Source organism: Streptomyces sp. 11-1-2, assembly GCF_003595545.1.
Lineage (GTDB): Bacteria > Actinomycetota > Actinomycetes > Streptomycetales > Streptomycetaceae > Streptomyces > Streptomyces hygroscopicus_B.
In genome coordinates this window covers 9,661,976-9,719,158 of sequence record NZ_CP022545.1, presented here as the reverse complement: position 1 = coordinate 9,719,158, position 57,183 = coordinate 9,661,976, and the positions used below count along the sequence as shown (strand labels likewise).

Here is a 57,183-nt window from a genome sequence, read left to right as displayed (position 1 = left end):
GGCACCTCGCTGACCACCGCGGCCTGGCCTCGGTGGCGGACCAGGGTCACCGGGGCCTCCGGATCCCCGACGGCGGGCAGGTCCTCGACCGACTCATCGGTCCGGTCGTCCGTGACGACCCCGTAGACATAGCAGGCACGTGCGTCCTCGGCCATCACCGCTCGCGCTCCCTGTGACTGGTGGAACCCCTCGTGCGCCGGGGCCTGCCCCGCTCCTCGGGCTCGGGCTCCCGGTCCTCGTCGTCATCGTCGTCATCGTCCTGCAGCAGATCCGAGACCGATTCCTTGACGCCTTCCAGGGCGCCCTTGGTCTTCTTCTTGCCGCCGCCCTCGCGGAGGTCGTCCATGAGGCCGGGCAGACCATGGGTCTCGGTGCCGCTGCGGGCGAGGTCGAGTCGGTTGGTCGCCTCCGCGAACCGCAGATACGTGTCCACGCTGGCGACGACGATCCGGGCGTCGATGGTCAGGAGCTCGATGCCCACCAGGGACACCCGCACATACACATCGATGACCAGGCCCTTGTCCAGAATGAGGTCGACCACGTCGACCAGGGCGCTGGAACTCGCCCGGTCCAGATACTGGCTCTGCTGCTGGCGTGCTACGGTCACCGCGCTCACCCGTTCCCGGGGCGGGATCCCTCAGCGGCGCGTGCGGCGCCGCGCGGGCTCCTCGTCCTCGTACTCCTCCTCGTCCTCGTCCCGGGGCTCCTCGTCCTCGTACTCCTCGGGCTCCTCGGGCTCCTCGGGCTCTTCCTCCTCGTCGTACTCCTCGCGCTCCTCGCCTTCCTCGCCTTCCCCCTCCTCTCGCTCGTCCCCCTCCACGACCTCGCCGTCGTGCACCACACCGCGCCAGCCCACGACCTCGTCGGGGTCGAGCAGCACCTCGCGCATGAGATGACGGCGGAAGTGCTTCAACTCCAGACGCACCCGGCGGCCCTGGGCGCGCCAGAGGTTGCCGGTGCGCTCCATGAAGCCCTGCGGCCAGTACTCCAGGACGAACAGGATCCGGGTGAGCTCGGGGGCCAGCTCATGGAAGGTGATCGTGCCGTCCACATGGCCCTTGTCGGCCCGTGACGTCCAGATGATCCGCTTGTCGGGCACCTGCTCGACGACCTCTGCCTGCCACTTGCGGTGCGACCAGAAGACCTGGGCCTTCCACTCGGATTCCGTCCCGGGCCCGTCCTCGTCCTCACTCTCACTCTCCTCCTCGCCCTGGTTCTGGACGTCCTCGACCTTCTTCATGTACGAGGGGAAGTTCTCCCACTCCGTCCAGAGGTTGTAGGTGAGGGAGAGGGGCGCGCCCACGTCGATCTGCTCCACGATGTTGGTGACCTTGAGCTTCTTGCCGCCCTTGCCGCCACCGTCGCCGCCACCGCCGAGGCCCGGGATGAAGCTCTTGGCCTTGTCGACGACCTTTTCCTTGACCTGGTCCTTGACCTTCTCCTTGATCTGCTCCTTGGCCGTGTCGACGACCTTGCCCTTGACCTGGTCCAGTCCGCCCTTCAGCGCGCCCGTCCCGGGGTTGCCCCCCAGGTGGGTGACCGATTCCAGAGCCTTTTCGCCCAGCGCCACCAGCAGGCCCTGTGCTTCCTTCACCAGGCGTTCGGTGGGCAGCGCGCCGCGCCCACCGGCCCGTCCCTTGGGGGTTTCCTCAGCCATGGCCCTCACCTCTGGCTTCGTCGCGCGGGCCCTTCGGAGCCGGTCCGCTTCCTGGCCTGCGCCGGACGGTCGGCCGACTTGCGCTGCTGCTTGCCGGTGCGCTCGCGTGGTTCGCGCTCCTCCTGCTCGTCCGGCTCCTCCTGCTTGTCCGGCTCCTCCTGCTCGTCCGGCTCCTCGTGCTCCCCGGCCTCCGGCTCCCCGCCCCCCGCGCCACCGGTGCGCAGCGCCGTGGCGCGGTGCTCCAGCCGGTCGCTCAGGGCGTCGATGCGGCTACTGGCCGCCGACATGGCCGCCTCCCGACCCACGGAGACCAGCCGGCTGCCGATCTCCTGGCCCAGCTTGCCGAGCTCGGAGGACTTCAGCGCCTGGGCGCCCGGTGGGCTGATACCGGAGAGCCGCTTGCCCGCGGCGAGACCGGCGAGGCCGAGGACCAAGGTCCCCCTGTGGCCACGCCCGAAGAGATAGCCACTGACGAAGGCCAGCGCCACCCGGGAGTTCTTCATGGTCGCTCCTCCTCCCGGAGCTGAACGAGACAGCCGCTCGGGTACATATAACCAAGTATGGTGCATTTCACCCTATTAAGTGACCCGTCAGGCCGCGAGCACCGGATGCAGCACCACCTTGGTGTAGCCCTCCACCCGCTTGTCGAACTTCTCGTACGCCTGCGGGGCCTGGGCCAGCGGGAGTTCATGCGAGACCACGAAGCTGGGCCTGGCGCGACCGGCGATGATCAGGTCGCGCAGCTGGCGGTTGTAGCGCTTGACATTGCACTGGCCCGTGCCCATACGCTGGCCCTTCTCGAACATCCGGCCGATGGAGACCAGCAGCTGACCGCGTTTGGCGTGCTCGTCGGGGGCGCCCGGGTCGGAGGGGACGTACAGCCCCGGCACGCCGAGCCGTCCGGTCGGCCGCACCGTGTCGACCAGCGAGTTGAGCACCACCGCGGGCTCCTCATGACCGGCCTCGCGCCCCTGGGCCTGGTAGCCCACGGCGTCGATGCCCTTGTCGGTGCCCTCGCCGCCGGTACGGTCCAGGATCTGCCGCACCGCGTCGTCCTTGCTGAAGTCGATGGGGATGGCGCCGATCTCCTCGGCCTTGGCCAGCCGCTCGGGCACCCGGTCGACCACGAACACCTTGGCGGCGCCGCGCAGCAGCGCGGAGTAGGCGGACATCAGCCCCACCGGGCCCGCGCCGTAGACGGCCACGCTCTCGCCCGGGGAGACCTCGGCCAGCTCACAGCCGTGATAGCCGGTCGGGAAGATGTCGGCGAGCAGGACGAAGTCGGTCTCGAACTCCTCGCCCGCGGGCAGCTTCAGGCAGTTGAAGTCGGCGAAGGGCACCCGCAGCCGCTCGGCCTGGCCGCCCGGGTAGGGGCCCATCGCCACATAGCCGTAGGCACCGCCCGCGAAACCGGGGTTGACGGTGAGACAGAAGCCGGTGTCGCCCGCGAGGCAGTTCTTGCAGAATCCGCAGGCCACATTGAACGGCATGACGACGCGGTCGCCCTTGGACAGCGTGACGACGCCGGGGCCGGTCTCCTCGACGACGCCGAGGTTCTCGTGCCCGAAGACGATGCCGGGCTCGGCCGCCGTACGGCCCTCGTACATATGCAGATCGGAGCCGCAGATCGCGCTGGAGGTGACGCGCACGATCACATCGTTCGGATGCTGGATCCGAGGATCGTCGACGTCCCTCACCGCCACCGAATAGGGCTTCTCGTAGACGACGGCTTTCACCTGGATCACCTCCGCGTCGGATGCTGACGAGCGGCGGTGGTGGCGGAAACAACGCGGCCCCGTCCCAGGTGTCTCGGCCATCACCGGGTACTTCCAGCGAAACGCCGTCGGACGCCCGGCGCAACCGGGTCCCGGCGCGGCCACCCGGCCCCGGGCCCTGCCGGGCGTATTCGACCGTGCTCCATGGGCCTGGTCGACCGCGATCCTGGGGCTACTCGACCGTGATCCAGTCCAGAGTGCGCTGGACGGCCTTCTTCCAGCCCGCGTAGCCCTCCTCCCTGGCCTTCTGGTCCCACTGGGGCTCCCACCGCCTGGACTCGCTCCAGTGGGAGCGCAGCTCATCGGTGTCCCGCCAGAAACCCGTGGCCAGCCCCGCGGCGTAGGCGGCGCCCAGGGCGGTGGTCTCGGCGATGACGGGGCGGCTGACCGGTACGCCCAGCACATCGGCCTGGATCTGCATGCACAGCTCGTTGTCGGTGACCCCGCCGTCCACCCGCAGGACGTCCAGGTGGATGTCGGCGTCCCGCTCCATGGCCTCGACCACGTCCCGGCTCTGGTAGCAGATGGCCTCCAGGGTGGCCCGGGCGATATGGCCATTGGTGTTGAAGCGGGTGAGGCCGACGATCGCGCCCCGGGCGTCGGAGCGCCAGTACGGGGCGAAGAGCCCGGAGAAGGCGGGCACGAAGTACACCCCGCCGTTGTCCTCGACGGTGCGGGCGAGCCGCTCGCTCCCGGGGGCGTCGTCGATCATCTTCATCTGGTCGCGCAGCCACTGGACGGCCGAGCCGGTGACGGCGATCGAGCCCTCCAGTGCGTAGACGGGAGGGCTGTCGCCGAACTGGTACGCCACGGTCGTGAGCAGCCCGCTGGTCGAGCGGATCAGCTCCGCTCCGGTGTTGAGCAGCAGGAAGTTACCGGTGCCATAGGTGTTCTTGGCCTCGCCGGGGGCGAAGCAGACCTGGCCGACCGTGGCCGCCTGCTGGTCGCCGAGGACGCCGGTGATGGGGGTGGCGGTGCGCAGCGGGCGGGAGGTGCGGGCCTGGCCGAACGCCTCGGGGTGGGAGGAGGGGTTGATCGTCGGCAGCATCGCGCGCGGAATGCCGAAGATCTCCAGCAGTTCGTCGTCCCAGTCCAGCGTCTCCAGGTTCATCAGCATGGTGCGGCTGGCGTTGGTGACATCGGTGGCGTGGATGCCGGCGCCGGGGCCGCCGGTGAGGTTCCACAGCACCCAGGCGTCGGTGTTGCCGAAGAGGGCGTGGCCGCGCTCGGCGGCCTCGCGGACGCCCTCGACGTTCTCCAGAATCCATTTGATCTTGCCGCCGGAGAAGTAGGTGGCGGGCGGCAGCCCCGCCTTGCGGCGGATGATCTCGCCACGGCCGTCCCGTTCGAGGGCGGCGGCGATGGTGTCGGTGCGGGTGTCCTGCCAGACGATGGCGTTGTAGTACGGGCGGCCGTTGCGCGGATCCCAGATCACCGTGGTCTCGCGCTGATTGGTGATGCCGATCGCGGCCAGGTCGGCGGGCGAGAGCCCGCCCGCGCGGAAGGCGTTCTGCATCACGGAGTTGGTGCGCTCGTAGATCTCCACCGGATCGTGCTCGACCCACCCCGCGCGCGGCAGGATCTGGCGGTGCTCGAGCTGGTACCGGGCCACCTCGTCGCCGTCGTGGTTGAAGATCATGAAGCGGGTGCTGGTGGTTCCCTGGTCCACCGCACCGACGAATTCCGGCATGATGCCGCCTCTCGTGGGTGGGGTCCGGCCCGGATCGGCTATTCGGGGGTCGGGGTGCGGCCCACCTCCGGTGTGGCCACCGGGAGGTAGCGGCTGATCAGGACCTTGTAGAGGGCGGCGCCGATCAGCCCTCCGACCAGCGGCCCCACGATCGGCACCCAGAAGTAGATGTCCCCGTACTGGTCCCGCCAGGCGCTGTGATAGCCGGTGAGGTAGCTGGCGAGCCGGGGGCCGAAGTCACGGGCCGGGTTGATGGCGTACCCCGCGTCGGCGCCCCACGCCATGCCGATCGCGACCACGATCAGGCCGATGATGAGCGGCCCCAGATTGGCCTTGGGGGCCGAGTTCAGCAGATCGGTGACGGCGAAGATGAGCAGCACCAGGATCGCGGTGCCGATGATCTGGTCGCGCAGCGCGCCCCATTCGCTGACCGGAAGGGCGCCGTTGCCGGGGAGGGTGGAGAAGACGAACTGGGTCTTGAAGGTATGCCCCGGGTCGGCGTGGCCCAGCACCTCGGTGTAGTTCCAGCGCACCAGCAGGGCCCCGACGAACGCGCCGAGCGTCTGGGCCCCCACGTAGGGCAGGACCTTGCTCCAGGGGAAGCCCTTGAAGGCCGCCAGGGAGACGGTGACCGCCGGGTTGATATGGGCCCCGCTGAGCCGCGCCGCCACATACACACCGAGGGTGACGCCCAGGCCCCAGGCCCAGGAGATGGAGTCGTGGTCGCCGAGACCGCCCGGCGGCTTGGTGAGGGCGCCGCCGGCCACGACCTGGGCCACGACGCCGCAGCCGAAGAGGATCAGCACCATGGTGCCCGCGAACTCCGCGCAGAGTTCGCCGAGCAGTGCCGACCTCGGATGGTTCGCCTTCGGGGCAGCCTTCGGGTCAGTCATGCGCCCATCCTGGGCGCGCGGCGGAACGGCGGCCCGTCTTGCTGGGCCGTCCGGGGCACGGACGGTCATGGACGGTCATGGACGGGTTGGGAAGCGAATCATCGACGGGTCATGGACGGCGAAAGCCGGTCTGTACGGATCAGGGTGCGGCCCTGTACCAAGGTCAGGACACCATCACCCATCGCCCTCCAGCGGAAACAGGACGACACGGATGCCGACCACCCAAGCCCCGACGAACTGGGCCGGGAACATCACCTTCTCCGCCGCCCGGCTGCACCACCCGGACACCGTCGACGAGCTGCGGCGGATCGTCCGCTCCGCCGACCGGGTGCGGGTGCTCGGCACGGGCCACTCCTTCAACCGCATCGCCGACACCGAGGGCGATCTGGTGAACCTGGACCGGCTGCCGCACCGGGTGGAGATCGACCCCGGGAAGCGCACCGCGACCATCGCAGCGGGCATGCGCTACGCCCATGTGGCCCAGGCCCTGCACGCGGAGGGCCTGGCGCTGGCCAACCTCGCCTCGCTGCCGCACATCACGGTCGCGGGGGCCTGTGCCACCGCCACCCATGGCTCGGGGAGCGCCCAGCAGTGTCTGGCGGCGGCGGTCGCGGGGCTGGAGATCGTCGGCCCCGACGGCGAGGTGACCCGGATGGACCGGGACGCGGACCGGGACCGGCTGAACGGGGCCGTGGTCGGGCTCGGCGCACTGGGCGTCGTCACCGCCATGACGCTGGACATCGAGCCCACCTACGACGTGGCCCAGTGGGTGTGGACCGGGCTTCCGCTGGACCGGCTGGACGACAGCTTCGAGGAGATCTTCGGCGCCGCCTACAGCGTCAGCGTCTTCACCGACTGGCACTCGGGCGAGGGGGTGGTGTGGCTGAAGTGCCGCACCGATCTGCCCGATCCCCCGGAGCCCGGGCAGCCGTGGCTGGGGGCCGTCCCGGCCGACCGCCACCACCACCCGGTGCCCGCGATGCCGCCGCTGCACTGCACCGAGCAGTTGGGCGCGCCGGGGCCGTGGCATGAGCGGCTGCCGCACTTCCGCCCGGACTTCACCCCCAGCAACGGCGATGAGCTGCAGTCGGAGCTGCTGCTGCCGCGCGAGGCCGCCTCGGCGGCGTTCGCCGCGCTGCGCGGTCTCGGCGACCGGATCGCGCCCGTGGTGCAGGTGTCCGAGGTCCGTACGGTCGCGGCGGACGAGCTGTGGCTGAGCCCCGCGTACGGCCGGGACAGCGTCGCCTTCCACTTCACCTGGGTCCCCGACCACGAGGCGGTGATCGAGGTGGTGGCCGCGATGGAGGAGGCGCTGCTGCCGCTGGGGGCACGGCCGCACTGGGGCAAGCTGACGACGGCCGCTCCCGAGCGGGTCCTCGCCTCGTACGACCGGGCCGCCGACTTCGCACGGCTGCTGGCCGAGTACGACCCGGCGGGGAAGTTCCGCAACGCCTATCTGGACGGCTACTTCCCCACCGGGTGACCCCGTCGCCCCGCCCGGGCGGGGCGTCAGGGGCCGGTCCTCAGCCGGTCCAGGACCATTCGGCGACCTCGGGCATATCGGTGCCGTGCTCGCGGATCCAGGCGTGGTGGCGGGTGCGGGCGTCCTGCATCCGCTGCCGTACGGCCACGGCGCGCCCCGCGAGCCCCGGGGTCCGGTCGATGACGTCCATCACCAGCCGGAAGCGGTCCAGATCGTTGCGGACCACCATGTCGAACGGTGTGGTCGTGGTGCCCATCTCCTTGTAGCCGCGCACATGGAGGTGCGGGTGGACGGCCCGGCGGTAGGACAGCCGGTGCACCAGCCACGGATATCCGTGGTAGGCGAAGATCACCGGCCGGTCGCGGGTGAACAGGGCGTCGAACTCGTGGTCCGGCATCCCGTGCGGATGCTCCTCCTTCGGCAGCAGCCGGGTCATGTCGACGACGTTGACCACGCGCACGGCCACATCGGGCAGATGGCGGCGGAGGATTCCGGCCGCCGCGACGACCTCCTGGGTGGGCACGTCGCCCGCGCCGGCCAGCACCACGTCCGGCTCCCCCGCGCCGTTCTCGGTACCGGCCCAGTCCCAGGTTCCGGCGCCGCGGGCACAGTGGGCGCGCGCCTGGTCGAGATCGAGCCAGTCGAAGCAGGGCTGTTTGCCCGCGACGACGACATTGACGTAGTCGCGGGTGCGCAGGACATGATCGGCCACGCTGAGCAGGGTGTTGGTGTCCGGCGGCAGATAGACGCGCACGACCTCCGGGCTCTTGTTGAGCACATGGTCGACGAAACCGGGGTCCTGGTGCGAGAAGCCGTTGTGGTCCTGGCGCCACACATGCGAGGTCAGCAGATAGTTGAGCGAGGCCACGGGGCGCCGCCACGGCAGTGAGCGGGACACCTTCAGCCATTTGATGTGCTGGTTGACCATGGAGTCGATGATGTGCACGAACGCCTCGTAGCAGGAGAAGAGACCGTGCCGCCCGGTCAGCAGATAGCCCTCCAGCCAGCCCTGGCAGAGGTGCTCGGAGAGGATCTCCATGACCCGGCCGCTCCGGCTGAGGTGCTCATCGGTGGGCAGGACGGACTCCTGCCACGCCTTGCCGGTGGCGCGGAAGAGGCCCTCCAGCCGGTTGGAGGCGGTCTCGTCGGGGCCGACCACCCTGAAGTCGCGGCGGGCGGCGGTGTCCTCCATGACCTTCTCCAGCAGCCCGCCGAGGACCCGGGTCGGCTCGTGCAGGGTCGCACCGGGCTTGTCCACGGGGACCGCGTACCGCTCCAGGGCGGGCAGGGGCAGCGAGCGCAGCAGCAGCCCGCCGTTGGCATGCGGATTGGCGCCCAGGCGGCGGTCGCCCTCCGGGACCTCGGCCAGAAGCGCCGGCCGGGGCCGCCCGTCGGCGTCGAAGAGCTCCTCGGGGCAGTACGAACGCAGCCAGCGCTCCAGCTGCCGCAGATGCTCCGGGTTCTCTCGGACGCCCGGCAGGGGGACCTGGTGAGCGCGCCAGGTGCCCTCCACGGGGAGCCCGTCGACCACCTCGGGCCCGGTCCAGCCCTTGGGCGTACGGAGCACGATCACCGGCCAGCGCGGCCGCTCGGTGATGCCCTCCTCGCGGGCGGTGTGCTGGAGCAGGGCGATCCGGTCCAGAGCCTCGTCCAGGGCGTGCGCCATGGCCCGGTGCACGGCGAGCGGTTCGTCCCCGGCGACGTGGATCGGCTCATGGCCGTACCCCCGCAGCAGCTCGTCGAGTTCGGGCCGGGGCAGCCGGGCGAGCACCGTGGGATTGGCGATCTTGTACCCGTTGAGGTGGAGGATCGGCAGTACGGCGCCGTCGTGGACGGGGTCCAGGAACTTGTTCGCGTGCCAGGAGCCGGCCAGCGGACCGGTCTCGGCCTCTCCGTCGCCGATGACGCAGGCGACCAGCAGTCCGGGGTTGTCCAGTGCGGCCCCGTAGGCGTGGGCCAGGGAGTAGCCGAGCTCACCGCCCTCGTGGATCGAGCCGGGGGTCTCGGGGGCGACATGGCTGGGCACCCCGCCGGGGAAGGAGAACTGCCGGAAGAGCCGGGCCATGCCCGCCGCGTCCCGGCTGACGTCCGGATAGATCTCGGAGTAGCTGCCGTCCAGCCAGGAGCCGGCGAGCACCGCGGCGCCGCCGTGGCCGGGGCCCCAGACGCAGATGGCGTCCAGGTCGCGGTCCTTGATGACGCGGTTCAGGTGGGTGTGGACGAGGTTGAGGCCGGGTGAGGTGCCCCAGTGGCCCAGCAGCCGGGGCTTGATGTGGTCCGGGCGCAGCGGCTCGGTCAGCAGGGGGTTGGCCAGCAGATAGATCTGGCCCGCCGCGAGGTAGTTGGCGGCGCGCCAGTGGGCGTCCAGGGTGCGGATCCGGTCGTCGCCGAGCCCGCTGTCCGGTGAGCCGGTCGAGCTGTCCGGTGAGCCCGTCGAGCTGTCCGGCGAGCCCGTCGTGGTCGGTACGTCTGGCATGGCCCTCTCTCCCTCGTGGTGTCCGGTGATGTGCCCTCGTGGTGTCCGGTTTGCTTTGCCTGACGGTCGCGTCGCCTGCCCGCCGGGCGCGCCACCGGTCGGCCGTTCAGACCCGCTCCGGCACGATCACCACCGGGCAGGGCGCGTGGTGCAGTGCCGCGTGGGCGATGCGGCCGAGCTCCAGTCCCACAGCGTGACCGTGGCCGCGGCGGGCGCCGAGGACCAGCAGATCGGCGGTGGCCGCCGCGTGGAGGAGCGCCTTGCGGGCCGTTCCCTCGACCGTCTCGCGGTGGACGGTGACCTCGGGGTGGTCCCGTCCGGGGGTCCGCAGGGCGTGATCCAGCGTCCGCTCCGCCCGTGCCCAGTGGGCACGTACCGGGTCCCCCTCCAGCAGCAGATCATCCGTCACCTCACCGGCCGGAGCGCGCCAGGCGCGTACGGCCTCCAGCGTGCGGCCGCTCACCTCGGCCTCGCGGAAGGCGAACCGGGTCGCGGCCGAGGGGCCGACCGTCTCGCCCACGCCGAGCACGATCCGGCCGAAGGCGCCGCGCCGGTTGGGCTCGCCGCCGCGTACGACGGTCACCGGGCACGAGGCGCGGGCGGCGACCGCGAGGCTCACCGAGCCGAGGAGCAGCGCGGCGAGTTCGCCGCGCCCGCGGGAGCCGGTGACCAGGCCCGAGGCGTCCCGGCCGGCGCGCAGCAGCGCGGCGACCGGGTCCTCCGGCAGGACCTCGGCGCAGACCTTCACCTTGGGGCCGCGTCGGCGGGCGCGCTCCGCGGCGGAGGCGGCGATTTCCTCGTCCCTGATCAGCTCCCAGGGGCGCGCCGGGTCGGCGGCGGGGGCGATGCCCTCGTACCGCTCCCACAGCGAAGCATGGATCAGCCGCAGCGGCACCCCGTACCGGGCCGCCGCGTCCACCGCCCAGTCCACCGCCTGAAGGCTGTGGTGCGAGCCGTCGACGCCCACGACGAGGGGGAGGTCCACCGTTTCCACCACCTTCCACGCGGCGGCCGCACTGTGCCGACGCCTTTTCACCCTCGCTGCCGTGCGGGATCCGGCGCGAGGGGCGCTTCGGCCCCACCGGGGGTCGTTCGGCCCAGGGCGTCCATGCGGGCCGAACGGTCCGCATCGGACCCCGGGCAGCCCAAGAGGGCGGGCGGGTCGCCGTCCGAAGCTGGGACCGGACCGGGGAGGCACCGATGAAGCACCGCAAGATCGGCAACGTGATGACCGACGACGTCGTCCGGGTGAGCTCCATGACCTCGTTCGACGAGGTCGGTGCGCTGCTCTCGCGGCACCGCTTCAACGGGCTGCCCGTGGTGGACGACGACGACAAGGTGGTCGGCATGATCACTGGGACCGATCTCAGCGAACCCGCCCCGACGGCCGGGCAACTGATGTCGCGGCCCGCGGTCACCGTGCGCCCCCAGGACAGCATCGTGGACGCGGCCCGCGCGATGGAACACCATCGCGTCGAGCGGCTCCCTGTCGTCGACGAGGAGGACCGGCTGATCGGCATCGTCACCCGCCGGGATCTGCTGCGGGTCTTCCTCCGCCCGGACGACGAGATCCGTGCCGAGGTGATCGACGAGGTGCTGGTCCGCTCGCTGTGGCTCGGCCCGCAGTCCGTCGCGGTCACCGTGACCGACGGGATCGTACGGCTGGAGGGCCGGCTGGACCGGCACAGCGAGATCCCCATCGCGGTCCGGATGGCCGGACAGGTGGACGGCGTGGTGGCCGTGGTCGACCGGCTCACCTACCTGATCGACGACTCCACCGGCCGGGGAGGTGCGCGGCGATGACCCACCCGGCCAAGCCGGTACGGGACGGCCGGGTCGTGGTGGGCCTGGACGGCTCGGACAGCGCGTGGGCCGCGCTGGACGGTGCGGTCGCCGAGGCACGGCGCCGTCACACCACGCTGGAGATCGTGCACGCCTGGCCGTGGGCGCGGACCGACCCGCTCGCCTTCGACCCGGACAGCGAACCCCGGCGGCCCGCGGTGGAGATCGCCAGGACCGTGCTGCGGCTGGCCGTGTCGCGGGCCCAGGAGCAGGATCCCGAGCTGCGGATCGTGCCCACCCTGACGGCGCAGGACGCGGTGCCCGAGCTGCTGCGGATCGGCGGGGACGCCGCGCTGATCGTCATCGGCACCCGGGGGCTGGGCGGTTTCACCGGACTGCTGCTCGGCTCGGTCGGGCTCCGGCTGGCCGCCCACACCCGGCGCCCGCTGCTGGTGGTACGGGGCGAGCCGACGACGACATACGGGCCCGAGAGCCACGGCAAGGTGCTGGTCGGGGTGGAGAGCGGCGCGGACGCGGCGGCGGCCCGGTTCGCCTTCGAGGACGCGAAGCGACGCCGCGCCCGACTGCGGGTGCTCTACGCCTGGCCGCGGCCCCGGGTCTTCGCGGGCGATCACGCCCTGCCCGCACGCGAGGTGGTGGCGCTGCGCGCCGAGCGGGAGCAGACGGTGGCCTACGGCATGGTGGCCGGTCTGCGCGAGGAGTTCGGGCAGATCCGGGTACGCGAGCACACCACCCACACGGCCCCCGCCCATGCCCTGGTGGAGGCGTCACGAGCGGCCGACGTCCTGATACTCGCCATCCACCGGCGCACCCCCCGCCTCGGCATGCAACTCGGCCCGGTCACCCACGCGGCACTCCACCATGCGCACTGCCCGGTGGTGCTGGTGCCGGTGGAGTAGCTCTGGGGCGCCGGGACGGAGTGGGGGCCCTGGGGGCTCCCCAGCCGAAGGCTCCCCAGCCGGGTGACGAGGCCGAGCGGGTGCGCGGGGGTGGCGCGCCGGGCGACGGCCCCGGGGGCGGGGCGGGGTGATCGAACCGGGCGACCAAGCCGGTGGACGTGCCGGGTGACCGAGCCGGACGACCGGGTCGGTGGACGGGCCGGACGACCGGGTCGGTGGACGGGCCGGGCCGCCGCGCCAGGCAGGCGCATCAGGCGACCGGCCCGGTGGACCGTGCGGAGCAACCGAGCCGAGCGGGCACGCCAGGCGACGAACCGAGCACCGGAGCCAGGAGACGTCGTCGAGCAGCCGGTCCAGGCAGGCAGGCCAGGCGACGAGACCGGGCAAACCCCACCGGGCCATCAGGTCGGCGGACGCACCGGGCAACCGCGCCAAGCGGTGGCGCCGAGCGGCCAGGGCAGGCGACGAGACCGGCCGACCGCACCGTGCCACCAGGTCGGCGGACGCGCCGGGCGATGGCGCCAGGCAACGAAGGCCAGTCGACCGCCCCGGGCGACCATGGCGCGCGAACGCGCTGAGCCACCGCGCCGGTGGGCAGGTTGGCCGGGCCGGGTTCCGGGGCTTGTTCCGGGCAGTGGAAAGGGCCGGATGACCTGGGCCCTGGGACCCAGCCGGGACCGGTCGGCCCTGTCGGTGGAGGCCCGGTCATGGTCCGCTGGAGATGGCACCGGGGGCATCCGGCAGACGCGGAGAAGCGGACGCACGAATACCGCGCACCGCGCAATCAGGGCCCGCGAGAAGTGGGCGCCCCCGGCGCCGCGCCTCAGGCTGGGCGCCTCCCAGCGGTGGCCGCGGCTATGGACAAGGAGTGCGTCGCCGCCGTGAGGGCAGGCGCGCGGGCCGCGGTCAGGCTGCGGCGCCGCGCACGAGCAGCCGGGCACGGTCGGCAGTCGGCTGGCGGCTGGCGGCCCGTACGCCCCGGAGGCGGGCCGAGGTGCCGAGTGGGTCTGCCGGGAAGGAGGCAGCGATGGCGCGCCCCGTCACCGTCGGGCTGGACGGTTCCCCCGAGAGCCTGGCCGCCGCCGGCTGGGCGGCACACGAGGCCCGTTCGCGCGACGCGCCGCTGCGGCTGGTGAACGCGTGGCCGGGGACCGATCAGAAGGATCTGACACCGGGCCGGGAGGCCGCATGGCACTACTGGGCCGAGCGCGCCCTGGGCTCGGCGCGCGCCGAGCTGGACGCCGACCACCCGGACATGGCGATCCTCACCGACCAGATCCCCGGCCGGCCCGCGCCCGTTCTGCTGGCCGAGGCGGAGCGGGCCCAGTTGCTGGTGGTGGGGTCCCGCTCGATCGGCGCGGTCGCCGGGTTCTTCCTCGGCTCCGTCGGCCTGGAGCTCGCCGCACGCGCCGTGACCCCCGTGGTCCTGGTGCGGGCGGACGCGCACGAGGACCGGCAAGGCGATGTGGTGGTCGGGGTGGAGCCGGGCGAGCCGGGCGAGGACATCCTGGAGTTCGCGTTCGACGCCGCGGCCCGCCGCGACGGTGTGCTGCGGGCCGTGTACGCCAGCCGGGTCCCCGCTATCCGGGGCGACGCCCCCTGGGTGGTGGACGTGGGGATGAGCGACGCGCGCGAGGAGTCCGAGCACGCGCTGGGCGAGGTGCTGGCGCCGTGGCGGGACAAGTTCTCCGAGGTGCGGGTCTTCGAGGAGATCGCGTCGGACAGCCCGGCCCGGCAGCTCGTGGGCGTGGCGGCGGGGACGGCGCTGATGGTCGTGGGCCGTGGTCCGCGCCAGGTGGGGTTCGGCCCACGGCTGGGGCCGGTCACCCAGGCCGTGGCGCACCACGCCGCCTGCCCGGTCGCGATCGTGCCCCAGCGATGAGACCTCGGGGCGCTCGGCCACCTCACCACACGGCGCGCCCCACCGGATGACACACCGCGCGACGAGGCGGCCGAGAACCGCGGCGGAAGCCGAAGGCGAACACCCGGAGGAGAAGGCGAACAACCGGAGGAGAGGAAAACGGCCATGAAAGCACTCGTCTTCCACGGGCCGGAGCAGTCCTCCTGGCAGGAGGTGCCCGACCCCGAACTCGAGGCCACCACCGACGCGATCGTCCGGATCGACACCGCGACCATCTGCGGCACCGATCTGCACATCCTCCGCGGCGAGCTGCCGGACGTCAGCCCCGGCAGGGTGCTCGGCCACGAGGGAGTCGGCGAGATCGTCGAGACCGGTGCCGACGTCCGCGGGGTCCGTCCCGGCGACCGGGTACTGCTCTCCTGCATCTCGGCCTGCGGCCACTGCCGCTTCTGCCGGGAGCGCAGCTACGGACAGTGCCGTGACGGCGGGGGCTGGATCCTCGGGCGCCTGATCGACGGCACCCAGGCCGAGTACGTCCGGGTGCCCTTCGCCGACATGTCCACGCATCCGCTGACGGGGTCGGTCGAGGGCCATGACGCCGTGCTGCTGGCGGATGTCTTCCCCACCGCCTATGAGGTGGGCGTCCTCAACGGCCGGGTGGGGCCGGGCGATACGGTCGTGGTGATGGGCGCCGGGCCCGTCGGGCTGGCCTCGATCGCCACGGCGCAGTTCTTCTCCCCCGGCCGGATCATCTCCATCGATCCGGACCCGGCCCGGCTGGACGCCGCCAAGCGGGTCGGCGCCGACGCGGTGGCGGACCCCGCCGAGGACCCGGAGCGGCTGGTCGGCGATCTCACCGAAGGGCTCGGCGCCGATGTGGTGATCGAGGCCGTCGGGAGCCCCCGGAGCTTCGAGACCTGTACCCGGATGGTGCGGCCGGGCGGCCGGATCGCCAATGTCGGGGTGCACGCCCGGCCCGCGACGCTGCATCTCGAAGAGCTGTGGATCAAGAACGTGACGATCACCACCGGGCTGGTCGACACCTTCTCCACCCCCACCCTGCTCTCCCTGCTGGCCGCCGGGCGGCTGCCCGCGTCCACGCTGATCACCCATCTGTTCGAGCTGGACCAGATGGAGGAGGCGTACGACGTCTTCGCCCGCGCGGCCGACACCGGCGCGATCAAGATCGCGCTCGGCGAGGCCGCCCGTCCGCTGGTGGCCCGGGGGACGTGAGCGGGAAGGTGACGCGTATGGGAGCGCCGATCGTCGTCGGCGTCGACGGTTTCGCCGAGAGCCCGCCGGCCGCACACTGGGCGGCCCGCGAGGCGCTGCTGCGGGATCTGCGGCTGCGTCTGATCCACGCTTGGAACCCGCCGTCGCCCGAGGCCCCGGCCCTCCCCCACGAGGACGACCTGCGCTACTGGGCGCAGCGTCTGCTGTCCGATCTGGTGGGCGAGTTGCGCGACGCCCATCCGGGGCTGCGGGTCTCGGCCGAACTGGTGCCGCGCGAGACCGTGCCCGCCCTGCTGGACGCGGCCCGGGACGCCGAGATGCTGGTGCTCGGCTCGCGCGGCCGCGGCACCCCCGGCGGCTTCCTCCTCGGATCGACCGGCCGCCATGTGCTGGCGCACGGGGAACGGCCGGTGATCATGGTGCACGCCGACGACCGGCCGCTGACCGCCGATGTGACCGTCGGGGTGTGCCTTCGGGGGACGAACGAGGAGACGCTGCGGTTCGCCTTCGACGCCGCCGCCCGGCGTGGCGGCGCGCTGCGCGCCGTGCACGCGGGCGCGGGCGGGCCGGGAACCGAAGAGGTCGGGGCAGCGGGAGCGTCGGCGGCGGCGGACGCGCTGGACGCGGCGCTGCGCCCCTGGCGGGAAAAGTACCCCGGGGTGCCGGTGGCGGAGGCCCTCACCTCCGAGCGCCCGGCCCTCGGTGTGATGCACACCGCGCCGGGCTCCGGGCTGCTCGTGCTGGGCCGGGAGGAGACGGAGCCTGGCCCCGTCCCCTGCCTGGGCTCGGTGATCCACGCGGCGGTGCACCACGCGCCGTGCCCAGTGGCGGTCGTTCCGTGCGGCTGATGTCCGAAGGGAGGCGAGAGTGACATGTCGGAGGCGATGATCACCGACCTCTACGAGGCGACGATGGCCCTGTCGTATCTGCGCGAGGGCATGACCGGCCCGGCCACCTTCGACCTCTACGCCCGCGGGCTGCCGCCCGAGCGGGGCTTCCTGGTCGCCGCGGGCCTGGAGCCGGCGCTGGACTTTCTCTCCGGCTTCCGCGTGGGGCCCGAGGACGTGGCGGCGTTCGCCGCGGCGATGCACCGTCCGTACGAGGATCTCGAACCCCTGCTGGGGCTGGGCTTCGACGGCGAGGTGCGGGCGGTGCCCGAGGGGCGGATCGTCCTGGCCGGGGAGCCGCTGCTGGAGCTGACCGCGCCGCTGCCGCAGGCCCAGCTGGTCGAGACGTATCTGATGGGGCAGCTGAGCCATCAGACCACCATCGCCTCCAAGGCGGCCCGGTGCGTGCTGGCCGCGGCGGGGCGCCCGGTGGTGGACTTCTCGCTGCGCCGCACCCACGGCCCCTGGGCCGGGATGCAGTCGGCGCGGCTGAGCGCGATGACCGGGTTCACGGCGACGAGCAATGTCGCGGCGGCCGCCGCGTACGGGATCGAGGCGAGCGGGACGATGGCGCATGCGTACATCGAGGCGTTCCCGGACGAGGAGGCCGCGTACCGCGCGTTCGCCCGTACCCACCCCGGACCGGTCACCTTCCTGGTGGACACCTATGACACGGCGAGCGGAGTGGCCACCGCGGCGCGGGTGCTGAGCGAGCTGGAATCCGGGCCCAGCGGCGCGATCCGGCTGGACAGCGGCGACCTGGCCGAGCAGGCGGTGCGCGCGCGGGAGATCCTCGACGCGGCGGGGCTGCCCGAGGTGCGGATCGTGGTGAGCGGCGGGCTCGACGAGTACGCCGTGGAGGAGCTGATCCACTCGGGCGCGCCGATCGATGCCTTCGCCGTGGGCACCCGGATGGGGGTGTCGGCCGACGCCGCCGCCCTCGACACCGCGTACAAGCTGGTCGCCTACGACGGGACCCCGGTGATGAAACTGTCCTCGGCCAAGGCCACTGCCCCCGGGACCAAGCAGGTCTGGCGCCGCCCCGGCTACGCCGATGTGATCGGCGGATGCGACGAGCTTCCGCCCCACGGCGGCGCACCACTGCTGGAGACCGTGATGCGGGAGGGCAGGCGCACCGGAGCCCCCGACACCCTCGACCGCGCGCGGCGGCGGTTCGACACCGATCTCGCGGGGCTGCCACCGCACGCCCGGCGAATCCGCCACCCGATCCCGCCCCGGCCGGCCACCTCCGCCGGACTGGCCCGGCTCGCGGGGCGGGTGCGCCACCGGATCGAGCACCGGCTCGCGGTCGGCGGCGAGGCGGGCGGAAGACAAGCAGCGTGACCAAGGAGGATGCCGTGCCCCGGAGTGCACACATTGTGAGCGATGTGATGACCCATACCGTCGTCGCCGTCGGCCGCGAAGCGCCGTTCAAGGAGATCGTCAGAACCCTGGAGCAGTGGCGGGTGAGCGCCCTGCCGGTGCTGGAGGGCGAGGGCCGGGTCATCGGCGTGGTCTCCGAGGCGGATCTGCTGCCCAAGGAGGAGTTCCGCGACAGCGATCCGGCGCGGGTGGCGCAGTTGCCCGACCTCCCCGGTATCGCCAAGGCGGGCGCGGTGACGGCCGACGAGCTGATGACGTCCCCCGCCATCACCGTCCACGCGAGCGCGACGCTCGCCGAGGCCGCGCGGATCATGACCCACAAGCGGGTCAAACGGCTCCCGGTGGTGGACGAGGAGGGCCGGCTGGAGGGCATCGTCAGCCGTGCCGACCTGCTGAAGGTGTTCCTGCGGCCGGACGACGACATCGAGGAGGAGGTGCGCCGCGAGGTGGTGGCCCATCTCTTCCCGGCCGCGGGGGAAACCGTCCGAGTGAGCGTGAACGAGGGCGTGGTCACCCTGACCGGCCGGGTCAAGGAGGCCGTTCTCATCCCGGCGGCGGCCCGTCTCATCCGGGCGATCGAAGGCGTGGTCGACTTCGACAACCAGCTCACCGCCGCGCCTCATACGGCCCAGCGGCGGTAGATGCGCGGCGCGCTCCGGCGGGCCCTGCCGGGCCGGGAGCGCGGGACGGCACGCCCGGCCGCACCGGGAGGCCCCGGCGGCGTGGCCGGAACCGTCCGAGGGCGCCACGGCACGAAGACGACAACGGGCCCCTACGCCACTACCGCGCCGCCGCGCGCCCGGGGGCCTCGGGCCTCGATGCCACACACACCAGGACCCACCGGGCACGGCGGTAGGTGATCGGGCCTCACCGGACGTGGCGACTCCAGCGCCACTGGGCGCTGCGGCCGAGTGTCACGCGCCCAGCGGCGTCATCCGCCGGTGTCACAGGCGCCCAGACCGGCCGGGCACAGCGGTCCGCGGCCGGGCGTCACCGTATGCGGGCGACTCCAGCGCCGCTGGGAAGCGCCCCCGGGACCGAACGCCATCCGCCCGGCGGCCTCAGCCCGCGATGCCACACGCACCAAGCCTCCCAGGACGCGGCGATGTGTGGCCGGGCCTCACCGGATGTGGCGGCTCCAGCGGGGGCCGACCTCGGCCCAGGCGCGTCCCCATTCCTGGGTGCGGGCGCGGTCCAGGCGCCAGCGCGCCATACCGCGTCCGGCCAGCGAGATCGCGCCCACGCCCGCCGCGGCCGACGTCCCGGCGAGGACCGCGCGGGTGGCGATCTGCTCGGGGGTGGGCGGTCGCTGGACCAGTTGGCCCCGGCCGTCGGTCCAGACCTCGGTGGCGGTGCCCGCCTTGCTGCCGTCGTGGACCCGGGCCGTGCCGGTGTGGACGGTGCCGTCCGGGCCGGTCCACCGGACGATCGCGCGCACCTGGCCGGTGGTGGACCCGTCACCCGCGGGCTGCGGAACGGGCGCGTCCTCCTTCAGGACCGCGGGCACCCGGTGCCGGTCCGCCCGCTCCTGTCGCAGCGACGCGTCCACGGCGGTGCCCGCGGCCACTCCCGCCACCGGGCCGCCGACCGCCATCACCAGGCCGGTGACCAGCACGACCCACGCCTCGATCACATCCGAGCGGCGTCTGAGCGGGTTGCGCCGCCACCGCCATGTCCGCCGCCCCCGCACTTCCGTGCCCATGTTGCGACCGTCGCACGCGCGGGGAGGGCAGGACGAGGGCCGGGCAGCCCCCTTGAGGGCCCGTTCGGCCCTGGTATCGCCCTGACCTGCTGCGCCACGATTCCCACCGGGGGGCAGGGCGGACGGTGGACGAACAGTGCGAGAGCCCATGACCGAGACACGAGCGACATCGGCGACACCAGCGACACCGATCAGGGTGTTCCTACTCGACGACCACGAGGTCGTCCGGCGCGGACTGCACGATCTCCTGGACGCCGAACCGGATATCGAGGTGGTCGGCGACGCGGGGACCGTCGACCACGCGCTGGCCCGCGGCCCGGCGCTGCGGCCCGACGTGGCCATCTTGGACGTCCGGCTGCCGGACGGGGACGGCATCACGGTCTGCCGCGAGCTGCGCTCCCGGATGCCGGATCTGGCCTGTCTGATGCTGACCTCGTTCGACGACGACGATGCGCTGTTGGACGCGATCATGGCCGGGGCGGCGGGCTATGTGCTCAAGCAGATCAAGGGGTCGGACCTGGTCTCGGCGGTGCGCACCGTCGCCTCCGGCCAGTCGATGCTGGACCCGGCCACCACCGCCCGGCTGATGAGCACCCTGCGGGGGGATACCGCCCCGCAGGAGCCCAGGGACGAGGTGCTGGCCGGGCTGTCCCCGCGCGAGCGGGAAATCCTGGTGCTGATCGGCGACGGGCTCACCAACCGGCAGATCGGCAAGCGGCTCTTCCTGTCCGAGAAGACGGTCAAGAACCACATCTCCCGGCTGCTGGCCAAGCTGGGCGTGGAGCGCCGTATCCAGGCGGCGGTGCTGGCGACCCACTCGGCCCCGCCCCCCGCCGACGGCCATCCGGGATGACCCGGGGCCGGGGCCGCACGGCCCCGGCCGTGCCTCCGACGGCCCCGATCCTGACGGCCCGGCCGCTGACGGCCCCACCACCACTTACGACCCACCACCGCTGACGGCCCACTGGCGAGGAGACCCCATGCAGCCCGCAACGCTCGACGCGGCGATCCTGGAGAAGCTCATCTCCGCGGCCGTGGCCGCCCCGTCGATGCACAACACCCAGCCGTGGCGCTATCGGCTGAACCCCGACACCGTCACGCTGGAGGTCCGGGCCGCCCCCGAGCGGGCGCTGCGGTACGCCGATCCGATGGGCCGGGCGCTGAGCGTCTCCGCCGGGGCCGCCGTGTTCAATCTGCGGGTCGCCGTGGCCCACTTCGGCTGGGACCCGGTGGTCCGGCTGCTGCCGTACCGGTCGCAGCCCGATCTGCTGGCCACGGTGCGCCTGGCCGCGACGCCCAACGACGGCGACGGACACCATGACGACGGGCACCATGACGACGGGCACGATGCCCCGCACGGCGATCCGCATCACGATCTGTACGACGTCATCTGGCGGCGGCACAGCAGCCGCTCCCCCTTATCCGGGCGCCGACTGCCGCCACGGGTGCTGTACGAACTGGCGGAGGCGGCGCGCGCACACGGGGCCACGCTGTGGCTGGCGGGCCCCGAGGAGACCTCGCGGCTGTTGCGGCTGACCGCCGAGGCGGAGCGGCGCACCTCGGAGGATCCGCGTCGGCTCGCCGAGAGCCGCGACTGGGTCCGCGGCACCGGGCCGTACGGCATCCCGGCGGCCGCCCTCGGGCCACGGGACGTCACGGGGCGGCTGCCGATGCGCGACTACCTCGGCCCGGGGCCGGACGGCCGCCGGGGCGGTGATTCGCCCGCGGCGGCGTTCGAGAGCCACCCGGCCATCGCCGTACTGGCCACGGACCAGGACCGGCGCACCGACTGGCTGCGGGCCGGGCAGGCGCTGGAACACGTACTGCTGCTGGCGACCTCGTACACGGTCCGGGCGTCCCTGCTGCACCAGGCGCTGGAGTGGTCGGATCTGCGGTGGTCGCTGAGCGACGCCCACCGGACGCCGGGCCATGTGCAAATGCTGATCCGACTGGGTTACGGACCGGTCGGGCCGGGCACTCCGCGCAGCGAGGCGGCCGAGTCCCTGGACGGGGGCCGCTGAGGCGGCATGGGCGCCCGCTGACGCGGCACGGCCAACGCCGACCGCTCCGGCAGCGGCAAGCCCACCGCCCCCGCAGCGGCACCACCCCGCCCAGGCACCCTCAGCGACACGGCCACCGCCTACCGCCCCCGCAGCGGCACCACCTCGCCTACCGCCCCGCCGCAACAAGCCCGCCGCCTACACCTACCGCTCCGGCAGCGGTACGCCCCACACCAAGCGGGTGCCACCACCCGACGGCTCGCCGAGCTCCAGCTCGCCGCCGAGCTTCTCGGCGCGCTCGGCCATGTTCCGCAGTCCGCTGCGGTGGCCGCCCTCGGGGACGCCCACCCCGTTGTCCGTGACCATGAGGGTCAGCCGCCCGGCCGCCACGACCAGCGAGATCTCGGCGGCGTCCGCCCGTGCGTGCCGGGCGATGTTCGACATCGCCTCGGCCAGGACGGCGACCATGTCGTCCGCCACGGTGCGCGGCACATCGGTGTCGACCAGGCCCTCGGTGCGCAGTGAGGGGGTGAAGCCGAGCGCGGGCACGGCTTCCTCGATGGTCTTGGCGGTGCGGACCCGCAGCCCCTGAACCGCCGGGCCCGCCTCGTGCGAGCGCAGCCCGAAGATCGTCGAGCGGATGATCTTGATGGTGTCGTCCAGGTCGTCCACCACCCGCAGCAGCCGTTCGGAGCCCTCCGGGTGCTGGACGAAGCGCAGCGTGGACTGCAGCGTCATCCCGGCGGCGAAGAGCCGCTGGATGGCCAGGTCGTGCAGATCGCGGGCGATCCGGTCGCGGTCCTCCAGCAGCGCGAGCTGCTCCGCGTCGCGCCGCCGCTCGGCCAGTTTCATCGCGATGGCCGCCTGGCCCGCGAAGCCCAGCAGGGTGTCGGTCTCGATCTGGGTGAAGGCGGGGCTGTCCGCCATGCGGGCCAGTGAGAGCACCCCGCCCACTCCGTCGCTCGTGCGCATCGGCACCGCGACGGCCGGGCCGAGCCCCTCCCAGCGCTGCGGGCCGACCGTGATCCGCGGGTCGTTCTGGACGTCGGTGCTGGTGACCGGCTCGGAGGCGGTGAAGGCCGCCCCGCCGAAGGTGCCCCGGCGGGGCAGCACCAGACCGCGGTGGGCCTCGGCGTCGGTTCCCGCCGCGAGCGCGACCTGCAGTTCGTCGGTGCCGGGCACCGACAGCATCAGCACGCCCAGATCGGCGGAGAGGATCCGGCGGGCGTGCTCGACGATCAGCTCCAGGACCCGGGTCTCGTCCACTCCGGACAGCAGGCTGTTGGTGACGTCGGCGTTCGCCTCCAGCCAGCGCTGGCGGTGCTGGGCCTCCTCGTACAGCCGGGCGTTCTCGATGGCCACTCCGGCGGCCACGGCGAGGGTGGACAGCACCGTCTCGTCCTCGCCGTCGAACTCCTTACCGCCGCGCTTCTCGGTGAGATAGAGGTTGCCGAAGACCTCGTCGCGCACCCGGATGGGCACCCCGAGGAAGGAGCCCATCGGCGGATGGTTCGGCGGAAAGCCGTAGGAGGCCGGATGCTCCGAGAGTTCGGCGAGCCGCAGCGGCTGCGGGTGGCGGATCAGCTCCCCCAGGAGGCCGTGACCCGCCGGCAGATGCCCGATCGCCTCGATCCGCTCCTTGTCGATGCCCACCGGCAGGAATTCGGCCAGCCACTGGTCCTCGCCGATCACCCCCAGCGCGCCGTATTCGGCGTCCACGAGCACCACGGCGGCCTCGACGATCCTCCGCAGCACATGCGAAAGATCCAGCTCCCGGCCCACCGACAGGACGGCTTCCAGGAGGCTGCGCACCCGGTCCTGGGTGCCGCGCACCCCGTCGATGCGCTGCTGCAGCTCCTCCAGCAGCTCGTCCAGTCGCAGCTGGGGCAGGGACTCGGTACTCCTCGCGCTCTCCATACCCACGGTGCCTCCGTCGGCCTCACCGCGCTCGGCGCGGCATTCCGCACGGCCCTCACTCTCTTCACGGTAGCCGCGCCCGGCCGACGATGAGTCGGTCGGAACATCTTGGCGTGAGGGAGCACGTTGGCTAATGTGCGGTCCTGTTCGCTCTGGAGCGTTTTCGACACCCACAGAAGGGTGGACCACCAGATGCCCCTACGCCTCCGCCGTCGCCTCCTCCTCCCCCGCTTCTCGCGGCCACCCCGGCCACCCCGGACATCCCGGGCCCCCAGGCCACCCCGGATATCCCGGATCGCCGCCCTCGCCCTGGCCCTCGCGCTCGCCGCCCCCGCCTCCCCGGCGGCAGCGGCGAATCCCCCCGATCCGCCCGCGGATGTCTACAAGCTGCTGGAGGACCCCGAGGTCACCTCGGTCGGACAGGAGCCCGCCCATGCGCGGCTGACCCCGTACGCCGACACCGCCGGCGCCCTCGACGGCGGCTCCAGGAGCCGCTGGACCGCCTCGCTCGACGGCGACTGGAAGCTCCACATGTCCGATCGCCCCGAGGAGGTGCCGAAGGACTTCTTCACCGAGGGCTACGACACCTCCCGCAGCGGCTGGCGCAGTGTGAGCGTGCCGCACACCTGGCAGACGGACGGTCTCGACCATCCGGTGTTCCGGAACATCCCCACCGAGATGTATCCGGACGCTCCCCCGAAGGTCCCGCATGACGTCAACCCCACCGGCGCCTACGTCAAGACCTTCGAGCTGCCGAAGAGCTGGGAGAAGCGGCGGACGTTTCTCCGCTTCGAGGGCGTCACCAGCGGCTATCTGCTGTGGGTGAACGGCTCCTACGCCGGCTATGACCAGGGCGGCTACACCCCCGCCGAGTTCGACATCAGCGACCGGCTGCACCCGGGCCGCAACACCGTCGCAGTGCAGGTCCACCGCTGGGGTTCGGGGGCGCATCTGGAGGACTACGACCAGTGGCGGTTCTCCGGCATCTTCCGCTCGGTCGGGCTGTACTCCACCCCGGCCACCTATCTGCGGGACATCACGGTCAAGACCGATCTGGACGCCCGGTACCGCGACGCCCGGCTGACCGCCGAGGTCGAGGTGGCCGCCAAGGGCCCGCGGCGCGCCGCGGATGAGCGCAAGGTCCTCGGCACGCTCTACGACCGCCGCGGACGCAAGGTGACAACGATGTCAGGAACGGTGGACGGCGGCAGCGGATCCACCACCCTCACCGCAGACGTGGCCAATCCGGCCAAGTGGACCGATGAGACGCCCGACCTCTACACCCTCGTCGTCCGGCTCACCGACGCCGACGGCACGGTCACCCACACCACGGCCCAGCCGGTGGGCTTCCGCGAGATCGAGATCAAGGACAGACAGCTCCTCGTCAACGGCAAGCGCATCCTCGTCAAGGGCGTCAACCGCTCCGAGACCGACCCCGGAACCGGCCGCCACGCCACCCGTGAGCGCACCGCCTCGGACGTCTCCCTGATGAAGCAGCTCAACGTCAACTCCGTGCGCACCTCCCACTACCCCTCGGATCCCTACCTCTACGAACTGGCCGACGCACGCGGCCTGTGGATCGACGACGAGGTGGACATCGAGACCCATCACCACGACGCCTGCCCGGACGACTGCCTGGCCGAGCGGCCCGAGTGGCAGGCCGCGTTCATGGACCGCCTCACGGCGATGTACGAACGGGACAAGAACCATCCCAGCGTGCTGATGTGGGACACCGGGAACGAGGCCGGTCTGGGCAAGGCCCACTACGCGATGGCCGACTTCCTGGACCGCGAGGACCCGGCCCGGCCGGTCTACCACCAGCCCAACAGCCCGGACGGCGACGCCCCGTTCGCCGATGTGTGGGGCCCGCGCTACCCCTCCCCCTCGGGTCTGGAGGAGAAGGCGAAGACCACCACCAAGCCCATCATCATGGGTGAGTACGCCCACGCCATGGGCAACTCGCTCGGCAACTTCCGGGAGTTCTGGGATGTCGTACGCAAGTATCCCCAGGTCCAGGGCGGCTACATCTGGGACTGGGCGGAGCAGAACATCACCCAGCCGTTGCTGACCACCCCCGACACCTCCGGCAACGACATCCTCTCCTACGTCTCCGGAAAACCCGGTCTGGTGGCGGGCCACCGGGGCAAGGCGCTGGAGCTGTCCGGTCTTGACGACTTCGTGGAGGTCTACCGCGACCCGAAGCTGGACACGGTCTCGGACGCGCTCACCCTGGACGCCTGGGTGAAACCCGCCGACTGGACCGGCTCCTTCACGGTGATCGCCAAGGGCGACCACAGCTATGCGCTGAAGATGCGCGACAAGGACACCCTGGAGTTCTACGTCTACGGGGACGGGGACTGGCACACGGTCGCGGCCGATGTCCCCGACGGCTGGTACGGCTCATGGCATCGCGTCTCGGGCACCTTCGACGGCCGGACGCTCCGGCTGCTCATCGACGGGAAGCAGACCGCGTCGGCCGACTGGACCGGCACCGTCGGCTCCTCCGCGCAGCCGGTGAACATCGGCCGCAACCCGGAGACCGACCAGGAGAACATCCGCACCCGGATGGCACACGGCACCGTCGACCAGGTCCGCGTCTACCACAAGGCGCTGAGCGCGGATCAGCTCGCCGCCGACCCCAGCACGGACGCGGTGCTCGCGCTCGACTTCGACCGGCTCGACCGGAAGGGGGAGTTCCTGTCCTATGGCGCCGGGACCGGTGGGGTCGACGGGGTGGTCTCCTCCGACCGCACCGTCCAGCCCGAGGCCCGCGCCATGGCCGCGGTCCACGCCCCGGTCCGCATCTCGGGCGACGAGGCCCGCGCGGGACGGATCGAGGTGCGCAACGAGCGGTCGTTCACCGGCACCGACGACCTCCGGCTGCGCTGGCGCATCACCGAGGGCGCCCGCACCCTGGCCCAGGGCAGCCGCACACTCGGCCTGGCCCCCGGCGAGCGGACCACCCTCCGGCTGCCGAAACCGCCCGCCAACCCCCAGGACGCCGACCGGCAGTTGACCGTGGAAGCGGTGCGGGCCGCGGACACGGCCTGGGCGAAGGCGGGAGACCGGGTGGCGGTCGAGCAGTTCGACATCGGCGGCCGGCAGCTCGCGGGCACGGTACCGGCGCGGGCACCGGGGAAGGTGAAGGCCACCACGTCCGGCGACCGCCTCACCGTCACCGGCGAGGGCTTCTCGTACGCCTTCGACCGGGCCAGTGGCGAGCTGGTCTCCATGAAGTCCGGCGGGCGGGAGCTGCTCGGCTCCGGCCCCGAGCTGGACGCCTGGCGCGCCCCGCTCAGCAATGAGATCGGCTCCGAGGAGGGGCCCTGGCGCGAGGCGGGCCTGGACCGGCTGCGCACCGCGCCGGGCAAGGTCACGGTGGACGAGCGGGGCGGCGAGGTCGTCGTCACCGCGCCCTCCTCCGCCGCCGCGCCCGGCGTGAAGGACTCCTCGTTCGCCCAGACCCTGCGGTACACCGTCAGCGGCACCGGGGAGCTGCGCCTCGATCACCGCGTCGAGGCCCGCGGCGCGGCGCGCACGGTGCCCTATCTGCCCCGTATCGGGCTCTCGCTCCGGCTGCCCGACCGCTACGACCGGTTCACCTGGTACGGGCGCGGGCCGCAGGAGAACTACAACGACCGTAAGGACGGCGCACCGGTGGGGGTGTACTCCACGGACGTGGACGAGCAGTTCGCCGGTTACACCAAGCCGCAGGACTACGGGAACCATGAGGACGTCCGCTGGGCCTCGCTGTCCGACGGCAGCGGCGGGCTTCTGGTGTCGGGGGACTTCTCGGCCGGGGTGACCCCCTACACCGGGATCGACCGCGCCGCCTATCCGTTCGCCCTCCGCAAGGACCCGGTGGGCAACACCCTGCACCTGGACCACGCGGTGAGCGGTGTGAGCGAGACGTTCCACACCGTGCTGCCCCAGTACCAGGTGCGGCCCGCCAAGGAGTACGCCTACACCCTGCGGCTGCGCCCGCTGACCGGCGCCGAGGCCCGCACCGGCACCCCGCGCGGCCCGGTGGTCTGCGCCCCCGAGGCCAAGCTCACCGCCGCCGACACCACGGTGTCGGCGGGTGAATCGACCTCGGCGGAGCTGACCGTCACCAACCCCTGCGGCACTCCGCTGCGCGACGTCACGGCGGCCTTCGGCCTGGCCGAGGGGTGGACCGCCGAGCCCGGCACCCTCGACCTCGGCGACCTCGCGGCGGGCCGGACCGCGACCGTACGGACCGAGATCACCCGCGGTGAGGGCACCCCGGACGGCCTGCGGCCCGCCGTCGCCGACGTCCGCGCGACCTCGGCGAGCGGCGCGCGGGTGAGCGGCTCGGCGTCGGCCGACATCGACGGCACGCCTCCCCCGCCGCGCGGCGACGTGGCGGTGTCCACGCTCGACTTCCTCACCGCGGACAACGGCTGGGGCCCGGTCGAACGCGACCACAGCAACGGCGAGTCCGCCCCCGGCGACGGCAAGTCCCTGACCGTCGGCGGCACGGCCTACGAGCGCGGCCTCGGCACGCACGCCGATTCGACGGTCGAGGTCTTCCTGGGCGGCAACTGCTCGTCCTTCACGGCCGAGACGGGCGTGGACGACGAGGTGGGGGCCGACGGCAGCGTCGTCTTCGAGGTGTACGCCGACGGCGAGCGGGTGTACCGCGGTGAGACGGTGCGCGGCTCGGACGCGGCCGTACCGGTGAAGGCCGACGTCGAGGGCGCGCAGCGGCTCCGGCTGCGGGTCACCGACGGCGGCGACGGCAACGCGCATGACCACGCCGACTGGGGAGCGGCCACGGTGCGCTGTGGAACGGGAGGAACAGGAGGAACGGGATGACCTGACGGCGGATGGCCGCGGGCCCCGGTCACGCACCCCGGGGCCCGCGCCGTCCGTCCGGTCCTCGGGCCCGCGCCGTCCGTCCGGGGACCGGCCCCGCGCCTTCCGTTCAGTCCCCGGCCCCCGCGCCTTCCGGCCCCTGGAGCAGCTCCTCGAGCCGGTCCAGGAAGACCCGCTGCTTCGTCACGATCTTGCGGCGGGCCTCGTCCGGGCCGAACCAGGCGACCCGGTCGATCTCGGGGAACTCCCGCATCCGGCCGGACCCCTTCGGCCACTCCATGGTGAACGTGCCGGGTGTGATCCGCTCCGGGTCCAGATCGCCCGCGCGCGCCCAGACGGTGACCTCCTTGCCCCCGGTCTGCGTCACGGAGCCGAGCGGAAGCGGCTCGCCGCCGGGCGGGGGCATGCCGAGCTCCTCCTCGAACTCCCGGCGCGCGGCGGCCTCCGGAGTCTCGTCCTCGTCGTACTCCCCCTTGGGCACCGTCCAGGCGCCCGCGTCCTTGGCGGCCCAGAACGGGCCTCCCATATGGGCGAGGAGCACCTCGATGGCCGGACCGGCCGGGCCCGCACCGCGGTACAGCAGGAGTCCGGCGCTGCGCTTAGGAGTCACAGCGACCAGTGTGCGCCCACCCCGCCGGGGTGGTGTGCCGGGCTCGCCGGGTCAGCCCTTGCGGGCGTAGCCGAGGTAGGTGACCAGCGGCCGGGCGTCCGGGGCGAGGACGAAGTCGACGATCGGCGGGATCTGCTCATCGCTGATCTGCCCCTTGCGGCGCGCCATGGTGGCCTTGACCAGGCTGCGCGGGTCCTTGGGCTTGAAGTCGCAGATGTCCTCGTTGCGCAGCCCCTGCCGGTCCAGGGCAGCGGTCAGTTCGGCGGGGGTGCGCAGCCGCGCCGCCGTGTAGCGGCCGGCCGGCATGATGCGGGTCATCGGGACGCGCTGGAAGGCACCCAGGTAGATCAGCCGGGAGAGCAGGGTGCGGTTGACGGTGTCGTAGATCAGCACACCGCCGGGCCGCAGCACCCGGGCGGCCTCCGCGAGCACCCGATCCAGCTCCGAGGTGATCTCGAAGGTGTCCGCGTAGTAGGCGAGGTCGAACGCGCCGTCGGCGAGGCCGAGTTGCTCGGCGGGCGCGGTGCGGTACTCGATCCCGGGGTGCTCGCCGTCGCCCGCCTCACGCGCCATCTCGGTCGCGGTGGCGGAGGGGTCGACCGCGACGACATCGAAGCCGAGACCGGCCAGCCCGCGGGCCAGCAGCCCGCGGCCGCTGCCCACGACCACGGCGCGGCTTCCGGACGCGGAGAGGTCCGCGCTCTTGAGCGTGGTGCGGACGTACTCCAGGCGGCTGTCCTGAAAGGTGACGGCCCGGATCTGACGGCCGTCGACGGCCTCCGGCGACCGTGAGTCCAGTTCGATGTGCGGGGCGGCGGCCATCGTCTTCTCCCTCACGGGTGCGCGGATTCGCGGATTCACCGGTGCCTGGGGTGGGCCGGACAGGCTCGCCCGGTTCCCCGAGGAAACCTAACATCCTTAAGTTCCCTCAGGGAACTCGGCTAGGGTTGTGTCATGACCCGTACTCCGCTCGCCGATGTGGCGTGCTCGATCGCCCGCGCCACCGATCTGTTCGGCGACGCCTGGACGGCGCTGATCATGCGGGATGTGCTCACCGGGGTCACCCGCTTCGACGATCTCGCCCATGACCTGGGCATATCGCGGAAGGTCCTGGCCGCCCGGCTGTCCCGGCTGGTCGAGGAGGGGGTGCTGGTCCGGGAGCGATACCAGGAGCGTCCGCCACGTGAGCACTATCGCGCCACCCCGAAGGGCGAGGAGCTCTATCCGGTGCTGCTCGCCCTGATGGAGTGGGGCGACCGCTGGTACGCGGGCCCCGCCGGGGCGCCGGCCCGGATCCGCCATCTCGGCTGCGGACGGGACACCACACCGGTGTCCGCGTGCGCCCACTGCGGGGAGCCCCTGACGGTCGGCAACACCACCCAGCTCCCGGGCCCCGGTGGACGCACCGGACCCGGCACCCAGGTACTCGGCCCGCTGCTCGCCGCGCGGGAGGACACCCCGGAGACCGGGCACCCGGCGACGGTTTGAGCGAACGGCACGGGGCACTCGGCACCACAGCCGGGCATCCGACCACGAGGAGCGCCGACCATGCGCTACGAAGAACTGACGGGCCTGGTCCAGGCCCGGGCCCAGCTCCCCGACCGGCAGTCGGCCGAGCGGGCGATACGGGCGACGCTCGAAACCCTCGCCGAGCGCATCCCGGGCGGGCTGGCGGACCACATGGCGGCACAGCTCCCGCAGGAGGCGGGCGAGCCCCTGCGCCGGGTCGCCGCCGCATACGAGGGCACGCCCGAGGAACGGGCACACCGGCGGGACCACGGCGAGCGGTTCGACCTCACCGGTTTCGCGGGCCGGGTCGCCTGGCGCACCGAGCACACCGAGGATGAGGCGCTGCGCGAGGCGGCCGCCTTCTTCGAGGTGCTGGACTCGGCCGTGGACCCGGAGCTGATGGAGAAGCTCTACGGCGTGCTGCCGAGCGACATCCGGGAGCTGCTGCCGGAGGCACGCGCCGAGCAGGGCTGGAGAGAGCGCCCCTAGTCCCAGGCCCGGTGCGAGCGGCTCACTCCGGCTGCCCCGGGTGGCCGGGATGTCCGTGGCGCGGCGGCGGGCTCGGCTCGGCCGCCGTCTGCGGCGTCACCGGCGATCCACCGCGCGGCGGCGAGGGCCGCTCGGGGAACGGCTCGGCGCGCGGCTCGCCGGGCGAGGGGGTGGCGCCGCCCGCCAGTTGGCGCAGGCGCGCCGTGACCACTTCGACGACCGGAAGGCGGTCGGCGTGGGAGCGCTCGTACTCCAGCAGCTTCCGCAGCCGCTCCTCGGTGAGGGCGCGGATGCGGTGCCGCAGGGCGCCGAGCGGCAGATGGTCGTAGTCCGCGAGCGGCAGGTTGTCGTGGCTGGTCATCCATCCTCCCTCCGCCCCTCCTCCGGGGCCCGTGCGGCGAGCGGGTACCCGCGCACGTACAGCGAAAACGACATAGCGGGCGGGCGCGGCGGGAGGGGCTGCCGCCCCGCCGTGCATAACGGGGGAGCACCGCGGGGCGGCAGCGGCCGAGCCGGGAGGACTCGGCCGAGCCGCGGGGCGTGGGATGTTCCCGGCGGCTCATCGGTGTCTACGGACCCCATCGGTGCCCTGTTCATCTTTGTCCGATGGTGAGCACCCGCCGTTCGAGCACCGGCCACGCCCCCGGTGCGCGGGGCGGTCCGGACCCCGGTCCGGGTCCGCGGATTGCCGTGGCGTGATCGTCTGTCAGGCTGTCCCCATGCCGATCACCACCGTGTCCGAGCTCGTCGACGAACTGCTCTCCGGGCCCCGCCCGCTGCCGATCATCTCCGCGGGCGTCCCCGTCCTCCGGCAACCGGCCTTGCCGTACGAGGGCCAGCTGGCCGCGGACGTGCTGGACCGGCTGCTGGCGGCGATGCGGGAGACGATGCACTCCGCGCCCGGGGTGGGGCTCGCCGCCCCGCAGATCGGGGTGCCGCTGCGGCTGGCGGTGATCGAGGACCCGGCGGAGGTGGCGGCCGAGGTGCAGGAGGTGCGCGGCCGGGTGCCGCAGCCGTACCGGGTACTGGTCAATCCCGCCTACGAACCGGTCGGCGACGGCCGGGCGGCGTTCTTCGAGGGGTGCCTGAGCATCCCCGGCTGGCAGGCCGTGGTCAGCCGCCCGGACCGGATCCGGCTGCGCGGGCAGGACGAGACGGGGCGGGAGCTGGACGAGGAGTTCACCGGCTGGCCCGCGCGGATCGTCCAGCACGAGACCGACCATCTCGACGGCGTCCTCTATCTGGATCTGGCCGAAACTCGCTCCCTGTCCACCGCCCAGGCCGTCAGCGACTACTGGTCCCAGCCCACCCCCGCCGCCGCCGCCCATTCACTGGGCTTCCCGCTCCGGACCGCCACCGGCACCGGCGATGACAGCGGCGGCGCCGTCGCTACCGCTCCGTAACCACGGGCCGACCAGCGGCATGTGTTCGTCATCGACTGGCAGTCGCCGAATCACCACACGGACACTGTGACGTACGTCGCCACGGCAAGACTGGTGAACGCCTGCAGTGCGCGCCGCCTCAGCGCACCGCACGGCGAGTGAGGCGTTTCTTCCGCTCTTCCCCAGTCCCCACCGCTCCTGACTTCCCTTGAACGGAGAACAGGAATGTCCGTGCTCACGACGTCCTCGACGACGGCGCCCACCACCTCGTACGTCACCTCGATCGCCCACACCCAGGAGCAGATCCACGCCGCGCAGCGGTTGCGCTACCAGGTGTTCGGCGAGGAGAGGGGCGGCCGGCTGGACGCCGCGGTCGACGGCCGCGACGTGGACGAGTTCGACGAGATCATGGACCACCTGATCGTCACGGACACGGCGACGGGCACCGTGGTCGGCACCTACCGGCTGCTTCCCCCCGGGCGCAGCGAGCGGCTCTACTCGGACACCGAGTTCGATCTGCGCGGCCTGCCGACCGAGGTCCGCTCGTCCATGGTCGAAACCGGCCGGGCCTGTGTCCACGCCGATCACCGCACGGGCGCGGTCATCAACCTCATGTGGGCCGGGCTGGCCCGCTATGTGCTGCTGTCCGGCCATCGCTATCTCGCGGGCTGTGCCTCGGTTCCGCTGGCCGAGGGCGAGGGGGCCGCCGCCAACGCCTGGCTGCTCGGCACCAGCAAGCACGCCGCCCCGCCCGAGATGCGGGTTCACCCGCTCGACCCGTGGATACCCTCGCGGCCGCTGGACGGCGAGCCCAGCTACGCCGACCTGCCGCCGCTGCTCCGCGGCTATCTGCGGGTCGGCGCCTGGATGTGCGGCTCCCCGCAGCACGACCGGGCCTTCAACGACGCCGACTTCTTCGTGCTGCTGGACACCGAGCGGATGAACGACCGCTACCGCCGCTACTTCCTGGGTGAATCCCAGTGACCGACGCGGCCGCGATGAGTCTGCCCGAGCACGCCTGGGCGGGCTGGTCCCCGTGCACTCCCGGCTGTGTCTCCCACGCCGCCGACCGTGTCCCGGCCACCCGGGGCGCCCGGCGGGCCGCGGTCTTCGGCCGGGCGGTGATGGGCGCGCTGCTGTCCGGGCGGCGGATCGCCGAGCCCGAGACGCTGCGGGCGCGGGCGGCGACGCTGCTGGACTCCCTCGGCATCCGGCTGGAGGTGACGGGCGACAGCACGCTCAGCGCGCCCGGCGGCACCGGCACGCTCGTCGTGGCGAACCACATCTCCTGGCTGGACATCCTCGCGCTGCTCGCGGTGGAGCCCGTGGTGATGCTGGCCAAGCGGGAGATCGCGGGCTGGCCGCTGATCGGCTCACTGGCCACCCGCGCGGGGACGCAGTACATCGACCGCGGCTCGTTGCGCCAACTCCCCGACACCGTACGGGAGATGGCGGCCCGGATGCGTGACGGCCAGTCGGTGATGGCCTTCCCGCAGGGCATCACCTGGTGTTCGGGCGCGGGCGGCAGCTTCCGGCGGGCCACCTTCCAGGCCGCGCTGGACGCGGGTGCGCCGGTGCGCCCGGTGACCCTGGAGTACGTCCAGCACGGCGTCCCGACCACGGTGGCCGCCTTCGTCGGCGAGGACGACTTCGGCGGCTCGCTGCGCCGGGTGCTGCGCGCCGACGGGCTCACGGTGCGGGTGGCCGTGCACCGTGAGCTGCGGCCGATGCGGGACGTCGACGACCGGCGCACGGTCGCGGCACAGGCCCAGGCGACCGTCTGCGGGGCGCGGTTGCCCCTGCATCAGGAGTTCCCCGCCCTCGAACTGGCACGCTGAGCCCGTCCGCTCCGGGCCCTCCGTCCCGGGCCCTCCGTCCCGGGCGCCGCGTCCCGTCGAAGGACGGCGCCCGGGGCAGTGCTCAGCTCTCCGTGCGCCGGTCCTTGACCCGGCGGATCTTGCCCACGGAGCGCTCCAGCGTCTCCGGGTCCACGATCGCCACCTCGACCGTGAGCCCCACCCCGTCCTTCACTCCCCGCGCGATCGCCGCCGCGGCGGCCGCTCGCTGCTCGGGGCCGACGCCGGGGCGGGCCTCGATCCGCACCACCATATGGTCCATCCGGCCGCGCCGGGTCAGCTCGAGCTGGAAGTGCGGGGCCACCGCCGGGACCCGCAGCACGATCTCCTCGATCTGGCTGGGGAAGACATTGACCCCGCGCACGATGAGCATGTCGTCACAGCGGCCGGTGATCTTCTGGATGCGCCGGAAGGCGGGGCGGGCGGTGCCGGGCAGCAGCCGGGTGAGATCGCGGGTGCGGTAGCGGATGACGGGGAGCGCCTCCTTGGTGAGGGTGGTGAAGGCCAGTTCCCCCTCCTCGCCGCCGGGCAGCACCGCGTCGGTGAACGGGTCGACGATCTCCGGGTAGAAGTGGTCCTCCCAGACGTGCAGCCCGTCCTTGGTCTCCACGCACTCCTGGGCCACCCCGGGGCCGATCACCTCCGAGAGCCCGTATATGTCCACCGCGTGGATGTCCATGCGCTCCTCGATCTCGCGGCGCATCTCCTCCGTCCAGGGTTCGGCGCCGAAGATGCCGACCTGGAGGGAGGTGGAGCGGGGGTCGACGCCCTGCCGCTCGAACTCGTCGAGGAGCGTCAGCAGATAGGAGGGCGTGATCATGATGATCTCGGGCCTGAGGTCCTGGATGAGCCGCACCTGCCGGGCGGTCATTCCCCCGGAGGCGGGGATGACGGTGCAGCCGAGCCGCTCGGCGCCGTAGTGGGCGCCGAGGCCGCCGGTGAACAGGCCGTAGCCGTAGGAGATGTGCACCTTGTGGCCGGGCCGGCCACCGGCCGCGCGGATCGAGCGGGCGATCACCTCCGCCCATACCGCCAGGTCGTGCTCGGTGTAGCCGACGAGGGTGGGGCGGCCGGTGGTGCCGCTTGAGGCGTGCAGCCGCCGCACCTCGCTGTGCTCGACGCCGAACATCCCGAAGGGGTAGGTGTCGCGCAGATCGTCCTTGGTGGTGAAGGGGAACCGGGCCAGGTCCCCCAGGGTGCGGCAGTCCTCGGGGCCGACCCCGGCCGCGCGGAACTTCTCGCGGTACAGCTCGACATGGTCGTACGCATGGCGCAAGGTGGCGCGCAGCCGGGTGATCTGGAGCGCCCTCAGCTCCTCGGTGCTCATCCGCTCGGCGTCGTCGAGCGGAGCCACGCTCAGGGATTCCGCCATGGGCCGTCCACCACCTCCGCTTGCCGACCGAACATTCGGTCACCGTTCGGGCGCGGTCCAGTAATCCAGCATCCGACCTGGCTGTCAAGGGTCCGGACAGCCCGGGCCGCGCCGGTACGCACCCCGGCCGGACGCGGAACGGTTGCGAGGACGGTGAACGATCGGCGCCACCCCTCCGTATCCGTAAATGCGGTGGACGCAGCCGCGACCCGGATCCGATGCGAGAGGGCCTTTCATGTACGACGCCGCCGACGCTCCGCACCCGCTCCGGACCGCCGACCGCCCCCCGCGCCGCCATGGCCCGCGCGCGGTGGCGATGGCGGTCGCGGCGGCGGTGGGCGCACTGCTGACCGTCGCCGGATGCGGCGGCGGGGACGGTAAGGCGGACGCCAAGGCGGAGACCGGGGGAAACGCCGCCCGGCCGAGCGCGAGCCCCGCGCCCAAGGCCGCGCGGGTGGAGCAGCTCGCCTCGGCCGCCGGCTGCGAGCCGCAGTTCACCACCAAGGTGGACGACTACCGCCAGGCCGTGTGCAAGACCGTCAAGGGCAAGTTCGTCTTCCTCGACTTCGTCACCGCCAAGGGCCAGCGCGACTGGCTGGAGACCGCGCAGATGTACGGCGGGGTCTATCTGGTCGGCAACCGCTGGGTGCTGTCGTCCTCCCCCAGGAAGAACATGGAGAGGCTCCGGGAGGAGTTCGGCGGCACCATCGAGGAGGAGACCTCCTACGGGGACGCCTCCCGCGCCCCCCAGTGAGGATCTTTCCCCTCCCCGCCCCTTCCCGCAGCATCGATATGCGGCGCCGCCTTTCAGCCCCTCCGGCGTTTGAGGAGCGGGGTCTGGGGCGGAGCCCCAGTTGAGGGAAGGGGCGGGGAGGGGAGCAGCCCGCCGCAGGCGCCACGACCCGCCGGACACCCCCTACACGTCGGCGAGCGCCCGCAGCGTGGCGGCCTCCCGGGGCAGCAGCCGCTCGTCGTCCTCCGGGACGAACTCCAGCAGGACATCCATCGGCGGACCGCCGGACACCGCGGCACGGTGCGTGCGCAGCCGCTCGAAGGTGCTGCGCCACAGCGGGGCGCGGGCGGTCAGCGGCAGCCGGGTGGTCCCGGGCCACCAGGAGAAGGCGTGCACCGCGGCGATCCGGTCCCCCAGCGCGTCCAGTCCCTTCAGCGCCTCGGCGTCCGGCATGTCGACGGGCGGCTGCCAGTAGGTGGCGACCTCGGCGCGGTCCACCTCGGCCAGCAGCCGGAGGGTGTGGTCCGCGCCGTCGGTCAGGGTGTTCCGGTGGAATTCGTAGGCGAGTTCCACCCCCGCGTCCGCGGCGAGCGCGGCGGCGCGCCGGGTGTCCTCGACGACCGCGCGGCGCGCCTCGGGCGGGGTCTCCCGGGTGCCCGTGGCGCCCGCCCAGATCCGGATGCGCGGGGCGCCGAGCGCCACGGCGGAGCGGAGCACCGCGTCGAACTCCTCCGGGTCGCCGCGCCCGGCACGGTAGTAGGAGCCGTACGAGGCGACGGCGAGCCCGGCGGCCACGGTGGCGTCGCGGACCCGCCGGGCGGTGTCCTCGTCGCCGGGCGGCACATGGACGTCACCGCCCCATTCGACGCACTCCAGGCCCGCTCCGGCCACGGCGGCGATCACCTGGTCCGGGTCGAGCCGGCGCAGCGTCACCGAGCAGATGCCGAGCCGCGTCATGCGCCCGCCTCCGTGACGGTGGGCGCGTCGCCCGCGCCGAAGTCCACCACGACGCCTTGGCCGTCCGGCAGCCGTACGGTGACCGCGAGCCCGTTCACCTCGGCGGTGGCGAGATCGGCGAGGGGGACCGGATCGCGTTCGCCGGTGAGCGAGGCCAGTGCGACGAAGAGGGTGCCTGCGGAATCCTCGCCGACGGTGCCGGTGAGTTCGGGGACCAGGGCCCATGGACCGTACGCGGTGCCCTGCGGCGCCCTGACGGCGGTGGCGCTCTGCCAGCCGTGCAGTCCGAGGAGCTGACCGGTCACCTCTTCCCCGTCCAGCCGTATCTCGGCGCCCTGTTCGGTCTCCGCCGGGGTGCCCGGGGGCAGGGCGACGGCCCAGCCGCTGTGGTGGATCCGGGTCCCGGCGGGGACGCCCACGGCGCGGTGGACGCGCACTTCGAGCCGGCCGCGGACGAGGGTCAGGCTGTCGACGCGGATCGAGGGCACCTTGGGGCCGGCGTCGGGGAAGGCCGGGGTGTGGGAGGAGGCGAGCCAGTCGGGGCCCGCGGCCAGGGGGTGGATGCGCAGCCGCGCGCTGCGCACTCCGCGCACCTCGATGGCGATGTGGTTGTCGGGAGTGTTGTCCGCGCTGGTGGGACCGGTGCGGGTGGAGTAGGCGAGCCGGGCGTAGAGCGGGTCGGCGGGCCCGTGCTCGGCCTCCCAGGGGCGGAGCTTGTAGCTGCCGTGGTTGTGCAGCCGCACCAGCCCGTCCCGGCCCGTGGTCTGGACGAGGAACCCGGCGGCGGGCAGCGCCAGCGCCCGGTCCGGCCCCTCGGCGGGCGCGGCCTCCTCGGTGGCGGTCCACACCGGGTGGTCGGGCGGCAGCAGCAGGGCGAGGAACCCCTTGGAGGCCCAGTAGGGCGAGCCGGGCCCGGAGTAGCACTGCAGGGTCGCCGCGTGCGGCCCGTACCAGCCCAGGCTCAGCACCCCGTCATCGGTCAGCGCCCCGCGGTCCAGGAAGTGGCGCAGCGCTCCGCTGAGAACGCGGCGGGTGGCCCCGGGGGCGAGGGGGGTGTGGCCGGTGAGGGCGCCGAGGGCCACCGAGGCGACGGCGGCGAAGCGGTAGGTGAGGGAGCGGCCGTGGTGGATGGGGGCACCGTCGGCGTCGAAGAGCAGCGAGAAGCCCTCGAGGAAGGTGCGCAGTCGGGGGCCGAGCCGGTCCAGCAGCGCTTCGTCGGCGGCGAGATGGGCGTGGAGCAGCGGGTACATGTGCAGTGCCCAGCCGTTGTAGTGGTCGAACGACCGCCCGTCGCCGTCGGAGTACCAGCCCTGGCCCTCGTACCAGCCCTCCAGGAGGCCGAGCCCCCGCTCGATGGCGCGCGCCGTCTCGGCGTCACCGCGTCCGGCGGACTCCAGGAAACCGGCGACGGTAAGGGGGAAGAGATACCAGTTGTTGGGGGCGGGCTGGTGGCGCAGCGCACCGCGCAGCCACTCCTCGGTGCGGTCCTGGGCGTCGGACGGCAGGGCGTCCCAGGTCCACGGCGCGGTCAGCCGCAGGCCCAGGGCCACGGACGCGGACTCCACCATGGGCTGGCCGTGGGCGCCGTGATGGCCGATCACCGGCCAGGACTCGGCGTCGTCGCGCCCGGGGGTGAGGGTGCCGCGGGCGATGCCCGCGGTGTAGCGCTCCAGGAAGCCGTGCTGGTCCTTGCCCGAGGCCCCGGCGGTGCGGAAGGCGGCGAGGAGGAAGGTGCGGGCGAACCCTTCGAGCCCGTCGGAGCGCACCCCGGACCTCGACGGGGGGCCGGGCAGGTCGATCAGCCCCTGGCCGGGGGTGGCGTAGCGGAGGGCGGCGTGCAGCATGCCGTCCGCGGCGGCCTCCCAGTGGGCGCGGGTGTAGCCGGTGTGGGGGCTGAGGGTGCGGTCGTCGGCGGGGAGGAGGAAGGGGAGCTCGGGCATAGCGGGGTGAGCCTCCTGGGGTCGCGGGACGTGAGAGGGCGCGCCTCTTACGCCGAACGGTCGAGGATCTCCGGTCGTACGGGGTGGGCGAAGTCGCGGCCGGTGACGTAGTTCTCGATCTCGCCGATGGCGAGGTCGGCCAGGCGGCGCAGCTCACCGCTCTTGGATCCGGCGATATGCGGGGTGATCAGCGCGTTGTCGCAGTCGTACAGCGGTGAGGCGGCGGGCAGCACCTCCGGCACGGTGACATCGAGGACGGCGCGGATCCGCCCGGCCACCAGCTCCTCGGTCAGCGCGTCCTGGTCCACCACCGCCCCGCGCGCGGTGTTGATGAGCGTGGCGCCGTCCGGCATGGCGGCCAGCAGCTCCCGGCTGACCAGCCCCTGGGTGGCGGGCAGCAGGGGGGTGTGGACGCTGATGACATCGCTGCCGGCGAAGAGTTCCCGCAGGCCGACCTGGAGCGCGCCGAGTTCCCGCGCCTCCTGAGCCGTGACGTACGGGTCGTACAGCCGCAGGTCGAGGTCGTACGGGCGAAGCAGCTCGATCACCCGGCGGCCGATGACGGAGGCGCTGAGGATGCCCACTGTCCGGCGGTAGTTGCCGGCGTCCGGATAGCGCTCGTTCCAGTCGATGGTGCGCCGCTCGGCGCGGTAGTCCCGGGCGATGTCCAGGATGCGCTTGTTGGACAGCAGGATCATGGCGACGGTGTATTCGGCGACGGGTACGGCGTTGGCCGCGGCCGCCGAGGAGACCGCGATGCCACGCTCCCAGCAGGCGTCGGTGATGTGGTGGCGCACGGTGCCCGCGGTGTGGACGACGGCGCGCAGCCGGGGCGCGGCGTCCAGCGCGCGGCGGTCCAGGGGCGGGCAGCCCCAGCCGGTGACCAGCAGTTCGGCATCGGCGAGGGCACGGCGCGCGGCCGGGGTGGTGAAGTCGTCGAGGACGAGGCCGGGATCGAGGTCGAGGAGTTCGGTGAGCCGGTCCATACTTCCGGATCCGAGCACCTGCCGGGCGGAGCGCTCGGCCATGGCCAGGGCGGCTCGGGGGCGGTGGCGGGCGGAGAGGTGCGGGTCGGTCACTTGACGCTCCCTGCGGTCAGTCCGGACTTCCAGTAGCGCTGCAGCATCACGAACGCCACGATCAGCGGCACGACGGCGAGCAGTGAGCCGATGACCACGAGGGGGTAGTACTCGGGCGAGACGGTGGCGGCGCTGTTCCAGGTGTAGAGGCCGAGGCTGAGCGGATACAGGTGCTGGTCGGAGAGCATCACCATCGGAAGGAAGAAGTTGTTCCAGATGGCCGTGAGCTGAAAGAGGAAGACGGTCACGAACCCGGGCCCGAGCATCCGCAGGCTGACGCGTACATAGGTCTGCAGTTCGCCCGCGCCGTCGACCCGGGACGCCTCCAGCACCTCGTTGGGCACATAGCCGCTGCTGAGCAGGCGGGCGAGGTAGACGCCGAAGGGGTTGAAGAGCACCGGGATGAAGACCGACCAGAAGGTGTTGACCATGCCGATGTTGGAGGCCACCAGATAGAGCGGCAGGGCCAGCACGGTCGGCGGCACCATGACGCCGGTGAGCACGAGGCCGAACAGCTTCTCCTTGTGCCGGAACTCGTACTTGTCGAAGGCGTAGCCCGCGGCGACGCTGATGAGCGAGCCGACCAGGGCGCCGACGACCGCGTACAGCAGGCTGTTGACGTACCACTCGCCGTAGAGCCCGCCGTCCATGGAGAACAGGTCGGAGAGGTTGCGCCCGAAGGAGAAGTCGCCGAAGGAGAGGATGTCGCTGCCGAAGAGGGCGTCGGCGTTCTTGGTGGACGCCAGCACCAGCCACAGCGCGGGCAGCATGGTGTAGAGGGCGGCGATCAGGACCACGGCGTTGGCGATGCCACGGCTGGTCAGCTTGGAGCGCCCGAAGGGCTTGCCGAGCGGTCTGGCCGGCGGTCCCTGGGGGGTGTTCACGGGGGTGGTGGGTGTGGTCGTGGTCATCACGCTCTCCGTTCCCGGCGGCCCGACCAGCGCGTCACGGCGTACGACAGGACACAGGTGACGATCAGGAGGATGACGGAGGCCGCGGAGGCGAGTCCGTAATTGTTGCGGCGGAAGGCCGCGTCGTAGATGTACATGTTCGGGGTGAAGCGGGAGTTGACCATCGGGGTGGCCTGGTTCATCAGCATGGGTTCGGTGAACAGCTGGAGCGCGCCGATCAGGGAGAACATGCACACCATGACGACGGAGCCCCTGATGATGGGCACCTTGACCTGGAGCGCGGTGCGGATGCCCCCGGCGCCGTCGATGGTCGCCGCCTCGATCACCTCACGCGGCAGCGCCTGGAGCGCGGCATAGAAGATGATCATGTTGTAGCCGAGCCCGCTCCACAGGGCGATATTGACGATCGACGGGAGCACGGTGTGCAGACCGAGGAAGTCGATGGTGATGTCGGCCTGGGCGAAGAGCTTGATGACCGGGCTGAGCCCCGGGGTGTAGAGGTACAGCCAGATGACGGCCGCGATGATGCCGGGAACGGCGTGCGGCAGATAGACCAGCATCTGCACGGTCCGCCGCAGCCTGATGAGGCCCGAGTCGAGCAGCAGGCCGAGCGCGAGCGCGCTGATGACCACGAGCGGGACGAAGATCACGCAGTAGAGGGCGATGGTGCCGAACCCGGAGAGGAAGCTGGGGTCCTGCAGCACCGAGAGATAGCTGCGCAATCCGGTGAAGACGGTGCGCCCGCCGCCGAAGCCGAGTCCCTCGTGGTCCTCGGAGAAGAGGCTGAGGTAGACGGCGTAGCCGACGGGGACCAGGAACACGGCGACGAGCAGCGCTGTGAAGGGGGTCAGCAGAACGGCGGCGGCGACCCTCTGCTGGCGTCGTCCGGTTCTGCGGGGCGGGTCGGCGGCGGCCGCCGATGGCGGTGCCGCCCCTTTCGAGGACATGACAGTGCTCACGGATTACCTCGGCTCAGGCGGGATGAGGTACGGCTCGGGGCGAGAAGGAGAGATGAGGGGGTTCAGCGGGTGGTGACCGACAGGCCGAGGCTCTTCAGATCGGGCATGGTCCGGCTCTGGGCATCGCGCAGGGCTTTGAGGATGTCGCCGCTGCCGGCACCCGCCTTGGCGAGCCCGTCGTCACCGGAGCTGGTGGTCGAGGTCATCCGCGGGCCCCACTTCCAGGTGGGCGCGATCCGCTCGGCCTCCTTCTGGAAGAGACCGAAGATGTCCTGGCCGGAGTAGTAGCTGGTGTCCATCTCCTTGCGGGCGACCGGCACGAGGCTGGGCACGGACGGGAAGGCGCTGCTGACCCCGCTGGCGAGCTTGGCCTTCAGGGCGCCGGGGCTGGTCACCATCCAGGAGATGAACTCCATGGCCTCCTTGGGGTGCCGGCTGTCCTTGGTGACCAGGAAGGTCGAGCCGCCCTGGGTGCTCACCTTGGGTTTCGCCGGATCCCACTGCGGCATCGGCGCGATGGCCCATTTGCCCTTGCCGTCAGGGGTGGACGCCATCATCGAGCCCGCGGCCCAGGCGCCCGCCAGATAGCCGGCCGTCTCCCCGCTGCGCAGATGGGCCCGCCACTGCTGACTGGCCCCGGGCTCGACCCGCACCAGATCGTCGTCCATCAGCCGCTGCCAGTAGCCGGCGACCTTACGGGTGGGGGCGTCGTCCATGTTGATCTGCCAGGTGTCCCCGGCGGTGTCGTACCACTGCGCCCCGGCCTGCCAGGCGTAGCCCGCCATATAGAGGGTGCCGCCGGTGGTGAATAGGCTGGCGATACGCGACCGGGGCTGGGCCTGCTTGAGCTTGCGGGCCGAACTCTCGAACTCCGCCCAGGTCTTGGGGACCGGGATGTGGTTCTTGGTGAAGATGTCCTTGCGGTACAGGAAGACCATCGGCTCGATGTCCACCGGTACGGCGTAGGTGCGCCCGTCGAAGGTGGTGAGGTCCAGCGCCTGCGGCAGGATCTTCTTGCGTACCGAGTCGGGCATCAGCTTGGTGATGTCCCGGGGCACGCCGTCGATGGTGAAACCGGGTAGCTGGGGGTATTCGATGGTGGCGACGTCGGGGGCGTTGCCCGCGCGCGCGGCGTTGCTGAGCTTGGTCCAGCCGCCCTGCTCCCCGGAGGGGACCTGCTGGAATTCGACTTTGATGCTGTCGTGGGTGCGGTTGAACTCGTCGACGACTTCCTGACTGCCGCGCAGCGCCGACCAGAAGGTCAGGCGTACGGGACCGTCGCCGACGGTGTCGGACCCGCGACTTGTGGAGCAGCCCGCCAGAACGAGGGCGAGCAGCGTGAGCAGTGCGGTGGTGCCCGCCGTCGCCCGGCGTCCGGTTGCCGAGCGACCTGGGCGTCTATGACCAGGCATGGGCCCTCCCCTGATTCAGCGGTGGAGTCAGGGGAATCTTGAGCGCTTGACTGAAAAGCCGTCAATACATCGAACAGAAGAAACTAAAGCGGTCAAACAATCAGAGAAGTTGGGCGGTGGAATCCCGGACCACCAGCTCCGGCAGCAGCTCCAGATGGCGGGCGGCGCCGGCCCACCGCCCGGCCCGCGTCCGCTCCAACTGACGGGTCAGCAGCTCCAGCGCCGCCTGTCCGACCTCACCCTTGGGCGGGGCCACGGCCGTCAGCGCGATCTGCCCCATGTCGGCCACCACATCGTTGTACGCGACCACCGAACAGTCGCGCGGCACCTCGACACCCGCCTCACGCAGCCGCTGGACCAGCACCAGCGCGTCCATGTCGCCGTGGATCAGCGCGGCGGTGGCCCCGGCGCGGCGCACCGCGTCGGCCAGGTCGGCCGCGCCCGCGTCACGCGGGCGCGGATCGGGCCCGGCGGTGCGCGAACTGAGCATCACCGGGCAGCCCTCACGGATGCCACGGGCCGCGGTCTGCGCGGCGAACTCCGCCCGGATCACCCGTGCGGTGGGGCTGTCGTCGCGCGCCGCCAGCACGATGCGCCGATGCCCCAGCGAGGTCAGATGCTCGAGCGCCAGATGGACCCCGTGGGCGTGGTCCGAGCGCACACAGTCCAGGCCGTAGATGGCGCTGCCCCGGTGGGGCCGGCGCTCCACCAGCACCACGGGGAGCTCCAGGGCGCCGAGCCACGCGTGGTCCGCCCGCTCCTCCGCCTCGGTGCGCCAGCGCGGCGAGAGCAGCAGGCCCCGCGCGCCCGCGTCCAGCGCCTGGCGGACCGCGCGCTCGGTGCCGCGCTCGTCCGCGGCGATGTGCAGCGCGAGCCGCAGCCCGGCCTTCTCGGCGGCCTCGCGCGCCGCCTGGACGGCCTCGGTGAGATAGGTGTTGCGCTCGGGGACCACCATGCCGATGGTGTCGCCGGTGGCGGTGGACTCCTGGGCCATCGGCCGCAGCGAGCGCGCCACCCCGTGGCCGCGGCGCACCTCCCCGCGCTGGGCCAGGTCTTCCACGTCCCGCCGTACGGTGACGACGGACACCGCCAGCTCATCCGCGAGATCGGTGATCCGCGCGCTGCCCCGGGCCTCCACCAGTGCCGCGATCCGTGCCTGCCGCTTCCGCGCCGACTCCCGCATGTTCCCCACCCCTGACGCGATCGGCTTTCGTCTGTACTCGAAACACCGCCATAGTAGCGATCATTCGATCAGAAAGCAGTCGGCGGGTGTCCGGAGGTGGTCAGCACTCGGTGACGCCACGCGCCCGCAGGGCCGTCCGCAGGGCCCGTGTCGCGTAGTACGTCCGCGATTTGACGGTTCCGGGAGGCACCCCGAGCGCCCGGGCGGCCTGGCTGACGCTGCGGTCCAGGTAGTGCAGGTGCAGCAGCACCTCTCTTTGCGGAGGCGCCAGGTCCGCCATCGCGTCCCACACCAGTTGGGCGGTGAGCGCCTGATCGACCGCGTCCGGCGCGGCCAGCAGCGCCATCTCCGCCTCACCGGCCGTCTCCACCGGCCGCTCCGCCTGGTCCTGGTGGCCATTGGTCACCAGGTCGCTGACCACGGTGAACAGCCGGTTACGGACGGTGTCGTCCATGGGGCCGACGTCCATGGGGCGCTGCCAGGCGTGGATCGCCACCTCCTGCACGATGTCCTGGGCCCGGTGCCAGTCCCCGCCCAGCATCCGGGCCGCCAGGCGGTGCAGCGCCGAGCCGTGCCGTCGGTACAGCGTCCGTAAGAAGGTGTCGGCGTCGGTCGTGACGGCCGCCGTGCGGATGTTCATCGTCTCGTTCCCCCGAGGTTCATGTGTCAATGGCGCGAGCGTAAAAGAAGGGTGACGTCGATTGAGTGACGAAAGTCTGACGTCACATGGCGGCCGGAAGAACCCGGTGCCCGAAACGGGCTCGACTAAGATCCCTAGTTGTGCGATTTACGGTGGTAGGCCCGGTCAGGGCGTGGCGTGGCGAGGTCGAGCTGGAGCTGGGTCCGCCCAAACAGCGAGCGCTGCTCGCGCTGCTGCTGGTGCGGGCGGGACAGCCCGTGGCGCTCAGCGAAATCGTCGACGTGCTCTGGGCGCAGGATCCGCCGAGCACCGCGGTGAATGTGGTGCACCGCCATGTGGGGTCGGTGCGCCGGCTGCTGGAACCCGGGCTGCCGACGCGGGCGGAGGGCAGCCGGCTGGTACGCAGCTCGGGCGGCTACCGGCTGAACGCCGACGCGGACGCGCTGGATCTGCTGCGCTTCCGGAAGCTGAGCGAATCGGCGCGGCGCACCGCCGCCGCGGGCGAGCCGGAGCGGGCGGCCGAGCTCTTCTCACAGGCACTCGCCCTGTGGCAGGGACCGACCGCCACCGGGGTCCCCTCCGACATCCAGTCCCATCCCGTCTTCTCCGGTGTCGACCGGGAACTTCTGGCCGTCGCCAAGGAGGCCGCCACGACGGCGCTGGCCTCCGAGGTCCCGGAGCGGCTGCCCACCGTGCTCCAGCAGTTCGCCGCCCACCATGCGCTGGACGAGACCCTGCAGGCACAGCTGATCCGGGTGCTCGCCGCCACCGGACGGCGGGCCGAGGCGCTGGAGGTCTTCTCGACCGCGCGGAACCGGCTGGCCGATCAGCTCGGCGTACCGCCCGGCCGCGAGCTGCGCGCCGCCCATCGCGAGGTGGTGCCCCGGTCGACCCCGGCCCCCGCCGAGCCGGTCCAACCGGTCCCTCCGGCGGCGCCGCCCGCCCCGGCGGTCCGCCCGGCTCAGCTCCCGCCCGACCTGCCCGCGTTCAGCGGACGCCATGCCGAACTCGCCGGTGTCCATACTCTGCTGCCCGAGGGCGCCGAGGCCGGATCACCGGGTCCGGTGGTGATCAGCGCGATCGACGGGATGGCCGGGATCGGCAAGACCACACTGGCCGTGCACTGGGCCCATCGGATCGCCCACCGCTTTCCGGACGGGCAGCTCTACGCCAATCTGCGCGGCTTCGATCCGACCGGCTCGATGATGTCGCCGAACGAGGCGCTGCGGGCGTTCCTCCACGCGCTGGGGATTCCACCGAACCGGGTGCCCACGGGTCTGGACGCCAAGACCGCGCTGTACCGCAGTCTGCTGGCGGGGCGGCGGATGCTGATCCTGCTGGACAACGTGGTGGACTCCCAGCACGTCCGGCCACTGCTGCCCGGCTCCCCCGGCTGTCTGACCATCGTCACCAGCCGCAATCAGCTCCACGGTCTGATAGCGAGCGAGGGGGCCCGTCCCCTTACTCTGGGGCCGCTGTCCCCGGCCGAGTCCCATGAGGCGCTGGTCCGGCGGCTGGGCACGGACCGGGTCGCCGCGGAGCCGCAGTCGGTGGCGACCATCATCCGGCTGTGCGGGCGGCTGCCGCTCGCGCTGGCCGTGGTGGCCGCCCGGGCCGCGACCCGTCCTTCCTTTCCCCTTTCTTCTGTCGCCGCGGAGTTGCGCGAGAGCCAGGGAAACCTCGACGCGTTCGCGGGCGCCGATCCGAGCACCGACGCGCGGAGCGTCTTCTCCTGGTCCTACCGGGCCCTGGACCGGGAGGCCGCCCGGCTGTTCCGGCTGCTCGCCCTGCATCCGGGGCCCGAGGTCTCCGCCGCCGCGGCCGCGAGCCTGGCCGGGCTCCCGCTCCGGGTCACCCGTGCCCTGCTGACCGCGCTCACCCGCGCCCATCTGCTGGTGGAGCAGGCCCCGGGCCGCTACACCTTCCACGATCTGCTGCGGGCCTACGCCATGGAGCTGGTCCAGGACCACGACCCGGACGAGATCCGCCACGACGCCCGGCACCGGATGTTCGACCACTATCTGCACACCGCGCGCACCGCCGCCACGCTGCTCGCCCCGCACCGGACCGAACCGCTGCCGCTGTCCCCGGCCCGGCCCGACGCCGCGCCCGAGCACCTCGGCGGCCAGGACCGCGCCGAGGCATGGCTCTCGGCCGAGCGGGTCGTTCTGCTGTCGGTCGTCGAGCACGCCCGCGACCACGGATTCCCGTCCCACGCCTGGCGGTTGGCCGTGACGCTGGAACTCTTCCTGGACCGGCGCGGCCACTGGCAGGAGCAGACCGCCATCCAGCGCACCGCGCTGGGGGCGGCCCGGGCGCTGTCCGACCGGCTCGGCCAGGCGCACAGCCACCGCACTCTGGGGTTCGCCGAGGGACGGCTGGGCCGGTACGAGGAGGGATGTGGCCACCTGGACCGGGCGCTGGAGCTGTTCACGGAGCTCGGCGAGGCGGGCGGACAGGCCCGCACCCTGCGCTCCCTGGCCTTTCTTTCCAACAGCCAGAGCCGCTACCAGGAGGCGCTGGACCACTACCGGCCCGCGCTCGACCACTACCGCGCCGCGGCCCACCTCAGCGGACAGGCCAGCGTGCTCAACGAGATCGGCTGGACCCATATCCTCCGCGGTGAGTACGAGCACGCGCTGGCCCACTGCCGCCAGGCCGTCGAACTGCACCGGCGGATCGGCGACTCGGCCGGCGAGGCCGCCGCGCTGGACAGCCTGGGGTACGCGTACCACCACCTCGGACGGTATGAGCACGCCCTCACCTCGTACCGCCGGGCGCTCGCCATCTACCGCGAGATCAGCGACCGGTACCTGGAGGCCGACACACTGCACCACCAGGGGGATACCCGGCTGGCCCAGGGCGACCTGGCCACCGCGCTCACCGACTGGCGAGGGGCCCTGGAGATTCTCCAGGAGCTGAACCACCCCGATGCCCGGGTCCTCGACGGCAAACTGGGGCAGTACCGGCAGTCACCGCATCCGGCCTCGGCTCTCAGCGGATGACGGGGCCTGGTGGGCGTGGTCTTCCGCGCTGTCGTATCCACGGCGGGGCGCCTCCGGGTCGTCGGGACGGTGCGCGGCGGGCCGCTCGGGAGCGGCCGGGCACCGGGTTCTCCCTGCCGTACGTACGGGCCCGGTGAGTTGCTCAGCCGGGCGGGAAAAAACTTCTCAACGCCCCTCCGGATCGCGGCCGCGCAGGGTAGCAGCCGGAAGTGATCTCTGTCCCGGCTTTATTCACTGGTGATGAGGTCTCCACGACCGAGCCACACGAGGTACTAGCGTCCGGTGTCACTCCGAACCAAGGAGGGCGCTGTGCCACCAGCAAAGCTCACCAGACCCATCGCCTCCAGCCGAACCATCGGCACCGGGCTCATCATTGGGGCGCTCGCCGTCACACTGGCGGCTATCCTCATCCCGGTGTCGCTGTTCGGCGAGAGCAGCGCGGCCCTGCCGCGCAACGGCGTCAAGGACGACGGCGGTGGGACGGTCAGCACCCAGTACGGGCCACTCACGGCCACTGACCGGGACTTTGTCCGCAAAGTCAGGCTCGCCGGAACGTGGGAGCTCCCCGCCGGGCGGCTCGCCCAGGAGCGGGACGTTCGGGACGCGGTGAAGACCGCAGGTGAGCATCTCATCGAGGGACACACCGAACTCGACCGCCGCTCCGAGGAGGTCGGCCGGGCACTCGGGATCCCGCTGCCCAACCAGCCCAACGCACAGCAACAGGGCTGGCTGAACGAGATGACCAGCGCCGGCAGCAGCGCCCAGTTCGAGCGGGTGTTCGCAAACCGGTTGCGCGCCGCCCACGGCAAGGTGTTCAACCTTGTGGCGCAGGTGCGAGCCGAGAGCCGCAACTCCATGGTCAGATCTCTGGCCACCAGGGCCAATGCCATCGTTCTCGACCACATCACGGTCCTCGAGGACACCGGGCTTGTCGACTTCGACACCCTCTAACGACTAAGTGAAGTGATCTTATGAGGCAACAGACCCACAAACGCGGGCGGTTCACCAATAAGACCGTCGCCATCGTCGCCGCCCTGGCGCTCGGCGGTGGCGGGGCCGCGATCATCGCCGCCAACGCGTCCGCCCACGGCGACAAGGGCGACTCCGGCCAGAACAACACCGTGGCCGCGAAGGCGGGGACGATCCAGTGCCCCGATGTGGGGCAGAAGCTGAGTGATGTGCCGGAGAAGGCCAGGCCCAAGGTCGACAAGAACCTGGCCGAGCTGGACAACCAGGTGGCCAAGGCCTACCAGCAGATGAACCAGCAGCAGGGTTCGAACGACGCGGTGCTCTCCAAGCTCAACGACCAGCGCTCCCGGACGATGGACAACATCGGCTCGGCCATGGGCGGCGACAACTCTCAGCTCCAGGGCATGACCGACTGCAAGTGGCAGGAGGTCGCCACCCAGAGCGGTCAGCAGCAGGGCGACCAGCAAGGCGGCGACCAGCAGGGCGGCCAGCAGCAAGGCGGCGACCAGCAAGGCGGTCAGCAGGGCGGCGATCAGCAGGGCGGCGATCAGCAAGGCGGCGGCGACCAGGGCGGCGAGGGCGCCAACGACGTGCCCGGCAACGCGGGCGGCCAGGCGGGCAACGGCCCCTCGCAGGACGACTTCGTCGACATCACCAAGGTGCAGCCGAACGTCCAGCAGCCGCCGCAGGCCCAGCAGAACGGCTCCACCGGCACCTTCGCCACGGAGTGCGGCGTCGGCGACCCCGAGCTGCGCAACAGCGACAACGTGATCGTCGCGCCCGGTGTCGGCAACGGCGCCCACCACACCCACGACTACGTGGGCAACGACAGCAACGACGCCTTCGCCAACAACCAGACCTTCGAGCAGGGCGGCACCTCCTGCGAGAACCAGGACGACAAGTCGACGTACTACTGGCCCGTGGTCCGCGCCCAGGACGGCAAGGACGAGGCGGACGCCAATGACCTCGGCGGCGGCCAGGAGGGCAACGTCGGCACGATCCTGACCCCCACCAGCTCCAAGATCGAGTTCAAGGGCAACGCGCAGAGCAAGGTCACGGCGATGCCGAAGTTCCTGCGGATCATCACCGGTGACGCCAAGGCGTTCACCAACGGCGACGCCAACGCCAACGCCTCCTGGAGCTGCACCGGCTTCGAGGACCGGCAGCTCACCGACAAGTACCCGCTCTGCCCCGAGGGCAGCTCCGTCACCCGGACCTTCGACTTCCAGAGCTGCTGGGACGGCCAGAACATCGACAGCGCCAACCACCGTGACCACGTGGCCTTCGCGGGCGAGGACGGCTCCTGCCCCAACGGCTTCCAGGCCATCCCCCAGCTGGTGAACACGATCACCTACGATGTGCCGGCCAACACCCCGTTCGCCGTGGACGGCTTCCCCGAGCAGTTGCACAAGCCCATCACCGACCACGACGACTTCATCAACGTGATGTCGGAGGACCTGATGAACGAGGCGGTGGACTGCATCAACAGCGGCAAGCAGTGCGGCTGATGGAACACAGTCACCAGGCGCGCGTCGGCCGTTCGGCCGGCGCGCGCCGCGCTGCCACCGCGCACTTACACGAGGCCGCGGACGACGACGCGGCCACCGGCCCTCCGGCGGCGGGACATCCGGACACCGAGGGGCTCCAGGGCCGGGGACATACCAACCGCCCGGTCCGCCCGGTCCCGGACCAGGAGCTCACCCGGCAGCTGACGGAGGGTTACCGGTCGGGCAGCAGCAGCCCGGCGGCGGGCGACCTGCTCTACCGCCGCCACCACGCGGCGACCCTGCGCTACGCCCTGACCTGCTGCCGTGACCCGCATGACGCCGAGGACCTGGCCTCCGAGGCGTTCTTCCGTACCTTCCAGGCCGTTCGCGCCGGGGGCGGACCCCGGGGTCCCTGGCGGCCGTATCTGCTCACGGTGGTGCGCCATACGGCGACGGAGTGGAGCGCCGGGGAGCGCCGGGTGCTGCTGACCGCCGACTTCGAGTCCTGGCGGCAGTACGCGTCCACGGCCGATCCCCAGCAGCATCTGGTGGCCCGGGAGGACCGCCGGTTGCTCATCCGCAGCTTCCGGGGGCTTCCCGAGCGCTGGCAGACCGTGCTGTGGCTGACCCTCGTCGAGGAGGAGTCCCCGCACCGGGTGGCCGTGGTCCTGGGCATCTCCCCCAGCGGGGTGACCTCGTTGGCCTTCCGGGCCCGGGAGGGGCTGCGCGAGGCGTATCTGCGAGCCCATCTGGAGTCGGCGCGCGACGACCGGTGCCGGCACTACAGCGGCCTGATCGGCGCCTCGGTGCGCCGCGGCGGGGTGCGCGACCGGGCCCTCGCGCGCCATCTGGCCGGATGCGCCTTCTGCTCCCACGCCTACGGCGAACTGCTCGGCCTGAGCGCGGCGATGCGTACGGCCCCGCGTACGGCGGCGCCCGCCGGGGCGCGAGGCTAGGGTCCCTCCGGCGATCCCGCTCGTCCGCGCGGCGGGTCCCGGATCGGCCCGCGACAGCGAGAACCGCCGACCGCGTGAGCGCGGCCGACGGTTCGCCTTCTGCGGGTCAGAGTCCGTTGACGCGCGCCTCCCTGGCGATGCCCAGCGGCCGGACACCGGGGGGCGCACCGGCACGGGTCCGGCGGCCGGCCCGGGACGCGTGGCGCCGTATCCGGTCCATCTGCGCCATCAGCCTGCGGCCGCGCAGCGCCATCTCCAGCTCGAAGCGTATTCGGGGGTCCCGCAGGCCCGGCCCGAAGAGCTTCTCGATCTGGCGCAGCCGGTAGCGCACGGTCTGCGGATGCACCTTGAGGGCCTTGGCCGCCTCGGGCGCGCCACCGCCCTCCAGCCAGGCCAGCAACGTCATCTGCAGCCGCTCGCTCTGCCGGGGGGTCAGCCCGACCAGCGGCTTGAGCCACCGGGCGGCCAGCGCCCGGACCAGCGACTCGTCCTGCAGGAGCAGCAGCATCGACAGATGGTCGTCGACGAAGAGCACCCGGGCCTCGGGGCCGGGGCGGGCGGGCGCCAGGGTCAGCAGGCGCCGTGCCCACCGCACCGACGAGGACGCGTCGTTGAGCGGCACCACATGGCCCACGGCCGCGGTACGGCCGCGCAGCGCGGTCTCCAGTGCCGCCCGGGTGCCGGGCTCGGCGGGCGCTTCGCGCTCCGGCTCCCGGTCGCCTTCCTGAGTGGCGGCGGTGGTGGCGGTCTCCGCGGTGGGGTGGCCCGGGTCCGCGTCCGGGTCGGGGATCAGCAGGCACAGCTCGTCGCCGACCGCGCCGATGAGGGTGTCTCCCAGCACGGCGGCCAGTTGCGGCGCCTCGCCCGGGGTGGGCAGGGCGATGGCCTGCACCGTCTCGGGTAGCGGCCACCGGGCGGCCCGGGAGAGCTCCATCAAGGTGCGCTCGGAGACCGCCACTTCACCGATGAGGGCCTCGAACAGATCGCGCCGGGCCCGCTCGGGCGGCACCTCGGCCAGCGCCTCCTCACCGGATGCGGGGGCGGCGGTCTGCTCGCCCGCGCCGTCCTCGCCCGCCTTGCGGTGGCCGAGTGCCGTCAGGAGAGCCTGCTCGACTCCCCCTCGGACCTTGTCTCGCTCAGAGTCCTCCAGGAGTTCGGCGAATCCCGGAATTCTGTGCCGAAGGTTCTCAACCACCTCGTCGGCCAGGGACGGGAGTTCATTGCGCAGCACGCGGGTCCACTCGCCACGGGGGCGGGACCAGATGCGGTTCACGAGTTCGCCCATCATTACCTCGTTCTTGCCGGGGGGAGACCTGGCCGTTGGGGGGTCGGCCAGGTCCGTGGAGGTTGCCTCCGTGACCGGTTCGTCCAGTACCGGTCAGGGAGTCGAGGGTCCTCCGCTACGTCATAGAGGACCCGGCCCCCTCCCGGTCCCGACACTTTGCCGGATCTTTGCCATTGAAACGACATTGGATCAACCGGGAGCGGCGTGGGCGGGGCCCGTCCACCAGAAGTTGTCACGTTACGACAAATCTTATGGAGATCAGGTGTACTTCCGAGAAGCTGCTGCCCCCAAGACGACTTTGACGTATCTCGTCACCCGCGCGAATCCGCGCGATCGGGAGGCTCCAATGTCCATGTCCCAAACGCCGCTCCCCTCCTCGCAGGGGCGTCACGGGGGACGCCGGGCTCGAGGCGGACGACGGGCCGCTCGCCGGACTCAGCAGCGTGATCCATCCGGGATGGGATGGCCACGCCACATCCGGATCTATGCCATCTTCGGCTCCATCGCGGCGTCCCTGTATGTGGCGTGGGACGCCGGCGCGTTCTCCAAGACCTTCGCGTTCCTCGACTTCGGCGCGGGTGTGCTCGCGCTGGTCTGTCTGACGTCGGCGGTGCTGTGGGGGCTCGCCGCGACCGACCAGCTCATCCTGCACACCAGGCAGCGGCTGATGGCCCAGGCCGTCCACCGGGCGGCCGCGGTCGCCGGTCTGCTCTTCCTGGCCGTTCACATCTGGGTCAAGATCGCGGAGAGCCACACCAACGCCGCGTCCATCGTGCTGCCGTTCGCTGACGCAAATCAGCCGGTGCTGATCGGGCTCGGCACCATCGCCGGCTATCTCTTCGTGATCGCCGCGGTGACCGGCGCGGTGCGCAGCTCGTTCGCCTCGGCCGGCAACTCCCGCTGGCGGTACCGCTGGTGGCGGGCGCTGCATGTGGGCGCCTACCCCGCGTGGTGCGCCGCGCTGATCCACGGCCTGAAGGCGGGACGCGCCGCCAAGACCTGGGCCACCTACGGCTACATCGCCGCCCTGGCCGGTGTGGCCATCGCGCTGTGGCTGCGGCTGGTCGCGCGGCGGCGCCAGGACGTCGACCGGGCGGACGGCATCGAGGTCAGGAACCCTCCCGCCCGCAGCATGCAGGAGGGCCGGACCCGGCGGGCCGATCCCACCGTGCCGCGCCCCCGTTCGGCCGAGCCCGGCTCGCGTGACAGTAAGCCGCTCAGTGCCTCTCGCGGGTGGGACCGGTGATCACGACCAAACCCAGGCTCGCCTGTGTCGATCCGCCCCGGCTGCTGGCCGGGCTCGACGAGGTGTACCGGCTCGACCGGGTCGGCCATCTGACCGTTCATGGCACCATGCCCGCCCTCCGGGCGGATGAACTCGTGGCGCTCGCGGAGAACATCGATCTGCGCGGGCGCGGCGGCGCCGGTTTCCCCTTCGCCACCAAGGTCCAGGCCGTCGTGGAGTCGGCCGGCCGGCGCGAGGGCCGCTGCGCCGTGGTGGTCAATGGCAGCGAGGGTGAGCCCAGTTGCCTCAAGGACACCGCGCTGCTGCTGCACACCCCGCATCTGGTGATCGACGGCGCCGTGCTGGCCGCCGAGGCGCTCGGTGCCGAGGAGGTCGCCATCGCGGTGCACCGCACGGATGTCGAGGAGTCCGTGGCCGCCGCGATCGCCGAACGCGGCCCCAGCGGGGTCCCGGTGTCGGTGAACCGCACCCCGGACCGGTTCGTCGCCGGTGAGGGCGGCGCGGTCATCAACGGCATCAGCGGCGCCCCGGCCATCCCCAACGGCCGGAAGATCCGGACCAGCGACAGCGGGCTCAGCGGTCTGCCCACCCTGCTGTCCAACACCGAGACCTTCGCCCAGCTCGCGGTGGCGGCGCGGATGGGCGCCCTGCCGTACCGCTCGGTGGGGCTGCCCACCGAACCGGGCACGACGCTGCTGACGGTCGGTGGCAAGTACGTGATGGAGACGCCCACCGGGGTGCCGCTGACCTACGTCCTGGAGCTGTGCGGTCTCACCCCCGGCCAGGCGGTGCTGGTGGGCGGCTACCACGGCAAGTGGCTGGCCCCCAAGAGCATCAACGCCGCCACGATCTCCCGGGAGTCCATGAAGAAGTACGGCGCCCGGCTGGGCGCCGGGGCGGTGCTGCCCATCCCCGAGAACACCTGCCCGCTCGGCGAGACCGCGCGGGTGGCGCGCTGGCTGGCCGCCGAGACGGCCGGTCAGTGCGGGCCCTGCTTCATCGGGCTGCCGGCGCTCGCGGACGCCATCGGCCAGGTGGAGCGCGGCGGCGGCCAGTCCTCGATCGACAATGTGCGCGCCTACGTCAACTCGGTGCGGGGGCGCGGGGCCTGCAGCCATCCCGACGGCACCGCCGGTTTCGTGACCACCGCGCTGGACGCGTTCCCCGAGGAGTTCGAGGCGCACGCGCTCGGCGCCGGCTGCGGACGGCCCACGATGGGCATCCTCCCGCTGCCGGAGGACGCGCTGCCCCTGGCCCTGCCGCCCGCCCCGCTGAACCCCACGGCGCGCGACGAGCGCCCCCAGCGGGGGCCGATGGAAAAGCTGCTGGTGGACTGGTCGCTGTGCCAGGGCCACGGGCTGTGCGCGGACATCCTGCCGCCCGAGGTGCTGACGCTCGGCATCGACGGCTATCCGGCCTCGGCCAAGATGGAGGTGCCCCGGCAGCTACGGGCCCAGGCGGTCCGCGCGGTCCGCCGCTGCCCCGCCCTGGCGCTGCGGATCGAGGAGTAGGCCGCAGAGTGATCCACCGCACCACCCGACACCACGACGGCCGTGCGAAACGGCCGTCGACTGCTGTGCGCTCAAGGATCCGGCGTTTTTTGCGTCAGGTGACAAATTCGGAAGCCGCTGAGCGCCGGTCCGCATGGGCTCCGTATGGACATGACGTCGGCGCAATCATCGCCGGACCGATCGAGATTGCAGAGGGATGGTCATGGAGAAGCGTCACATCGCGTTCGCCGGGGTGTCGGTAGCGATGGTTCTGCTGACGGCGGCCTGCGGCAGCAGCAAGGACAACTCCGCGGGCAGCGCCAACGTGCAGCCGGCGGGTGGCAGTCAGACCGTGGGTGCGGGGGCCTCCGCGTCGGCGGGCGCGGGCGCGGTGGCCGGCGCGACCGGCGGATACGAGGCGGGCGGCGACACCGGTGCCGGCGCGGGCGGCGAGGCCGGGCGTACCGGTCCGGCGAAGCAGCTGGCGGTCAAGGAGGACGCCAAGCTGGGCAAGTTCGTCACCGACAGCAAGGGCTGGACCCTCTACCGGTTCGACGAGGACACCCCCAAGCCCGCCAAGTCCAACTGCAACGACGACTGCGCCACCAAGTGGCCCGCGGTGCCCGCGGACGACGCCGCGGCCACCACCGGTATCGAAGCGGGCAAGCTGGGCTCGGTCACCCGCTCCGACGGCACCAAGCAACTGACGCTGGCGGGCTGGCCGGTCTACCGCTTCGCGGGCGACGCCAAGCCGGGTGACACCAAGGGCCAGGGCGTGGGCGGCACCTGGAACGCGCTGGCGCCCGACGGAAAGCCGGCCGGCAAGACCGCGGCCGCGGACGACAGTCTCCAGCTGATGGTCAACAACAACGCCGAGCTGGGCAAGATCATCGTGGACGGCAAGGGCATGACCGTCTACCGGTTCGACAAGGACAGCGCCTGGCCGATGAAGACCGGCTGCCTCGGTGCCTGCCTGGACACCTGGAAGCCCGTCAAGGCCGTGGACACCACGAAGGTCGCCGGGCTCGACGCCGCGAAGGTCACCTCCTTCAAGCGCCCCGACGGCACCAAGCAGGCGGCGTTCGACTGCTGGCTGCTGTACACCTTCACCGGGGACAAGAAGCCCGGCGACATCAACGGCCAGGGCGTGAAGGGCACCTGGTTCGCGGTCACCGACAAGGGCAAGAAGGCGGGCCAGTAAGACAGACTCCATCACTT

The 57,183-nt window shown here is 72.2% G+C and carries 48 protein-coding genes (1 of these 48 running past the window's edge); 24 read left to right on the top strand and 24 right to left on the bottom strand.

From position 1 onward, the window contains the following. The 7 genes from CGL27_RS41890 to CGL27_RS41860 all read right to left on the bottom strand — a co-directional run. Positions 1–155, bottom strand: the beginning of a protein-coding gene (locus CGL27_RS41890) for a GvpL/GvpF family gas vesicle protein (RefSeq protein ID WP_119992708.1). 631 nt of this gene lie to the left of the window's left edge; the window shows 155 of its 786 coding nt (coding positions 1–155); the start codon lies at positions 153–155; its stop codon lies beyond the left edge, outside the window. Further along, entirely contained in the window at positions 155–607 is a 453-nt protein-coding gene (gene gvpJ, locus CGL27_RS41885; protein ID WP_078647129.1) for a gas vesicle protein GvpJ, read from the bottom strand. Before gvpJ ends, CGL27_RS41890 begins: the two co-directional genes overlap by 1 nt. A 30-nt stretch (positions 608–637) precedes the next feature. Further along, positions 638–1,657 carry an SRPBCC family protein gene (locus CGL27_RS53295; RefSeq protein ID WP_119992706.1) on the bottom strand — a complete coding sequence of 340 codons (1,020 nt, stop codon included), beginning with the start codon at positions 1,655–1,657 and terminating at the stop codon, positions 638–640. A gap of 5 nt (positions 1,658–1,662) precedes the next feature. Then, positions 1,663–2,160: a hypothetical protein gene (locus tag CGL27_RS41875; protein ID WP_119992705.1), complete on the bottom strand. Its 498-nt coding sequence runs from the start codon at positions 2,158–2,160 to the stop codon at positions 1,663–1,665. Between the two features lie 87 nt (positions 2,161–2,247). After that, positions 2,248–3,393 (bottom strand): glutathione-independent formaldehyde dehydrogenase, encoded by a 1,146-nt coding sequence (locus CGL27_RS41870; protein ID WP_119994812.1) that lies wholly within the window; start codon positions 3,391–3,393, stop codon positions 2,248–2,250. Between the two features lie 211 nt (positions 3,394–3,604). Beyond that, entirely contained in the window at positions 3,605–5,122 is a 1,518-nt protein-coding gene (gene glpK / locus CGL27_RS41865; protein WP_119992703.1) for a glycerol kinase GlpK, read from the bottom strand. Between the two features lie 38 nt (positions 5,123–5,160). Further along, on the bottom strand, positions 5,161–6,015 hold the full coding sequence (locus tag CGL27_RS41860) for an MIP/aquaporin family protein (RefSeq protein ID WP_078639192.1): 855 nt from the start codon (positions 6,013–6,015) through the stop codon (positions 5,161–5,163). Positions 6,016–6,226: 211 nt separating this feature from the next. Here CGL27_RS41860 and CGL27_RS41855 point away from each other — a divergent pair, with 211 nt between their 5' ends. Beyond that, positions 6,227–7,498 (top strand): FAD-binding protein, encoded by a 1,272-nt coding sequence (locus CGL27_RS41855; RefSeq protein WP_119992701.1) that lies wholly within the window; start codon positions 6,227–6,229, stop codon positions 7,496–7,498. A 40-nt stretch (positions 7,499–7,538) separates the two neighbouring features. On the opposite strand, the gene CGL27_RS41850 is transcribed toward CGL27_RS41855, so the two are convergent. Continuing rightward, positions 7,539–9,974 (bottom strand): phosphoketolase family protein, encoded by a 2,436-nt coding sequence (locus tag CGL27_RS41850; RefSeq protein ID WP_119992700.1) that lies wholly within the window; start codon positions 9,972–9,974, stop codon positions 7,539–7,541. A gap of 106 nt (positions 9,975–10,080) precedes the next feature. Continuing rightward, a complete protein-coding gene (locus CGL27_RS41845) occupies positions 10,081–10,959 on the bottom strand; it encodes a universal stress protein (RefSeq protein ID WP_119994811.1) in 879 nt (292 codons plus the stop codon). Between the two features lie 215 nt (positions 10,960–11,174). On the opposite strand from CGL27_RS41845, the gene CGL27_RS41840 reads away from it, so the two are divergent. From CGL27_RS41840 to CGL27_RS41810, 7 genes are all read left to right on the top strand, one after another. Further along, complete coding sequence (locus CGL27_RS41840; protein ID WP_119992698.1) at positions 11,175–11,777, top strand: CBS domain-containing protein; 603 nt, start codon at positions 11,175–11,177, stop codon at positions 11,775–11,777. Beyond that, on the top strand, positions 11,774–12,676 hold the full coding sequence (locus tag CGL27_RS41835; RefSeq protein ID WP_119992697.1) for a universal stress protein: 903 nt from the start codon (positions 11,774–11,776) through the stop codon (positions 12,674–12,676). Before CGL27_RS41840 ends, CGL27_RS41835 begins: the two co-directional genes overlap by 4 nt. 1,027 nt (positions 12,677–13,703) lie before the next feature. Beyond that, positions 13,704–14,558 (top strand): universal stress protein, encoded by an 855-nt coding sequence (locus CGL27_RS41830; protein WP_162953190.1) that lies wholly within the window; start codon positions 13,704–13,706, stop codon positions 14,556–14,558. A gap of 144 nt (positions 14,559–14,702) precedes the next feature. Further along, positions 14,703–15,770 carry an alcohol dehydrogenase catalytic domain-containing protein gene (locus tag CGL27_RS41825; protein WP_119992694.1) on the top strand — a complete coding sequence of 356 codons (1,068 nt, stop codon included), beginning with the start codon at positions 14,703–14,705 and terminating at the stop codon, positions 15,768–15,770. Between the two features lie 17 nt (positions 15,771–15,787). Next, the gene (locus tag CGL27_RS41820; protein WP_119992692.1) at positions 15,788–16,618 is read left to right on the top strand and encodes a universal stress protein; all 831 of its coding nucleotides are present in this window, start codon (positions 15,788–15,790) and stop codon (positions 16,616–16,618) included. Positions 16,619–16,642: 24 nt separating this feature from the next. Beyond that, a complete protein-coding gene (locus CGL27_RS41815) occupies positions 16,643–18,001 on the top strand; it encodes a nicotinate phosphoribosyltransferase (RefSeq protein WP_119992690.1) in 1,359 nt (452 codons plus the stop codon). Positions 18,002–18,015: 14 nt separating this feature from the next. After that, a complete protein-coding gene (locus CGL27_RS41810) occupies positions 18,016–18,681 on the top strand; it encodes a CBS domain-containing protein (RefSeq protein ID WP_014056801.1) in 666 nt (221 codons plus the stop codon). Positions 18,682–19,160: 479 nt separating this feature from the next. Here CGL27_RS41810 and CGL27_RS41805 read toward each other — a convergent pair whose 3' ends face one another. Beyond that, positions 19,161–19,742 carry a hypothetical protein gene (locus CGL27_RS41805; RefSeq protein ID WP_237298513.1) on the bottom strand — a complete coding sequence of 194 codons (582 nt, stop codon included), beginning with the start codon at positions 19,740–19,742 and terminating at the stop codon, positions 19,161–19,163. A 148-nt stretch (positions 19,743–19,890) separates the two neighbouring features. On the opposite strand from CGL27_RS41805, the gene CGL27_RS41800 reads away from it, so the two are divergent. Both CGL27_RS41800 and CGL27_RS41795 read left to right on the top strand, forming a co-directional pair. Then, positions 19,891–20,595 carry a response regulator transcription factor gene (locus CGL27_RS41800; protein ID WP_119992689.1) on the top strand — a complete coding sequence of 235 codons (705 nt, stop codon included), beginning with the start codon at positions 19,891–19,893 and terminating at the stop codon, positions 20,593–20,595. A 127-nt stretch (positions 20,596–20,722) separates the two neighbouring features. Continuing rightward, positions 20,723–21,763, top strand: a complete 1,041-nt coding sequence (locus CGL27_RS41795; protein WP_119992687.1) for a hypothetical protein — start codon at positions 20,723–20,725, stop codon at positions 21,761–21,763. Positions 21,764–21,946: 183 nt separating this feature from the next. On the opposite strand, the gene CGL27_RS41790 is transcribed toward CGL27_RS41795, so the two are convergent. Continuing rightward, entirely contained in the window at positions 21,947–23,659 is a 1,713-nt protein-coding gene (locus CGL27_RS41790; RefSeq protein ID WP_119992685.1) for a GAF domain-containing protein, read from the bottom strand. A gap of 192 nt (positions 23,660–23,851) precedes the next feature. On the opposite strand from CGL27_RS41790, the gene CGL27_RS41785 reads away from it, so the two are divergent. Next, positions 23,852–28,495, top strand: coding sequence for a glycoside hydrolase family 2 TIM barrel-domain containing protein (locus CGL27_RS41785; RefSeq protein WP_119994810.1), 4,644 nt, complete (start codon positions 23,852–23,854; stop codon positions 28,493–28,495). Between the two features lie 109 nt (positions 28,496–28,604). Here the strand turns inward: CGL27_RS41785 and CGL27_RS41780 are convergent, their stop codons facing one another. Further along, positions 28,605–29,105, bottom strand: coding sequence for an NUDIX domain-containing protein (locus CGL27_RS41780; protein ID WP_119992684.1), 501 nt, complete (start codon positions 29,103–29,105; stop codon positions 28,605–28,607). 51 nt (positions 29,106–29,156) lie between these two features. Next, complete coding sequence (locus CGL27_RS41775; protein ID WP_078639206.1) at positions 29,157–29,927, bottom strand: methyltransferase domain-containing protein; 771 nt, start codon at positions 29,925–29,927, stop codon at positions 29,157–29,159. Between the two features lie 132 nt (positions 29,928–30,059). Between CGL27_RS41775 and CGL27_RS41770 the strand changes: the two genes are divergently transcribed. Together CGL27_RS41770 and CGL27_RS41765 are read left to right on the top strand one after the other, a co-directional pair. Next, the gene (locus CGL27_RS41770) at positions 30,060–30,593 is read left to right on the top strand and encodes a helix-turn-helix domain-containing protein (protein WP_119992682.1); all 534 of its coding nucleotides are present in this window, start codon (positions 30,060–30,062) and stop codon (positions 30,591–30,593) included. Positions 30,594–30,653: 60 nt separating this feature from the next. Then, positions 30,654–31,103 (top strand): DUF2267 domain-containing protein, encoded by a 450-nt coding sequence (locus CGL27_RS41765; protein ID WP_119992681.1) that lies wholly within the window; start codon positions 30,654–30,656, stop codon positions 31,101–31,103. Between the two features lie 22 nt (positions 31,104–31,125). Here CGL27_RS41765 and CGL27_RS41760 read toward each other — a convergent pair whose 3' ends face one another. Continuing rightward, entirely contained in the window at positions 31,126–31,464 is a 339-nt protein-coding gene (locus CGL27_RS41760) for a hypothetical protein (protein ID WP_078639209.1), read from the bottom strand. A 358-nt stretch (positions 31,465–31,822) separates the two neighbouring features. Between CGL27_RS41760 and CGL27_RS41755 the strand changes: the two genes are divergently transcribed. The 3 genes from CGL27_RS41755 (at position 31,823) to CGL27_RS41745 (ending at position 34,323) form a co-directional block, all read left to right on the top strand. Further along, complete coding sequence (locus tag CGL27_RS41755; protein ID WP_119992679.1) at positions 31,823–32,506, top strand: peptide deformylase; 684 nt, start codon at positions 31,823–31,825, stop codon at positions 32,504–32,506. Between the two features lie 204 nt (positions 32,507–32,710). Continuing rightward, positions 32,711–33,469, top strand: coding sequence for a GNAT family N-acyltransferase (locus CGL27_RS41750; protein WP_078639211.1), 759 nt, complete (start codon positions 32,711–32,713; stop codon positions 33,467–33,469). Then, the gene (locus tag CGL27_RS41745; RefSeq protein WP_119992677.1) at positions 33,466–34,323 is read left to right on the top strand and encodes a lysophospholipid acyltransferase family protein; all 858 of its coding nucleotides are present in this window, start codon (positions 33,466–33,468) and stop codon (positions 34,321–34,323) included. The genes CGL27_RS41750 and CGL27_RS41745 overlap by 4 nt, the downstream gene beginning before the upstream one ends. 82 nt (positions 34,324–34,405) lie before the next feature. On the opposite strand, the gene paaK is transcribed toward CGL27_RS41745, so the two are convergent. After that, positions 34,406–35,713, bottom strand: coding sequence for a phenylacetate--CoA ligase PaaK (gene paaK, locus CGL27_RS41740; RefSeq protein ID WP_119992675.1), 1,308 nt, complete (start codon positions 35,711–35,713; stop codon positions 34,406–34,408). Between the two features lie 235 nt (positions 35,714–35,948). Between paaK and CGL27_RS41735 the strand changes: the two genes are divergently transcribed. Then, positions 35,949–36,467: a hypothetical protein gene (locus CGL27_RS41735; RefSeq protein ID WP_119992674.1), complete on the top strand. Its 519-nt coding sequence runs from the start codon at positions 35,949–35,951 to the stop codon at positions 36,465–36,467. 162 nt (positions 36,468–36,629) lie between these two features. Here the strand turns inward: CGL27_RS41735 and CGL27_RS41730 are convergent, their stop codons facing one another. From CGL27_RS41730 to CGL27_RS41695, 8 genes are all read right to left on the bottom strand, one after another. Then, positions 36,630–37,403 (bottom strand): TIM barrel protein, encoded by a 774-nt coding sequence (locus CGL27_RS41730; RefSeq protein WP_119992672.1) that lies wholly within the window; start codon positions 37,401–37,403, stop codon positions 36,630–36,632. Next, positions 37,400–39,343 carry a DUF2264 domain-containing protein gene (locus CGL27_RS41725; protein ID WP_119992670.1) on the bottom strand — a complete coding sequence of 648 codons (1,944 nt, stop codon included), beginning with the start codon at positions 39,341–39,343 and terminating at the stop codon, positions 37,400–37,402. Before CGL27_RS41725 ends, CGL27_RS41730 begins: the two co-directional genes overlap by 4 nt. A gap of 47 nt (positions 39,344–39,390) precedes the next feature. Then, positions 39,391–40,371 (bottom strand): hydroxyacid dehydrogenase, encoded by a 981-nt coding sequence (locus CGL27_RS41720; RefSeq protein ID WP_162953366.1) that lies wholly within the window; start codon positions 40,369–40,371, stop codon positions 39,391–39,393. 47 nt (positions 40,372–40,418) lie between these two features. Then, positions 40,419–41,333 (bottom strand): carbohydrate ABC transporter permease, encoded by a 915-nt coding sequence (locus CGL27_RS41715; protein WP_078639216.1) that lies wholly within the window; start codon positions 41,331–41,333, stop codon positions 40,419–40,421. Next, positions 41,333–42,280, bottom strand: coding sequence for a sugar ABC transporter permease (locus CGL27_RS41710; protein ID WP_078639217.1), 948 nt, complete (start codon positions 42,278–42,280; stop codon positions 41,333–41,335). The genes CGL27_RS41715 and CGL27_RS41710 overlap by 1 nt, the downstream gene beginning before the upstream one ends. A gap of 74 nt (positions 42,281–42,354) precedes the next feature. Next, positions 42,355–43,704: a sugar ABC transporter substrate-binding protein gene (locus CGL27_RS41705; RefSeq protein WP_119992666.1), complete on the bottom strand. Its 1,350-nt coding sequence runs from the start codon at positions 43,702–43,704 to the stop codon at positions 42,355–42,357. Between the two features lie 100 nt (positions 43,705–43,804). Then, positions 43,805–44,887: a substrate-binding domain-containing protein gene (locus CGL27_RS41700; RefSeq protein ID WP_078639219.1), complete on the bottom strand. Its 1,083-nt coding sequence runs from the start codon at positions 44,885–44,887 to the stop codon at positions 43,805–43,807. 100 nt (positions 44,888–44,987) lie between these two features. Further along, positions 44,988–45,527: a sigma-70 family RNA polymerase sigma factor gene (locus tag CGL27_RS41695; RefSeq protein ID WP_078647135.1), complete on the bottom strand. Its 540-nt coding sequence runs from the start codon at positions 45,525–45,527 to the stop codon at positions 44,988–44,990. Between the two features lie 140 nt (positions 45,528–45,667). Here CGL27_RS41695 and CGL27_RS41690 point away from each other — a divergent pair, with 140 nt between their 5' ends. The 4 genes from CGL27_RS41690 (at position 45,668) to CGL27_RS41675 (ending at position 51,944) form a co-directional block, all read left to right on the top strand. Continuing rightward, positions 45,668–48,532, top strand: a complete 2,865-nt coding sequence (locus CGL27_RS41690; protein ID WP_346345770.1) for a BTAD domain-containing putative transcriptional regulator — start codon at positions 45,668–45,670, stop codon at positions 48,530–48,532. 309 nt (positions 48,533–48,841) lie between these two features. After that, a complete protein-coding gene (locus CGL27_RS41685; protein ID WP_078639221.1) occupies positions 48,842–49,483 on the top strand; it encodes a DUF4142 domain-containing protein in 642 nt (213 codons plus the stop codon). A 20-nt stretch (positions 49,484–49,503) separates the two neighbouring features. Further along, the gene (locus CGL27_RS41680) at positions 49,504–51,009 is read left to right on the top strand and encodes a DUF1996 domain-containing protein (RefSeq protein ID WP_119992663.1); all 1,506 of its coding nucleotides are present in this window, start codon (positions 49,504–49,506) and stop codon (positions 51,007–51,009) included. Continuing rightward, positions 51,009–51,944 (top strand): sigma-70 family RNA polymerase sigma factor, encoded by a 936-nt coding sequence (locus tag CGL27_RS41675; RefSeq protein ID WP_119994809.1) that lies wholly within the window; start codon positions 51,009–51,011, stop codon positions 51,942–51,944. The genes CGL27_RS41680 and CGL27_RS41675 overlap by 1 nt, the downstream gene beginning before the upstream one ends. Positions 51,945–52,050: 106 nt before the next feature. Here the strand turns inward: CGL27_RS41675 and CGL27_RS41670 are convergent, their stop codons facing one another. Continuing rightward, positions 52,051–53,229 carry a PucR family transcriptional regulator gene (locus tag CGL27_RS41670; RefSeq protein ID WP_162953188.1) on the bottom strand — a complete coding sequence of 393 codons (1,179 nt, stop codon included), beginning with the start codon at positions 53,227–53,229 and terminating at the stop codon, positions 52,051–52,053. Between the two features lie 457 nt (positions 53,230–53,686). Here CGL27_RS41670 and CGL27_RS41665 point away from each other — a divergent pair, with 457 nt between their 5' ends. The 3 genes from CGL27_RS41665 (at position 53,687) to CGL27_RS41655 (ending at position 57,166) form a co-directional block, all read left to right on the top strand. Further along, a complete protein-coding gene (locus tag CGL27_RS41665) occupies positions 53,687–54,475 on the top strand; it encodes a hypothetical protein (protein ID WP_240450823.1) in 789 nt (262 codons plus the stop codon). Further along, on the top strand, positions 54,472–55,986 hold the full coding sequence (locus tag CGL27_RS41660) for an NADH-quinone oxidoreductase subunit NuoF family protein (RefSeq protein ID WP_119994808.1): 1,515 nt from the start codon (positions 54,472–54,474) through the stop codon (positions 55,984–55,986). The genes CGL27_RS41665 and CGL27_RS41660 overlap by 4 nt, the downstream gene beginning before the upstream one ends. A gap of 202 nt (positions 55,987–56,188) precedes the next feature. After that, on the top strand, positions 56,189–57,166 hold the full coding sequence (locus CGL27_RS41655; RefSeq protein ID WP_119994807.1) for an SCO0930 family lipoprotein: 978 nt from the start codon (positions 56,189–56,191) through the stop codon (positions 57,164–57,166). Positions 57,167–57,183: the final 17 nt, after the last annotated feature.

Excerpts from the sequence above, each read along its gene's own strand:
- CGL27_RS53295 (WP_119992706.1), bottom strand. The coding sequence starts at position 1,657 with ATGGCTGAGGAAACCCCCAAGGGACGGGCCGGTGGGCGCGGCGCGCTG.
- CGL27_RS41875 (WP_119992705.1), bottom strand. The coding sequence starts at position 2,160 with ATGAAGAACTCCCGGGTGGCGCTGGCCTTCGTCAGTGGCTATCTCTTC.
- glpK (WP_119992703.1), bottom strand. The coding sequence starts at position 5,122 with ATGCCGGAATTCGTCGGTGCGGTGGACCAGGGAACCACCAGCACCCGC.
- CGL27_RS41860 (WP_078639192.1), bottom strand. The coding sequence starts at position 6,015 with ATGACTGACCCGAAGGCTGCCCCGAAGGCGAACCATCCGAGGTCGGCA.
- CGL27_RS41855 (WP_119992701.1), top strand. The coding sequence starts at position 6,227 with ATGCCGACCACCCAAGCCCCGACGAACTGGGCCGGGAACATCACCTTC.
- CGL27_RS41850 (WP_119992700.1), bottom strand. The coding sequence starts at position 9,974 with ATGCCAGACGTACCGACCACGACGGGCTCGCCGGACAGCTCGACGGGC.
- CGL27_RS41840 (WP_119992698.1), top strand. The coding sequence starts at position 11,175 with ATGAAGCACCGCAAGATCGGCAACGTGATGACCGACGACGTCGTCCGG.
- CGL27_RS41835 (WP_119992697.1), top strand. The coding sequence starts at position 11,774 with ATGACCCACCCGGCCAAGCCGGTACGGGACGGCCGGGTCGTGGTGGGC.
- CGL27_RS41830 (WP_162953190.1), top strand. The coding sequence starts at position 13,704 with ATGGCGCGCCCCGTCACCGTCGGGCTGGACGGTTCCCCCGAGAGCCTG.
- CGL27_RS41825 (WP_119992694.1), top strand. The coding sequence starts at position 14,703 with ATGAAAGCACTCGTCTTCCACGGGCCGGAGCAGTCCTCCTGGCAGGAG.
- CGL27_RS41820 (WP_119992692.1), top strand. The coding sequence starts at position 15,788 with ATGGGAGCGCCGATCGTCGTCGGCGTCGACGGTTTCGCCGAGAGCCCG.
- CGL27_RS41815 (WP_119992690.1), top strand. The coding sequence starts at position 16,643 with ATGTCGGAGGCGATGATCACCGACCTCTACGAGGCGACGATGGCCCTG.
- CGL27_RS41805 (WP_237298513.1), bottom strand. The coding sequence starts at position 19,742 with ATGGGCACGGAAGTGCGGGGGCGGCGGACATGGCGGTGGCGGCGCAAC.
- CGL27_RS41800 (WP_119992689.1), top strand. The coding sequence starts at position 19,891 with ATGACCGAGACACGAGCGACATCGGCGACACCAGCGACACCGATCAGG.
- CGL27_RS41795 (WP_119992687.1), top strand. The coding sequence starts at position 20,723 with ATGCAGCCCGCAACGCTCGACGCGGCGATCCTGGAGAAGCTCATCTCC.
- CGL27_RS41790 (WP_119992685.1), bottom strand. The coding sequence starts at position 23,659 with ATGGAGAGCGCGAGGAGTACCGAGTCCCTGCCCCAGCTGCGACTGGAC.
- CGL27_RS41785 (WP_119994810.1), top strand. The coding sequence starts at position 23,852 with ATGCCCCTACGCCTCCGCCGTCGCCTCCTCCTCCCCCGCTTCTCGCGG.
- CGL27_RS41775 (WP_078639206.1), bottom strand. The coding sequence starts at position 29,927 with ATGGCCGCCGCCCCGCACATCGAACTGGACTCACGGTCGCCGGAGGCC.
- CGL27_RS41770 (WP_119992682.1), top strand. The coding sequence starts at position 30,060 with ATGACCCGTACTCCGCTCGCCGATGTGGCGTGCTCGATCGCCCGCGCC.
- CGL27_RS41765 (WP_119992681.1), top strand. The coding sequence starts at position 30,654 with ATGCGCTACGAAGAACTGACGGGCCTGGTCCAGGCCCGGGCCCAGCTC.
- CGL27_RS41760 (WP_078639209.1), bottom strand. The coding sequence starts at position 31,464 with ATGACCAGCCACGACAACCTGCCGCTCGCGGACTACGACCATCTGCCG.
- CGL27_RS41755 (WP_119992679.1), top strand. The coding sequence starts at position 31,823 with ATGCCGATCACCACCGTGTCCGAGCTCGTCGACGAACTGCTCTCCGGG.
- CGL27_RS41750 (WP_078639211.1), top strand. The coding sequence starts at position 32,711 with ATGTCCGTGCTCACGACGTCCTCGACGACGGCGCCCACCACCTCGTAC.
- paaK (WP_119992675.1), bottom strand. The coding sequence starts at position 35,713 with ATGGCGGAATCCCTGAGCGTGGCTCCGCTCGACGACGCCGAGCGGATG.
- CGL27_RS41735 (WP_119992674.1), top strand. The coding sequence starts at position 35,949 with ATGTACGACGCCGCCGACGCTCCGCACCCGCTCCGGACCGCCGACCGC.
- CGL27_RS41730 (WP_119992672.1), bottom strand. The coding sequence starts at position 37,403 with ATGACGCGGCTCGGCATCTGCTCGGTGACGCTGCGCCGGCTCGACCCG.
- CGL27_RS41725 (WP_119992670.1), bottom strand. The coding sequence starts at position 39,343 with ATGCCCGAGCTCCCCTTCCTCCTCCCCGCCGACGACCGCACCCTCAGC.
- CGL27_RS41720 (WP_162953366.1), bottom strand. The coding sequence starts at position 40,371 with ATGGCCGAGCGCTCCGCCCGGCAGGTGCTCGGATCCGGAAGTATGGAC.
- CGL27_RS41715 (WP_078639216.1), bottom strand. The coding sequence starts at position 41,333 with ATGACCACGACCACACCCACCACCCCCGTGAACACCCCCCAGGGACCG.
- CGL27_RS41710 (WP_078639217.1), bottom strand. The coding sequence starts at position 42,280 with ATGTCCTCGAAAGGGGCGGCACCGCCATCGGCGGCCGCCGCCGACCCG.
- CGL27_RS41705 (WP_119992666.1), bottom strand. The coding sequence starts at position 43,704 with ATGCCTGGTCATAGACGCCCAGGTCGCTCGGCAACCGGACGCCGGGCG.
- CGL27_RS41700 (WP_078639219.1), bottom strand. The coding sequence starts at position 44,887 with ATGCGGGAGTCGGCGCGGAAGCGGCAGGCACGGATCGCGGCACTGGTG.
- CGL27_RS41695 (WP_078647135.1), bottom strand. The coding sequence starts at position 45,527 with ATGAACATCCGCACGGCGGCCGTCACGACCGACGCCGACACCTTCTTA.
- CGL27_RS41680 (WP_119992663.1), top strand. The coding sequence starts at position 49,504 with ATGAGGCAACAGACCCACAAACGCGGGCGGTTCACCAATAAGACCGTC.
- CGL27_RS41675 (WP_119994809.1), top strand. The coding sequence starts at position 51,009 with ATGGAACACAGTCACCAGGCGCGCGTCGGCCGTTCGGCCGGCGCGCGC.
- CGL27_RS41670 (WP_162953188.1), bottom strand. The coding sequence starts at position 53,229 with ATGGGCGAACTCGTGAACCGCATCTGGTCCCGCCCCCGTGGCGAGTGG.
- CGL27_RS41665 (WP_240450823.1), top strand. The coding sequence starts at position 53,687 with ATGGGATGGCCACGCCACATCCGGATCTATGCCATCTTCGGCTCCATC.
- CGL27_RS41655 (WP_119994807.1), top strand. The coding sequence starts at position 56,189 with ATGGAGAAGCGTCACATCGCGTTCGCCGGGGTGTCGGTAGCGATGGTT.